General features: G+C 35.2%; 35 protein-coding genes and 1 pseudogene. 33 read left to right on the forward strand and 3 right to left on the reverse strand.

The window, feature by feature from the left end; genetic code table 11:
• The 4 genes from J3U56_RS11375 to mltG all read left to right on the forward strand — a co-directional run.
• On the forward strand, positions 1-1,573 hold a 1,573-nt coding region (locus tag J3U56_RS11375), incomplete at its 5' end, for a hypothetical protein (RefSeq protein WP_267367783.1).
• A gap of 30 nt (positions 1,574-1,603) precedes the next feature.
• Positions 1,604-1,999: a hypothetical protein gene (locus J3U56_RS11380; RefSeq protein WP_267332971.1), complete on the forward strand. Its 396-nt coding sequence runs from the start codon at positions 1,604-1,606 to the stop codon at positions 1,997-1,999.
• A gap of 396 nt (positions 2,000-2,395) precedes the next feature.
• A complete protein-coding gene (gene alr, locus J3U56_RS11385; protein ID WP_267367785.1) occupies positions 2,396-3,481 on the forward strand; it encodes an alanine racemase in 1,086 nt (361 codons plus the stop codon).
• Positions 3,482-3,486: 5 nt separating this feature from the next.
• Positions 3,487-4,509, forward strand: a complete 1,023-nt coding sequence (gene mltG / locus J3U56_RS11390) for an endolytic transglycosylase MltG (RefSeq protein ID WP_267344570.1) — start codon at positions 3,487-3,489, stop codon at positions 4,507-4,509.
• 74 nt (positions 4,510-4,583) lie between these two features.
• Here the strand turns inward: mltG and J3U56_RS12210 are convergent, their stop codons facing one another.
• Together J3U56_RS12210 and ampD are read right to left on the reverse strand one after the other, a co-directional pair.
• On the reverse strand, positions 4,584-4,913 hold the full coding sequence (locus J3U56_RS12210) for a YqcC family protein (protein ID WP_416379555.1): 330 nt from the start codon (positions 4,911-4,913) through the stop codon (positions 4,584-4,586).
• Positions 4,914-5,453, reverse strand: a pseudogene (ampD, locus tag J3U56_RS12215) (1,6-anhydro-N-acetylmuramyl-L-alanine amidase AmpD); the annotation flags it as partial.
• 203 nt (positions 5,454-5,656) lie between these two features.
• Between ampD and ppdD the strand changes: the two are divergent.
• The 5 genes from ppdD to J3U56_RS11420 all read left to right on the forward strand — a co-directional run bounded on the left by ppdD (position 5,657) and on the right by J3U56_RS11420 (position 10,539).
• Positions 5,657-6,088 carry a prepilin peptidase-dependent pilin gene (gene ppdD, locus J3U56_RS11400; RefSeq protein ID WP_267332967.1) on the forward strand — a complete coding sequence of 144 codons (432 nt, stop codon included), beginning with the start codon at positions 5,657-5,659 and terminating at the stop codon, positions 6,086-6,088.
• 29 nt (positions 6,089-6,117) lie between these two features.
• Positions 6,118-7,227, forward strand: coding sequence for an ATPase, T2SS/T4P/T4SS family (locus J3U56_RS11405; RefSeq protein ID WP_267367787.1), 1,110 nt, complete (start codon positions 6,118-6,120; stop codon positions 7,225-7,227).
• Complete coding sequence (locus tag J3U56_RS11410) at positions 7,224-8,399, forward strand: type II secretion system F family protein (RefSeq protein WP_267367788.1); 1,176 nt, start codon at positions 7,224-7,226, stop codon at positions 8,397-8,399. Before J3U56_RS11405 ends, J3U56_RS11410 begins: the two co-directional genes overlap by 4 nt.
• A complete protein-coding gene (locus tag J3U56_RS11415) occupies positions 8,399-9,148 on the forward strand; it encodes a prepilin peptidase (protein ID WP_267367790.1) in 750 nt (249 codons plus the stop codon). Before J3U56_RS11410 ends, J3U56_RS11415 begins: the two co-directional genes overlap by 1 nt.
• 239 nt (positions 9,149-9,387) lie before the next feature.
• Positions 9,388-10,539 (forward strand): M20 aminoacylase family protein, encoded by a 1,152-nt coding sequence (locus J3U56_RS11420; RefSeq protein WP_267332963.1) that lies wholly within the window; start codon positions 9,388-9,390, stop codon positions 10,537-10,539.
• Positions 10,540-10,656: 117 nt separating this feature from the next.
• Here the strand turns inward: J3U56_RS11420 and ygfZ are convergent, their stop codons facing one another.
• Positions 10,657-11,535 carry a tRNA-modifying protein YgfZ gene (ygfZ, locus tag J3U56_RS11425; protein ID WP_267348494.1) on the reverse strand — a complete coding sequence of 293 codons (879 nt, stop codon included), beginning with the start codon at positions 11,533-11,535 and terminating at the stop codon, positions 10,657-10,659.
• A 276-nt stretch (positions 11,536-11,811) separates the two neighbouring features.
• Here ygfZ and ilvI point away from each other — a divergent pair, with 276 nt between their 5' ends.
• The 24 genes from ilvI (at position 11,812) to J3U56_RS11545 (ending at position 43,980) form a co-directional block, all read left to right on the forward strand.
• Positions 11,812-13,530, forward strand: a complete 1,719-nt coding sequence (gene ilvI, locus J3U56_RS11430; RefSeq protein WP_267367793.1) for an acetolactate synthase 3 large subunit — start codon at positions 11,812-11,814, stop codon at positions 13,528-13,530.
• Entirely contained in the window at positions 13,530-14,024 is a 495-nt protein-coding gene (gene ilvN, locus J3U56_RS11435; RefSeq protein ID WP_065633503.1) for an acetolactate synthase small subunit, read from the forward strand. The genes ilvI and ilvN overlap by 1 nt, the downstream gene beginning before the upstream one ends.
• A gap of 402 nt (positions 14,025-14,426) precedes the next feature.
• Positions 14,427-16,064 carry a glutamine hydrolyzing CTP synthase gene (gene pyrG / locus J3U56_RS11440; protein WP_267332960.1) on the forward strand — a complete coding sequence of 546 codons (1,638 nt, stop codon included), beginning with the start codon at positions 14,427-14,429 and terminating at the stop codon, positions 16,062-16,064.
• A 46-nt stretch (positions 16,065-16,110) separates the two neighbouring features.
• Positions 16,111-17,412, forward strand: a complete 1,302-nt coding sequence (gene eno, locus J3U56_RS11445) for a phosphopyruvate hydratase (protein ID WP_065633501.1) — start codon at positions 16,111-16,113, stop codon at positions 17,410-17,412.
• A 226-nt stretch (positions 17,413-17,638) separates the two neighbouring features.
• Positions 17,639-18,583: a VirK/YbjX family protein gene (locus J3U56_RS11450; RefSeq protein WP_267344580.1), complete on the forward strand. Its 945-nt coding sequence runs from the start codon at positions 17,639-17,641 to the stop codon at positions 18,581-18,583.
• 82 nt (positions 18,584-18,665) lie between these two features.
• A complete protein-coding gene (locus J3U56_RS11455) occupies positions 18,666-19,574 on the forward strand; it encodes a lysine exporter LysO family protein (RefSeq protein WP_267332958.1) in 909 nt (302 codons plus the stop codon).
• Between the two features lie 581 nt (positions 19,575-20,155).
• Positions 20,156-20,539 carry a dihydroxyacetone kinase phosphoryl donor subunit DhaM gene (gene dhaM, locus J3U56_RS11460; protein ID WP_267332957.1) on the forward strand — a complete coding sequence of 128 codons (384 nt, stop codon included), beginning with the start codon at positions 20,156-20,158 and terminating at the stop codon, positions 20,537-20,539.
• A gap of 15 nt (positions 20,540-20,554) precedes the next feature.
• Positions 20,555-21,028 carry a Lin0368 family putative glycerol transporter subunit gene (locus J3U56_RS11465; protein ID WP_065799081.1) on the forward strand — a complete coding sequence of 158 codons (474 nt, stop codon included), beginning with the start codon at positions 20,555-20,557 and terminating at the stop codon, positions 21,026-21,028.
• Between the two features lie 28 nt (positions 21,029-21,056).
• Entirely contained in the window at positions 21,057-21,404 is a 348-nt protein-coding gene (locus J3U56_RS11470) for a Lin0368 family putative glycerol transporter subunit (RefSeq protein WP_416379676.1), read from the forward strand.
• A 41-nt stretch (positions 21,405-21,445) separates the two neighbouring features.
• Entirely contained in the window at positions 21,446-22,444 is a 999-nt protein-coding gene (locus tag J3U56_RS11475) for a dihydroxyacetone kinase subunit DhaK (RefSeq protein ID WP_267332955.1), read from the forward strand.
• An 18-nt stretch (positions 22,445-22,462) separates the two neighbouring features.
• Complete coding sequence (gene dhaL / locus J3U56_RS11480) at positions 22,463-23,113, forward strand: dihydroxyacetone kinase subunit DhaL (RefSeq protein ID WP_267348491.1); 651 nt, start codon at positions 22,463-22,465, stop codon at positions 23,111-23,113.
• Positions 23,114-23,195: 82 nt separating this feature from the next.
• Entirely contained in the window at positions 23,196-24,308 is a 1,113-nt protein-coding gene (locus J3U56_RS11485) for a glycerol dehydrogenase (RefSeq protein WP_065633494.1), read from the forward strand.
• Positions 24,309-24,524: 216 nt separating this feature from the next.
• Positions 24,525-25,304, forward strand: coding sequence for a triose-phosphate isomerase (locus tag J3U56_RS11490; RefSeq protein ID WP_267344586.1), 780 nt, complete (start codon positions 24,525-24,527; stop codon positions 25,302-25,304).
• Between the two features lie 22 nt (positions 25,305-25,326).
• Positions 25,327-26,301 (forward strand): sugar-binding transcriptional regulator, encoded by a 975-nt coding sequence (locus tag J3U56_RS11495; RefSeq protein ID WP_267367795.1) that lies wholly within the window; start codon positions 25,327-25,329, stop codon positions 26,299-26,301.
• Positions 26,302-26,370: 69 nt separating this feature from the next.
• A complete protein-coding gene (locus J3U56_RS11500) occupies positions 26,371-26,427 on the forward strand; it encodes a hypothetical protein (protein WP_416379695.1) in 57 nt (18 codons plus the stop codon).
• A 741-nt stretch (positions 26,428-27,168) separates the two neighbouring features.
• Positions 27,169-28,173: a nucleoid-associated protein YejK gene (gene yejK, locus J3U56_RS11505; RefSeq protein ID WP_267344587.1), complete on the forward strand. Its 1,005-nt coding sequence runs from the start codon at positions 27,169-27,171 to the stop codon at positions 28,171-28,173.
• 19 nt (positions 28,174-28,192) lie between these two features.
• On the forward strand, positions 28,193-29,038 hold the full coding sequence (gene nfo / locus J3U56_RS11510) for a deoxyribonuclease IV (protein ID WP_267367797.1): 846 nt from the start codon (positions 28,193-28,195) through the stop codon (positions 29,036-29,038).
• On the forward strand, positions 29,035-30,060 hold the full coding sequence (locus tag J3U56_RS11515) for a hypothetical protein (RefSeq protein WP_267367800.1): 1,026 nt from the start codon (positions 29,035-29,037) through the stop codon (positions 30,058-30,060). Before nfo ends, J3U56_RS11515 begins: the two co-directional genes overlap by 4 nt.
• Before the next feature lie 116 nt (positions 30,061-30,176).
• Positions 30,177-32,720, forward strand: a complete 2,544-nt coding sequence (locus tag J3U56_RS11520) for a DUF4132 domain-containing protein (RefSeq protein ID WP_267367802.1) — start codon at positions 30,177-30,179, stop codon at positions 32,718-32,720.
• A gap of 526 nt (positions 32,721-33,246) precedes the next feature.
• On the forward strand, positions 33,247-36,888 hold the full coding sequence (locus J3U56_RS11525; RefSeq protein WP_267367804.1) for a DUF4132 domain-containing protein: 3,642 nt from the start codon (positions 33,247-33,249) through the stop codon (positions 36,886-36,888).
• Positions 36,889-37,052: 164 nt separating this feature from the next.
• A complete protein-coding gene (locus J3U56_RS11530) occupies positions 37,053-38,147 on the forward strand; it encodes an ATP-binding protein (protein ID WP_267332946.1) in 1,095 nt (364 codons plus the stop codon).
• Positions 38,148-38,156: 9 nt separating this feature from the next.
• Complete coding sequence (locus J3U56_RS11535) at positions 38,157-40,697, forward strand: DUF5682 family protein (RefSeq protein ID WP_267367806.1); 2,541 nt, start codon at positions 38,157-38,159, stop codon at positions 40,695-40,697.
• A gap of 8 nt (positions 40,698-40,705) precedes the next feature.
• Positions 40,706-41,875, forward strand: a complete 1,170-nt coding sequence (locus J3U56_RS11540; protein ID WP_267367807.1) for a VWA domain-containing protein — start codon at positions 40,706-40,708, stop codon at positions 41,873-41,875.
• On the forward strand, positions 41,872-43,980 hold the full coding sequence (locus J3U56_RS11545; RefSeq protein ID WP_267367809.1) for an SWIM zinc finger family protein: 2,109 nt from the start codon (positions 41,872-41,874) through the stop codon (positions 43,978-43,980). The genes J3U56_RS11540 and J3U56_RS11545 overlap by 4 nt, the downstream gene beginning before the upstream one ends.
• Positions 43,981-44,929: the final 949 nt, after the last annotated feature.

Genomic DNA, 44,929 nt, shown 5'->3' on the forward strand with positions numbered 1-44,929 from the left:
GGGCATCGGGCATCGGGCATCGGGCATCGGGCATCGGGCATCGTTTTTATTAGTTAATAGTGATAATAATTGTTATCAAGAGTTTTATTCTTTATACAAAAATCCATTTTCAGATTTATCTCTTTATTTTTTCTATATTAGTGAGTCTAATCGTATCTCCTTATTCAAAGCGTTTTTAAGGCAGGGGATAGTAAAAACAGGTTTATGCACTCTATTTTTGTTGGTGTTGTTTACAGTGATATCGATAAAGCCGGTGTATGGTTTAACGACACAAACAGCACAGGTAATAAATGGGACAAGTCCTTATTTAACTTATGACAATGGAAAGACAGTATCAACAACAATATTACCACTGTTATCGCTAACGTTACCGAATAATAAAGTGATAAGCGCGTTGGAAGACAAATCATCAGTAGTTGAACCCATTGTGATAGAAAAAGTGCCGACAACTTTTAATGATATTAAAACCTATTTACCTTTTAGTAATTATCCATCAATGCCGTTAGCTAATGTAATAGTGGCAAATAATTATTGGCGTGATGCAGATGGGGATAAACTTTTTACCATAACGGGTTATATGAAAGTGAAATGGGAAACGTACGATGGCGAAGATGTGACCGATTATGTGAAATCGAATCCGAATAGTGAGTTAGATTCGTGTAAATCTCCCTATAAATTAACACTTAGTGCCGATGATGGTGCTTTATTGACTAATTATGGTATACCGGATACGAATTCATTCAAAGGCGAAAGCCACAGTTACTATATATTGTCTAAACACACAGTATGTTATGTTAAACCCTATGCTATTGAAAAAATGCCACAATTTCAGTGGTTAAGTTTTGATAGTAGTAATACATTCGTTGCATGGAATGATTCACGATATACGTCAAGGACAGCTGTTGGTGGAGGCTATACGTCAGATTATGTGCCTAACATCGGCTTTAAAGCGACGCCAACTGCATCTGGTGGTAAAAAATTTCCGACGACCGGTTTTGCTGGTGCCAAATTTCAACTAATTGTGACAGGCTCTCCTGCCAGTTATAGTTTTAGTGTTCCCAATAATCCTGGGGGGCAAGTGGCTATTGATCAACAAGGTTATGTCTTACTAAAAGGCAAACCAACTGGTGATGTTACTGTAAGAGCAACTGTTAAGCAAAATCCAATGATCAAGTTAGATTATACATTTAATCCAACCAGTGTCTGGGCGAATCCGCTTAAAGATTTTTTTGATATTTGGAGTGTTGCTATTCAAAGATGTAGTATAAATAATTTGCTCTCATACTCGGAGTTAACCAATACACCTGTTGATAATCGTTTAAATGGTTCTTTTGAAATTATAAATGGTTATACAAGAGCCATTGGTCAGGGACTTCTACCCGAATGGGGTTATTCAACTCAACAAACTTATCCTGATTCAACATGGCGAGATGAAGGCGATAGATATTGGACAAAAGATTTATATTATCAAAGTAGTTATGGTACTCATATTGATGTTAATTCAAGTTCAGGTCTTTTAGGGGTAGATGCTGATGCAGTAGGGGCTCCTGACTATTTGGTTTGTCGGCAATAACGGCTTTTTATCTGTTTGGTTGGTATAAAAATGAAAATTGATAAGAAGTTAGATTTATTGAGTCAATATCAAGGTATTTTATTATTTCGTGAAGGATTATTTTTACGTGCGTATAATCAGTCTGCCTACATTTTAAATGAGATACTTGGGCAACAGCTAAAATTGAAATTTTATCAAGCTACAGGTGCTCGAAATCAATGGATTGTTAAGTGTGCCTTTCCGGCAAATAAGATAAACGAACGTTTACCGGGAGCGACCTTAACCTCTTTTGGTTACCTAATTGCTGGTGATTTTGATTTAACGAATTATGGTCAATGGTTTGCGCGACGTTGCCTTGAAGAGAATGAAATGAACGAAATGGCAAAAGCCGACTCCGAGTCGTTATCAACGACGAGCCGTCGGCGTCGGAGCTCGCACTATATTTGAGCAAAATCTAGACAATAGCTAACTGCTATTGTCTAGAAAAAAATATTTGATTTGTGTTCATATTACATCATCGTTAGCAAAACAAGCTGAATTTTAATTGATTAATTTTGAAAACGAACGCGTTTTTAACAGATCTAAAAAATTTAATAATTGAATAGACACTGACACAAGATAATATAATGTTTTGTAATTAAGCATAATTAATCAATCTGTTAAGGTTATTTAATTATTATTTTTAAAAATTTTTGATGATAAAGTTATTTTACTGACTTTATTACAAAGTGCCGCCTAGTTTTACTAAACTTATATCATAAATAATCAAACCAATATTTTTATTGTGCTTCTCAACAACAAAATTTACAATATCTTCCTGATATATCAGTTAGGTTATACACAATGTCTATCGCTGTTGTTGAAATAAATCGTAAATCAATTCTGCATAATCTTGACGTTTTAAAAAATCAAGCACCGCAAAGCGCACTAATGGCTATTGTTAAAGCCAATGCTTATGGTCATGGTGTTGAGGGCATCGCTAAGTTATTGCAAGATAAAGTCAGTTATTTTGGGGTTGCAAGAGTTTCTGAAGCATTATTTTTAAGAAAACTTGGTATTAATACACCGATTGTCTTACTTGAAGGTTTTTTCCCTCATGATGATGTAGCGGATTTGATCGATTTTAATTTGCAACCGGTGATCCACGCTAGTTGGCAAATTGATGCTTTAAATAATATTGCCATTGACAATCAAATTACCGCATGGTTTAAAATTGATACAGGAATGCATCGGTTAGGGTTTCATTTAGATGAAGCACAAGCCGAATTTAATCGGCTTGCTAATTGTCAAGTGATACGTAAATCGATAAACATTATTAGCCATTTTAGCTCAGCGGATGAATTTGATTCAGCACAAACTAACCAACAAAATGCACGATTAGATGCGTTTATTCATTCTTCAGGCAATAAATCATTGATCAACAAACTTTCTATTGCTGCCTCTGGAGGAATATTGCATTGGCCTGATTCTCATCGTGATATGATAAGAGCAGGAATTGCGTTGTATGGTGTTTCTCCTTTCAACGATCCTATTGCGGATCTTAAACCTGTAATGACATTCAAATCTGAATTAATTGCTGTGCGTAAACATAAAAAAGGTCAAGCTGTCGGTTATGGTCAAATCTGGACAAGCCACAAAGATACGCTTTTAGGCGTGGTTGCTATGGGATATGGTGACGGTTATCCACGTAATATTGCGGAAAATACGCCTGTCGTTATTAACGGACGCCGAGTGCCAATTGTGGGGCGAGTTTCAATGGATATGATTGTGATCGATTTAGGGATCGATAGTCTAGAAAAACCCGGTGATGAGGTCATATTTTGGGGTAAACAGTTACCTGTTGAAGAGATTGCTAAACACACCGGTATCAGTGCATATGAGCTTTTAACGCGCTTAACTTCCCGCGCAAAAATTCACTATATAGATTAATCATTATGACAAAAAAAATATTTTTATATACGATTCTTACACTCATTATTATTATAGGTGGTGCAATTGGTATTAGTTACTATTTTCTGCACCAATTCTCAAAACAGCAAATGCAAGTCACAGATGACAACCAAATATTTGTGCTTAAAAAGGGAACAACTTTGCATCAATTAGTTGCTGAAATAAAACAAAACAACTTAATGCAACAAGCTTATTTGTTACCTTATCTTTATAAATTAGATCCTTCGTTGAGTTCGATAAAAGCTGGCACATATCAATTACATGCTCACATGACAGTTGAAGAATTTTTACAGTTACTAGTCTCTGGAAAAGAGAGTAATTTTTCTATTCAATTTGTTGAAGGTAAACGCGCTAAAGATTGGCTTAATGTGCTTAAAACTACACCTTATATTCAACAAACACTCGATGGCAAATCCAATGAAGAAATTGCTAAATTATTGGGTATTGATGGTTCAATCGAAGGATGGTTATCACCAAATACATATCTTTATACGGCCGATTCGACTGATGTAAGTATATTAAAACGTGCTTATCTGACCATGAAAAATAATTTACAAAAAGTATGGGATAATCGTGATAAAGATTTGCCATATCGATCGCCTTACGAAATGTTAATCATAGCTTCAATTATTGAAAAAGAGACGGGCATTAGTTCTGAACGAGCGAATGTTGCTTCGGTATTTGTGAATCGATTAAAGGCAAAAATGAAATTACAAACTGATCCAACGATCATTTATGGCTTAGGTGATAATTATACTGGTGCCATTAGGCGCTCAGATCTAACCGATACCAACAATCCGTATAATACTTATGTTATTGAGGGGTTACCGCCTACACCTATTGCTATGCCTAGCCTTGCTTCTTTAGAAGCCGCTGCTCACCCAGCTAAGACCAACTATCTGTTTTTTGTGGCAACAGGCAACGGTGGTCATACGTTCTCCAATAGTTATGGTAGTCATCAACAAGCAGTAAATGAATACCGTAAATTAACGCGTGATGTTAATTAATCTTATCGCTATCATCGCCGCATAAATCAGTATGCGGCATCTATAACAAATTCCAAAAATGTAAGCATAACGGTTTAATTGCGTTCATTTTCTGTGGATAGTTTGTCAAGCTGTTTAATAAGATGTAACAGTTGAACGGTATTTTCAGGATGTTCTTTTAAGGCTTCTTCAAAATAAGGATGAAGTGCAAATGTCGGAATATTGGTTTTGGCATCGATAAGCGCCAAAATCCGCGGAATAAAAATCCATTGTAACCATTCATGACTTTGCATAGTATCAATTGCAAAAGGTTCTTGGCTTAAAAAAGCAGCAGTTGGTGGTGGCGTTGTTTGCCATAAACGAATGTTTTGTAATTCAAGTTTGATTAACTCAAGTTGTTTTACTATTTTTTGGGCTTGTGACAATTCATCAATAAGTTTGCGATAATATTGCCAATTAAAACAAGGTCCAGGATCAGTTTTACGTTCTGGTGCAATATCGCTATGACCAGTAATATTTTTAATGCCATACGTGTGTTGCAACAATAAGGTAACAGCGGCTAATTGTTGATATTGATAATCCGTAAAATCATCTGTATCACAACCCTCCATTTCAATGCCAATCGAAAAATTATTACAATTCTCCCTACCTTCAAAACGTGATTGCCCAGCATGCCAAGCTCGCTTATCAAATGGAACAAATTGAATTATCTGACCATCACGACGAATAAATAGATGGCTAGATACTTCTAGTTGATAAATTGTTGCAAAATAGGGATGTTCGTTAGGATCAAGTTTACCCGTAAATAGTTGTTCAACATAAGGACCACCATATTGATTTGGCGGTAAACTGATATTATGAATCACTATTAATGAAATTTCTTCATTAGCAGGGCGATCATTATAATAAGGTGAAATGACTTGTTTTACACCCTGTAACCAACCATTAACAATATTAAGTGACATATGGACTCCAATAAACTTTGCTTTATACAGTGAGGATAAAATTTAATTTTGCGATAACGTTCTCAAACATTCTTCTTGCATCTTAAATAGTTGCAATAAATATCAATCATTACTTCCAAAATGAATTTTTACATATTATTTCATTTTTTTGTTTTGCTATAAAGTCACTACCTTATTCACTAACTTTAACTCACGAGATAATTATGACAGCTCAATCAGGATTTACCTTGTTTGAACTTATGATTGCAATAGTTGTTATTGCTATTCTTACAGCCATTGGTTTGCCGGCTTATCAAGGTTATGTAAAAAAGGCGGCTTTAACCGATATGCTACAGACTATGACAGCTTATAAAACCGCTATTGAAATATGTGCAATTGAACAAGGTCATTTAACACATTGCAGTAATGGTAATAATGGTGTGCCCATCAGTAAATCATCGAATTATGTCACATCTGTTTCTGTAACTAACGGCGTGATTACTTTGGTTGGCAAGAGCGCTTTATTGGGATTAACCACAACCTTAACACCGACAATTAATACCACTGAAGGTAATTTAGTTTGGACCCGAAATTGTTTAACAACACCGATAGATACGTCTTTAACACAAGCTTGTGAAGCTATTTTTAAATTTTGATCGTTAAAACGATTGACAAGGAATATGTGATGAATGCAGAGCAATTAGTTGAAAGTTTAGATAAATTATTGTTGTCAGCATTAGATAAACGGGCTTCGGATATTCATTTTGAACCTTATTTACATCATTATCGTATTCGCATGCGAATTGATGGTGTGCTGCAAGATATGCTTACGCCACCATTAGCTTTAGCTAAACAAATTGCCGCTCGGTTAAAAATTATGGCAAAGTTAAATATTGCTGAGCAACGCTTGCCACAAGATGGTCAATTGATGGTAGATCGTTATGCAATGCGGATATCTACGTTACCGGTCATTAATGGTGAAAAAATCGTGCTGAGAGTCATGGACAATAATGAATCGGAACTCACCATTGATGATTTAGGATTAACACAACACAATCTTTCAATATTTCAACAAATTTTAGATTATCCTCAAGGGTTGATTTTAGTGACTGGGCCAACCGGTAGCGGGAAAACGGTTACCTTATATAGTGGATTAAAAAAGTTAAACAAACCTGAGCGTAATATTTGTAGCGTTGAAGATCCGATAGAAATCCCCATTGATGGCATTAATCAAACTGCCATAAATGTTAAAGCAAGTTTAACCTTTGCTGTTATATTGCGAGCCTTACTTAGGCAAGATCCCGATGTGATAATGATTGGTGAAATTCGTGATCCTGAAACAGCAGAGATTGCTATTCAAGCAGCACAAACAGGACATTTAGTTTTATCCACATTGCACACCAATTCAAGTTTAGAAGCCTTAATTCGATTAAATCAAATGGGAATTAAAAATTATCTGGTTTCCTCAAGTTTAAAATTAATTATTGCCCAACGTCTTGTTCGTAAGCTTTGTCAGTATTGTAAGGTTGTCGCAAGTCAATTAATAGTGCTAGGAGGAGAAACAACAGCTCATTTTATTGCTATGGGCTGCGAACATTGTTTTGGTGGGTATCATGGGCGCATAGGATTATATGAATTTTTACCAATAACGGCAGAAATACAACATCAATTACTCCGTGACCAAATGATTTCGCCTACCAATATGATAACGCTTAAAGTTGCAGGACAAAAACTGGTTAAAGATGGTGTTACCACCATTGCAGAATTGCAACGTGTTTTGGGTGATTATCTATGAAAAGGCTCTACGTATGGTATGATTTGGATTTTAATGAAAATAAAATAATTGCGTCTTCTCAGCAAGACGCGAAAAAACAGCTATTATTACAAGGCAAAATTGCCATCAAAATAAAAGCAGTTAAATATATTAGTAAACATAGTTTTACTCGTTTAGAGTTACTGGTTGTTACTAAACAAATAGCAACGATGCTTAAAGCAGGTCTTTCTATTGTTGATAGTTTACTTATTTTAGCGAAAGAGCACCCTCATCCTCATTGGCAATATCTTCTTGTTGAAATTGAACATCAGATTGCAAAAGGGGAACCTTTATCAAAAGTTTTAACTCATCATCATTTGGTCTTTCCGACACTTTATTGTGAAATTGTTGCAATCGGTGAGATGACAGGACAATTAGATTCAAGTTTTGAACAGTTAACGTTACAACTTGAAAAATCAATAAAACTACAAAAGCGTATCAAACAGGCCATGCGTTATCCATGCTTTTTACTTACGGTATCTATAATTGTGATAGTGATAATGCTATTAGTGGTTTTACCCAGGTTTGCTCAGATCTATCAAGATTTTGATGCTCAATTGCCGTTGTTTACCCAGTGCATTATCGATTTGTCACACTTTTTACAACGGGCTTGGTTCGTTGTTTTAATTACTCTATTACTAAGCTATTTATTGTATCAGTATTATCTTAAGCTTCGCTATCGAGATGTGATTGATAGTTATACATTAAAATTACCTATAATCGGTAAAGTAATTGCCACTACTTGTTTAACACATATCTTTCAAACAATAGCAATAACTCAACAAGCTGGCATCCCTTTACTTGCAGGTTTGACCGCTTCGGCTAATACGATTATGCATCGCGTGTATCAAAAAAGTATTTTTTATATGATAGCCGAAATCGAAAAAGGGCTTTCATTTAGTCATGTTTTACAAACACAACCGTGTTTTCCAACTTTATGTCGTCAATTGATCCACATAGGAGAACAATCCGGTACGCTGGATTTAATGCTAACCAAGTTAGCCGATTACTATGAAGCGCAGAGTCAAACATTAACTGATAATTTATCTCAATTAGTTGAACCGTTGTTAATGTTAATACTAGCGCTAATCATTGGAAGTTTAATTATTGCTATGTATTTGCCTATCTTTCAACTTGGCGAGGTGATTAACTAATGATAGCTTGTATTATTGCGATGTTAGGTGCATGTATGGGCAGTTTTATTTGCGTTGCTTTTAGTCGGTTTTCGCCATTACATTCTCCTTTTATTTATTTATCGGTCATCAGTTTAACATGTTCATCTTGTCCAAATTGCTTGAATAAACTGAAAGTTTGGCAATTAGTTCCGCTGTTGTCTTATTTGCTATTAAGACAACGCTGTTATGCATGTCAGGCTAAAATACCGGCTCACTATTTTTTGCTAGAGTTAGCTATGTCAGTGTTGTTTATGGTGATTTATTGGCATAAAGGTATTACTGCGCAAAGTATTGTGTTAATGATGTTGGGCTGTTATTTTTTACTATTAGCCTTAATCGATTTTAAATATTATCTATTGCCGGATTTTTTTACGCAACCATTAATGTGGGGAGGCTTATTGGCGGCATATTTGAACATCAGCAATATACTATTAGCCGATGCATTTATTGGTATTTTATGCGGGTATCTTTTATTAAAAGTACCGGCTAGTTTATTTTATTTAATTTCAAACAAGCATGGATTAGGCGGGGGAGATATAAAATTACTTGCCTCGATAGGTGCATGGATTCCTTATCATTTACTACCCTTATTAGTAATTATGGCTTCAATATTGGGTATTTTTTATTTTCTGATCTTAAACTATCTTTTTTATCGACAATCATTAAAAGTTATTCCATTTGGTCCATTTTTATCAATTTCGGCGTATTGCTGCTGCTATTTTAGTTAATTAAATGATTAAAATGGTCAAATTTTGCTCATACACATCTAATTTTTATATATAACGTAAATCAATTAAATATTTGCTTCTTTTTCAAAGTTCATCAGTTAGTTTATCTGTATTTTAATATATAACTAAAATCACTAATCATAGTAAAAATAGTTATTTTTATAAAAGCTAGAATAGCAGTATAGTACTAATCAATAAACTGATTAAGTTTACAATTGAGAATGAATAAGGAATGTATAATGAGTCGTATTAATGAATTGAAATCAGAGATGATTGCATGGCGTCATCACATCCATGCCCACCCAGAAACCGCATTTGAAGAGAAGAAAACAACGGAATTTATAATTGAAAAGCTTAAATCTTTCGGTATAACTGAGCTCTATACCGATTTTGCACCAACTGGTGTGGTCGGTATTATTAAAGGCAAAAAAGAAGGTCGAGTTATCGCATTGCGTGCCGATATTGATGCTTTAGATATTATAGAAGAGAATAAAATAGATTATTGTTCAACTATCCCGGGTAAAATGCATGCCTGTGGTCATGATGGTCATACTGCAACATTATTAGGCGTGGCTAAATATTTGAGTGAACACCGTGATTTTTCGGGTACAGTCGTTGTTATCTTCCAGCCAGCTGAAGAAAACGAAGGCGGTGCTCGTGTTATGGTTGAAAATGGCTTGTTTGATCGTTTTCCAATTGAAGCTGTTTATGGTATTCATAATCAACCGAATATGAAATTAAATCATTTTTACATTAACCATGGACCAATGATGGCATCATATGATGTTTTCGAAATCAAAGTAACAGGTGTTGGCGCTCATGCTGCCGCTCCTCATCTTGGTAAAGATACAATTTTAACGGCAACACAAATCGTAAATAGTTTGCAAAGCATTGTCAGCCGCAATGTCGATCCTATTAGCTCTCTTGTGGTGAGTGTTACGCAAATACATAGTGGCGATACGTGGAACGTGTTACCACAACAAGCGGTAATTCGTGGTACAGTTCGTGCTTTTAGCGCCGATGTACAAGATATGGCTGAGCAACGCATTACACAGATTGCAACAGGTATTGCCAGCACATTCGAAGCTAAGGCTGAGGTTGATTATCAACGGCGTTACCCGGCAACAATTAACTATGCTAAGCAAGCTGATATTGCGATAGAAGCTGCTAAAAACGTTGTTGGTGAAAATGGTCTTATTATCGATCCTTTACCATCAATGGGCTCGGAAGATTTTGCTTTTATGCTGCAAAAAATACCAGGCGTATATGTGTGGCTGGGTGCTGGCAAAGGTGCTAATTTACATAATCCAGCCTACAATTTTAACGATGAAGTTTTAATAACCGGGGCGCAATACTTTATTGAAATAGTCAATCAAGAACTTGGGGGATAACTCAACCTAACATTTTTTAATTGTTATCAGAAATTTACTTAACTAATCAGTTAACTATCTTTTTAAATGTAGATGTTAACTGATTAGCTTTCACTGATCTTAACAAGCCTTAATCAATTAATGAAAACAAAGTTTACTCGCTACAGCGCCTTTTACTCTAAATTGTGTGTTGAGATCGATGCCATTAGCAAGTACAACTTGAACATAAATATCGTTGTCTTGATTTAATTTCATCGTTGCAAGGACTTGACCGCTTTCACGCCAATTGCCATCAATCTGGCATTCGATGGTATCACCAATATTGGGTAAACTATCGCTTTTACCCGTTAATAAATAAAGCCCTCGTTTATTAGCGCCACGAAATTGAGCTCGAGCCACCATTTCTTGACCACAATAACAGCCTTTATCAAAACTGATGGCGTCATAATATTGTAAATTACATGCTTGAGGCAGTAATGTTTCACAATTTTCTTTATCGATAATGGCATAACCTGCTTCTAAATCAAGTTGAACCCATCGGCTACAAGGTTGTAAATCCTCATCGATAGTTTGAGGAGATACCCTAATTGCCCGTGTATGAGGTAAATTTAATTTGATATAAGTAATATTATTATGGGTAATACAATTTTGATGATTGAATTGGTCAATAATATCTGCGGGTATAGCATCGTATTCTAAACCAACGATATTTAAATCATTAACCTGCTCGATAGAGACTTTAGAAAATACGGCATATTTTTTTAAAGCAGCAATTTGCACATCAGCAACACTTTTACGTAAGATATAGTAGATATCTTGTCCTCGTTGAAATAATAGCATGTTACTCCACATTCTGCCTTTAGCATCACAATGTGCAGCAAACAAGGCAGTTTGCTGAGAAAGGTGATCGATATCAATCGTCACTTGTCCCTGTAAATATTTGCGATTATCCACTCCAGATACTTTTACTAACTGCCAATCGGCAAGTGAAATGGGTTTAATTGAGAAATTGCTCATAATAGTGCCTTTTACAAATAAAGAATTTTAACATCAGTAACACTAGAGTTCCAATTTTCTAAAGTGTTAAAACAAAACAAAAATGACTGGAAAATCAATATATAATATTTTGATTACTTTATTAAACTCCCTTTATTTTGATTTTGCAAATTTACACCATTATTTTTTTATTGTGATTTAGTTAAAAGTTATATTATTGACTTAATTGATTTTATATATAAGTTAATGCACAATAAATCAATAGATGACAAAAAAGTTATATTGGAGGCAATAAGCATGGCAAAATTGTCAGGTGCAGAAATGGTCATTCAATCATTGATTGATCAAGGAGTAAAACAGATATTTGGTTATCCTGGTGGTAGTGTTCTTGATATTTATGACGCAATTCATACACTTGGTGGTATTGAACATATATTAGTCCGTCATGAGCAAGCAGCTGTGCACATGGCTGATGGTTACGCTCGAGCTACGGGTGATGTTGGTGTTGTGTTAGTTACATCGGGGCCAGGCGCGACTAACACTATTACCGGTATTGCAACTGCCTATATGGATTCTGTGCCACTGGTTATATTATCTGGACAAGTAGCAAGTAATTTAATTGGCAATGATGCATTCCAAGAGTGCGATATGGTCGGTATTTCAAGACCAATTGTTAAACATAGTTTTTTAATCAAAGATACTCAAGATATTCCAGAAATTATCAAAAAAGCATTTTATATTGCGTCAACCGGTCGTCCAGGTCCTGTTGTCATTGATTTACCGAAAGATATTGTTAATCCTGCCAATAAATATAATTATCATTATCCAAAATCAGTATCGATGCGTTCTTATAATCCAACAATACATGGACATAAAGGACAAATAAAAAAAGCGCTAACGACACTTTTTACTGCTAAAAAACCGGTTCTTTTTATTGGTGGCGGTGTGATTTCTGCTAATGCAAGTGAGGCGATCAAACTGTTTGCTGAAAAATTGAATCTGCCTGTTGCTTCAACGCTGATGGGCATTAGTGCTTTCCCCGGAACAAATAAACATTATCTAGGCATGATAGGTATGCACGGTGTGTATGAAGCCAATATGTCGATGCATAATGCGGATGTTATTTTGGCTATCGGTGCACGTTTTGATGATAGAACAACTAATAATGTTGAAAAATATTGTCCTAAAGCCAAAATAATTCATGTCGATATCGATCCGACATCAATATCTAAAACCATCATGGCAAGTATTCCTGTTGTTGGTGATGCTAAAGTTGTTGTAGAAACTATGTTAGATCAAATTGATGAACTAAACATAGAGCGTGACTTAGATGCCTTGGTTGATTGGTGGAAACAGATCGATCATTGGCGAGCTCGACATTGCCTTGCTTATAGTCATGAAGGTAACAGTATTAAACCGCAAGAAGCAATTGAAGTATTATATAAATTAACTAAAGGCGATGCTTATATCACTACCGATGTAGGTCAACATCAAATGTTTACAGCGCTTTATTATCCGTTTGATAAACCAAGACACTTTATTACTTCAGGTGGACTTGGTACCATGGGCTTTGGCTTACCTGCCGCATTAGGTGTTAAATTGGCCTTCCCAAAAAATCGAGTTGTTTGTGTAACCGGTGATGGTAGTATTCAAATGAATATTCAAGAACTATCAACAGCATTACAATATGGTTTACCTATTTTGATTTTGAATCTTAATAATCGTTTTTTAGGTATGGTTAAACAGTGGCAAGACATGATTTATGCAGGGCGACATTCCTCGTCTTATATGGAGTCATTACCTGATTTTGCTAAAATTGCTGAAGCTTATGGTCATGTTGGCATAAGTATTAATAAGCGTGAAGAGCTTGAATCCAAACTTAAACAAGCGTTAGCAATTAAAGATCGACTTGTTTTTGTAGATGTGATGACCGATGCTACAGAACATGTTTATCCAATGCAAGTTCGAGGTGGTTCAATGAGTGAAATGTGGTTAAGTAAAACGGAGAGAACCTAATGCGTTATATATTATCTATTTTAACTGAAAATGAACCTGGCGCATTGTCTAGAATAATTGGTCTATTTTCACAACGTGGTTTTAATATCGAAACCATCACAACGGCGCAAACCGAAGATCCAACCATGCATCGTATGACCATTCAAACCTCAGGCGATGAGCATGTACTTGAACAAATTCAAAAGCAACTTCATAAACTAATTAATGTATACCGTGTTAATGATTTAACCGAAGGCCCTCATGTTGAGCGTGAAATTATGTTAGTTAAAGTTGCCGCTAAAGATTCAGATGCACGTGACGAAGTGAAGCGATGTGCCGATATCTTTCGAGGATCAATTGTTGATGTGACTGCAACGCATTATATTGTTCAGTTATCGGGCACCAGTGAAAAGCTTGATTCGTTCTTATTATCAATTAGAGAAACATGTAATATTGTGGAAACAGTCCGATCAGGGATTATTGGTTTGTCGCGTAGTGAAAAAACAGTCAAATAGTTATGTATTTAGTTTGCTTATAACAAGGTACCTTAAGTGCCTTGTTAAGTGCTATTTTTAGTTAATTTTTCAAATATTATGACATGTTACATCAATAAATCATGCTTAAACTCGCACATCTAACTTTGTTTTAATTGTCTTTGATCTTAAGGTTTTCACTAAACTAAGATATGTTCTAAACGGTAGTAATATTGAAGTTACATCAACAATCAAGTTACTATTAAAAATACTGATTAATCAAATCATTCAGCCTAAACAACAGCTAAACGTAATTATTCAATTGAGACCTATACTTGATTCTGTTATACTATCTTCCCGTCTGATTCTTCGTATATTGTGTTGGTTTTTATGGTTTAAAAACGCACAATATTATTCTAATAAATTAATAATGGTCTGGTATTAATGGTTACGAATTATATTTTTGTTACAGGCGGTGTCGTTTCTTCTTTGGGTAAAGGCATTGCCGCAGCGTCTCTTGCTGCAATTTTAGAAGCCCGCAATTTAAAAGTCACCATGCTCAAACTCGATCCCTATATTAATGTTGATCCGGGCACAATGAGTCCTATTCAACATGGTGAAGTTTTTGTTACCGAAGATGGGGCAGAAACTGATCTTGATTTGGGTCATTATGAGCGTTTTATTCGCACTAAAATGACACGCAAAAATAACTTTACTACTGGGCGAATTTATTCCGATGTACTACGTAAAGAGCGACGTGGTGATTACTTAGGGGCAACTGTTCAAGTTATTCCTCATATCACTAACGAAATTAAATCACGCGTGATTGAAGGTGCAAAAGGTTTTGATGTTGCTATTGTTGAAGTTGGCGGCACAGTGGGTGACATTGAATCACTTCCATTTTTAGAAGCAATTCGTCAATTAGCCGTTGATGTTGGTCGTGAGCACACGTTATTTATGCATTTAACGTTAGTACCTTATTTAGCTTCGGCTGGGGAAGTAAAAACCAAACCGACACAACATTCAGTGAAAGAGCTGCTATCAATTGGTATTCAACCTGATGTATTAATTTGTCGTTCAGATCGCATTATTCCTGCTAATGAACGTGCTAAAATTGCACTATTTTGTAATGTACCTGAGCGCGCAGTTATTTCATTAAAAGATGTTGATTCTATTTATAAAATTCCTGCACTATTAAAATCTCAGAATTTAGATACATTTGTTTGCAATCGCTTCCACCTTGAATGTAAAGAAGCTGATCTGTCTGAATGGGAACAGGTAATTTATGAAGAAGCCAACCCAATAGGTGAAGTTACTATTGGTATGGTTGGAAAATATATTGCTCTACCTGATGCTTATAAATCGGTAAACGAAGCATTAAAACATGGCGGGTTAAAAAATCGTTTAACTGTTCATATTCGATATATTGATTCTGAAGATCTTGAATCTCGTGGTACGGAATTATTACAAGGTTTAGATGCGATTTTGATTCCTGGTGGCTTTGGTTATCGAGGTGTTGAAGGAAAAATCATGGCAGCTCGTTATGCGCGTGAAAATAAAATTCCTTATTTAGGTATTTGCCTTGGTTTACAAGTTGCTTTAATTGAGTATGCTCGTAATAAGGCTGGTATTAAAGATGCCAACTCTACAGAGTTTGTTAAAGATTGTGCTAACCCAGTTATCGCGTTGATCACAGAATGGAGTGATGAATCTGGTAATGTGGTTCAACGTAATGAGAATAGCGATTTAGGTGGTACTATGCGATTAGGTTCGCAAATTTGCCATTTAGATACAAATTCTAAAGTATTTGATATGTATAAAAAAGAGTCGATCACTGAACGTCATCGTCATCGTTATGAAGTAAACAACAATTTATTACCGGAAATTGTGAAAGCTGGATTGAAGATCACTGGACTATCAACTGATAAGAAATTAGTTGAAATTATTGAGATTCCAGAACACCCTTGGTTTGTCGCATGTCAATTCCATCCGGAATTTACTTCAACACCACGAGATGGACATCCATTGTTCAGTAGTTTTGTGAAAGCTGCTAAAGAGTATCAAGATCAGCAGCAAAAATAGTTTATTTTTACATTAGTTATATATCTGTCATATAGAGGAAAAAAACATGGCAAAAATCGTTAAAGTACATGGTCGTGAAGTGATCGACTCTCGTGGTAACCCAACAGTTGAAGCCGAAGTGCACTTAGAGGGTGGTTTTGTTGGTCTAGCAATTGTTCCATCTGGTGCGTCAACTGGTTCACGTGAAGCACTAGAACTTCGCGATGGTGACAAGTCTCGCTTTTTAGGTAAAGGCGTATTAAAAGCTGTTGAAAATGTTAATGGACCTATTGCTAAAGCTGTTTTAGGAAAAGATGCTTTAGATCAAGCAGCTATCGACCAAATCATGATTGATTTAGATGGTACTGATTTCAAATCTAACTTAGGTGCTAATTCAATTTTAGCCGTATCTTTAGCAAATGCTAAAGCAGCAGCAGCAGCTAAAGGTGTACCACTTTATCAACACATCGCTGATTTAAATGGTACTCCAGGTCAATACTCTATGCCATTACCAATGATGAACATCATCAACGGTGGTGAACACGCTGATAATAACATCGACTTACAAGAATTCATGATTCAACCAGTTGGTGCAAAAACAGTACGTGAAGCAATTCGTATTGGTTCTGAAGTATTCCATAATTTAGCTAAAGTTTTACACGCTAAAGGCATGAATACTGCAGTTGGTGACGAAGGTGGTTTTGCACCTAACCTAGATTCAAATGCTGAAGCATTAGAATGTATTAAAGAAGCAGTAGAAAAAGCAGGTTATGTATTAGGTAAAGACATTACTCTTGCGATGGACTGTGCTGCATCTGAATTCTATAACAAAGAAACCGGTAAATATGTATTAAAAGGCGAAGGTAATAAAGAGTTTACTGCTCAAGAATTTACTCGTTATTTAGAAAGTTTAAGTGAACAATATCCAATTGTTTCTATCGAAGATGGCTTAGATGAAAGCGATTGGGAAGGTTGGGCATACTTAACTAAAGAATTAGGTCACAAAATCCAATTAGTGGGTGATGATCTTTTCGTTACTAATACCAAAATCTTCAAACAAGGTATTGAAAAAGGCATTGCTAACTCAATCCTAGTTAAAGTTAACCAAATCGGTACATTAACTGAATCAATTGCAGCAGTTAAAATGGCTAAAGATGCTGGCTATACCGCTGTGATTTCTCACCGTAGTGGTGAAACAGAAGATTCAACCATTGCTGATTTAGCTGTTGGCTTAGCAGCAGGTCAAATCAAAACTGGTTCTATGAGCCGTTCTGACCGTATTGCTAAATACAACCAATTAATGCGTATTGAAGAAGCGTTAGGTTCTAAAGCACCATTTAACGGTTTAAAAGAAGTTAAAGGTCAATAATTAATTTTTAACAAAAATTAATCGTTATTTAAAAACGGTGATAAATTCACCGTTTTTTATTTTCATTTTATTTAATATAACCTTATATAAGGATAGTTGCACTGACTTATATTGTGTTGTACCCTTATTGCCTTGATTTTATGACTTATCTTTAATATTGCATATTAAGTAATACTTGAGTCATTTTATATTTTTTTAAATTAACCGAGTTTAGTTTTTTCTGATTATGAATAATATTACAAATATGCCCCAGCCTAAAAGTAAGTGGCAACTTTTTCACTGGCTTTGTGTAGGCAAACTTCCACTTAATGAACTTTGGCTTAAACCAACTTATCGATATAAGTTCTTTTTTCGCACACTTTTTTTAAGTCCAATTACACTCAAATTGCTTGATAAATTAAGACAATATCCTTTACTTGGTTATTACCTTTCCTGCCAAACCAATTTACCTTGTAAATTACAACGGCCGTATTTATCATCATGTTTGACACAAAAAGAGCGTTTAGCTGCTTTAGTTTATCATTATGATTTTTTATCAAAGCAATCCGGCAATATGTCTAAGGCTTTTTATAACCCAGAATCGCCTTATATTTTGGCTAATATCGACGCTAAAAACGAAACAAACATACAAATAGCTATTCAAGCGCGAAATAAATATGCGCGTGAAGGTGAATTGAGTCTCTATTTTTATGATAATGACGGTATTGATTTAGCAACTTTAACCTTCACCCTTGTCGAATATCAAAAAAAATCTACGCTATTTATTGCTGGTTTACAAGGAACAGGGCATCATGAAGCACGAACACGCGTACAAAAAGCAACAAAGCAGTGCTATGGACTTTTTCCAAAACGCGTCGCGGTAGAAGCGGCATTAATTATTGCTAAATATTTTAATTTAGAACAGGTGATTGCTGTTGGTAATAACACACATGTGTACAATAACTGGCGATATAATAGCCGACAAGAAAGAATTTTATCGGATTACGATGATTTTTGGTTAACAATTGACGGTAAACCAGATTCCAAAAACTTATTTATATTACCGACCGAAATTAATCGAAAATCGATTGACGAAATAGCGAGTAAAAAACGCTCGGAATATCGTAATCGTTATGCATTATTAGATCAGCTTAAAGTTAGCATTGAGGAAAGTTTATCCTCATTACGTTGATAATGAGGATATATTAGAGCAGAGTTTTACCTCTAATTTTTATAACAATACTATATGAAGATGAACATGGAAAGGAATAAAAATGTATTATGGTATTTTGATTGCATTTGTCCCATTGTGTTTAGGTTATTTGATTAAAATTAAAGATCAAAAATGGCTAGCCAAAATTAATCAGATACTTGGCTATATGGTCTATTTTATTCTTTTTATCATGGGGGCTGAATTAGCTCAGTTAGACAATTTAATCACAAATTTACAGCATATTTTGCTCTATACCGCTGTTGTTTTTGTCTGTACTTTTGGTGGCAATTTTTTGGCATTAATCTTATTTGATCTATTTTTGCCTTGGAAAACAGCTAACACCGGCTCGTCCTTTCAATCTCGTTTTAAATTGATTTTTGAATCTTTAAAAGTATTTATTGCCTTGATACTCGGTTTTATTGCCGGTTTTTTACCTTTGTTTTTTTGGCAATATACTGGCAGCATTATTCAAATAGTGTTAGTTTTACTTCTATTGCTCATTGGTATCCAGCTACGTAGTAACAATATCTCGTTTAAACAGATTTTGTTAAATAAAATTGGTTTGACGACATCTTTAGTCGTGGTCATAAGCACTTTTTTAGGTGGAATATTAGCTGCTTTCATTTTGGATTTTCCAACTCGTGTTGGGCTTGCTATGTCATCGGGATTTGGCTGGTATTCTTTGTCCTTAGTTTTGATGACAGAAGCGCATGGTCCAATCATTGGTAGTGCAACCTTTTTAAATGATATTTTGCGTGAATTGTGTGCAATAATTCTTATTCCAACCTTAATAAGACGCTATAAACTTACTGCGTTAGGTTTGTGTGGTGCAACTTCGATGGACTTTACTTTACCAATGTTACAAAAAGGCGCCGGCATCACTATTGTGCCACCAGCCATTGTACAAGGGTTTGTATTGACTTTATTAATGCCAATTTTAATGACACTTTTTAATTATGGTGGATTTTAATGGTAAAAGCATTAGTTGTATTTAACTCATTAATCAGTCAGGCTCATTTAAAAACTTTTTTGACTAATTGAGTTGGATCAATGAGTAAAAAGCTGAATTAAATTAGCGGGTCATTTGTCTAAATATTAAATAGTTTTTAAATTCTTCTAAGCATCAACATCAACTTATTCATTTCATTACTCAGTTTTAAAAGCAATTTATTTATTTTGTTTTTAAACTATCAAGCGCAGCGAATTAAGCTAGGTTACCCATACAACTGTAAAATATTGCATAGAGTGATGCTTTTTATCTTTTTTGCTAATCAATACCTGAATCTTTTGTTTTGAATGTAAACTTATGCTCATTTTGACAAAATAACGTTGATCATATTTTTGACATCAACTATCAATCTGTTAACGGTATTGTTTTTTATATATCACACTAATATAGCTAATTATTCTATTTTATTTTGCTGTCAAAATTATCACTATCTAAAAGTTAGATCTGAATCACAAATTTATTATAAAACAATTTCCGCCTTAATTTTATTCGATATAATTGAACAAAAGATTATTAACGAGACATATGTTCAAGAGGTAAGCATGATTAGTATTATTTTAGTCTCTCACAGTAAAAAAATTACTGATGGATTAAAAGAAATGATCGAAGAGATGGTCGATTCAACCGGTGATGTAAAAATTTATTCAGCAGGCGGAACAGAGGATGGACGATTGGGAACAGATTCAGTTGCGATTTATAACATCATCGAACAATCAAAAGATCACAAAAACATACTGATATTTGCTGATATAGGTAGTGCCATTTTAAGCACAGAAACCGCTATTGACCTTATCGAAGATGAAGCCTTAAGAAGTAAGGTGACGTTAGTTGATGCTCCCCTTGTTGAAGGTGCATTTGTTGCGTCAATACAAGCCATGGTTGATGAAGATGTTGAAGGTATTTTAGCTGAACTACAAAATATTTAAAAAGTGAGCGTTAGGATGAAATTTTTTCGAAGCTTTGTGGGTTATTGTATCGCTGGAATGATTGTAATGTCAGTTTGGTCACAATTAGGTACTTACGGCATTTTCGGTGGTTTTTTGGCGGCGGTAATCATTATTGGTCCAATGTGGTACATGAATCATTATATCAATCTGACTGGCAATGAAGATGATGCTGCTTTTGTTGATATGGGACTTGCTATTGCAGTATGTGGCATTATGCGCGATACCTTTATTCAAGGTGGGCATGCATTTGTCTCTTCTTTACCTACCATATTGCTTGTGATTGTCGGCGCTACTTTAGGGGGAATTACTGCTGCTTTCATTGAAAAAGATATGGCGAAGAAAACAGAATTTATTAATGAGAATCCAAGAGAACCTGGTTTAAGACGTTCTGATTTTGAAAAGTTGAAAGAAGCAAAAGAAAAGATCTTGCGTAGCAAACAAATCAAAGTTTTTCAAAAAAAGAAATAATTAGCTGAAATATAGGGAGCAAATGATGATGTCAATTAAATTGGCTATTGCAACAATAATCGGTGGTTTTATCTTCCCTTTTGTTATACGCATGGCATGGGGGCGTATGGTTGACAATTGGGGACCAATTGGTGGTTGGATGGCAGCAGCATTTATTGTTGGAACAGTCTGGTGTATTAATCATGGAATAGCAACGCCAATGATTACGCAAAGTGGTTCAGTATGGGTCGATCAAGGGTTAGCCGCTGGTGTTGGGATTTGGGTAGCCTCAGCTTTAACCGGTGGAAGCAAACGTAAATCAGTTAAAAATATTGTTGCAGCAGTATGTGCAGGTATTGTTGGTGGGTATGTATTATCACTTTTTTTAGTGAGTTAAGTAACAAGTAAAACATGTAAAGGATAGACCGAGGTGATGTAATGAGAAGATTAATTAATGATGGCTATGATGTCGTAGAAGAGATGCTAGAAGGTTACTGCTTAGCGCATAGTGAATATGTCGAATTAAAAAAAGCGTGTAATCGCGTAATCGTAAGTAAAAAAATCAGTACAGAGCCAAGAGTTAGAATAATTATTGGCGGCGGTTCAGGACATGAACCCGCATTTTTAGGTTATGTTGGCAAAGATTTTGCGGATGCGGCAGCAGTCGGTAATGTGAACACTTCACCATCTCCTGAATATTGTTATGAAGCAGTAAAAGCGGTTGATTCTGGTAAAGGATGCCTATTTGTTTATGGTAACTACGCTGGCGATGTTATGAACTTTGATATGGGAGCTGAATTAGCTGCCGATGAAGGTATCCGGGTTGAAACGGTGACAGTGACTGATGATATCTATTCTTCAAAAAACATTAGTGATCGCCGTGGTGTGGCGGGTGATGTATTTGTGTTCAAAGTCGCTGCCAGTGCTGCCGCCAAAGGTTATGACTTAGATAAAGTTAAAGCTTTAACTGAAAAAGCTAATGCCAATACTTATTCAATGGGTGTTGCACTATCATCTTGTACATTACCGGTTACCGGCGAAGTCATTTTTGATATGCAAGAAGGTGACATGGAAGTTGGCATGGGCATTCATGGTGAACCCGGTATTGAAAGAACTAAGCTAGAAAAGGCCGATGTCGTTGTGAGCCAATTAATCGATCATCTTTTACAAGACTCCAAAATAAAAGCAGGTGATGAAGTGCAATTACTGATTAATGGATTAGGTGGTTTGGCATTGATGGACCAATATATCTGCTACCGAAAAGCACATCTTTTATTAGCACAAAAGGGCATTAAAATCTATAAACCACTGGTAGGCAATTATGTGACTTCAATGGATATGGTAGGGATGTCTATCTCTGTTATCAAGCTAGATGATGAACTAAAACAGCTATTAGACCATCCATGTGATGCGCCTTATTTTAAAATTGCTTATTAACTACCAAGGAGAGGAAAAATGAGTGCCCTGATGCTAAATAAATCTTATTTTATCGAAACATTTAAAAAAATAGCCGATATGGCCGAAAAAAACCGTGACCACCTCAGTAAATTAGATTCTGACATTGGCGATGGTGATCATGGTATTAATTTGACCATAGGTTTTCGTGAAGTAGAAAAGCAACTGCCACTCTTGTCTGACTCAACAGCAGATATTGCTGAATTAATGAAGAAAGTAGGAATGATTTTATTGAGCAAAGTCGGCGGAGCATCAGGGCCTTTATATGGTAGTTTTTTTATGAAAATGGCAAACCATACAACTGGAAAACAAGCAGTAACATTCAAAGAGTTCTGTCAAATGTATCAAGATGGTGTTGAAGCTGTACAAATGCGAGGAAAAGCCGAACTTAATGATAAAACAATGATAGATGCACTGATTCCGGGGCTAAATGTTTTAAACAATTATAAAGAGGGTGATGACCCTGTAAAAACGTTAGAAATTTGCGTTGATGAAATGAAAAAAGGGTCCGAGTTAACTATTCCATTGGTTGCTAAAAAAGGGCGATCCATGCGATTAGGTGAACGAGCGATAGGGCACAAGGATGCGGGATCTGAATCAGCTTGGATGATTATGAATGAATTTTTACAGCAATTAAAACTCGAGAAGTAATTCTCCAGAAGTAAATTAATTATTTTAATTGAATTAATAATAATTAATTAGTTAGTAAATGTGTTTATAAGAGGATTTTAATATGGATAAGGTTTTTGTTAGTCCTAATAGATATGTACAAGGTAAAGATTTGCTGACTCGTGCAGAAGCATACATCAAACCCTTTGGGACCAATTTTTTAATCCTAGCAGATAAGAATATTTGGAATATTGCTGCCAATCAACTCGCCGATTCACTCGAAAAAGCCGAACTATCGATTACTAAAGCCATTTTTAACGGCGAATGTTCAATGGTAGAAATTAACCGATTACTTGATGAGTTTAAATCAAAAAAATTTGATGCAATTATTGGTGTAGGTGGTGGTAAAACACTTGATACGGCTAAAGCACTTGCCGCCAAATATAATATACCTAAAGTTTGTGTACCAACAACTGCATCAACCGATGCACCAACGGCTAAAGTTTCAGTCGTTTATACTGAAGATGGTGTATTTGACTTTTTATGGCACCATTATAAAAATCCAGATTTGGTATTAGTTGACACTCGAGTGATTGCAAATGCACCGGTTAGATCGTTAAAATCAGGTATAGCTGATGGGCTGGCAACTTGGGTTGAAGCTAGAACCTCCATTCGTAGTTGCCATAAAACGGATGCTGGTGGTATTGCAACAATTGCTGGTGAAGCAATTGCCAGAGAGTGTGAAAAAACCATATTTGAGTATGCATTACTTGCTGTTGAATCGAATGAAAAGAAATTAGTTACCCCAGCATTAGAAGCTATTGTTGAAGCGAATACCTTACTAAGTGGCCTTGGTTTTGAAAATGGTGGTTTAGGTGCAGCTCATGCTATTCATAATGGTTTTACTGCCGTATCAGGTGATGTGCATCATCTAACGCATGGTGAAAAAGTGGCATATGGCACAATCGCTCAACTAGTGCTAGAAGGTCGACCAATTGCTGAGCTTGAAAGGTATATCGATTTATATATTAAGTTGGATTTACCCATCACGTTAGAGCAAGTGCATTTAGATAAAATTACAGAAGAAGAGTTTCAATTAATTGGCGAAAAAGCCATTGCTCCTGTTGAAACTATCCATAGTCTGCCTTTTGCGGTGACGGCTGATGATGTGATACAAGCTATCAAAGCAACAGATTATTATGTGAAGAGTTATAAAAAACGTTTAGGTATCGCATAACACCAAAACAACACGTGCTTTTAGGTCAACAATCGTTATTGCTTAAATAAGTGGCTTTTTGCCGTAATAATGAGCGTGTTACTAAAACAAGATAAATGATAAAAAAATGGGGAAGAATAGTCAGGTTAGTCAATAACTATTCTTCAACCCATTTTTACTATTGGAAGCCTATTAAAAAAAGCGATGAAAAGCATTACATCAATACAAGGATAAATTATGAAAAAAATATTCATAGGCACCAGCTGGAAAATGAATAAAACCTTAGCCGAAGCATTGTTATTTTGTGAACAACTAAAAACCTACTATCCCGAAGATTTAAAAAGTCATATCCAACCGTTTGTCATTCCTCCTTTTACGTGTGTTCGAGATGTGGCGGAATACTTATATCAACACAACATAAATTGCTTAACCGGTGTCCAAAATATGCATTTTGAAGAATCGGGTGCTTTTACCGGTGAAATATCTCCAATTATGGTAAAAGATACCGGTGCTAAAATAGTTGAATTAGGGCATTCTGAGCGCCGTGAATTTTTTGGTGAAACCGATATGACAATAAATAAAAAAGTTCATGCTGCACTCAAACACCAATTAACACCATTAGTTTGTGTTGGGGACAGCGCTCAAGAAAAATCTTGGGGAGTCTCGAGTGAAACTGTTGTAAAGCAGATGAAGATTGCGCTATCGGGAATTGATCATAATCAAGTTAGTCAGGTTATGATTGCATATGAGCCGATATGGGCAATTGGTGAAAAAGGCGTACCGGCAACACCTCAAGAGGCTGAATTTATTCATCATAATTTACGTTTAGCGCTCTCTGATCTCTATGGTTCAGAAGTGGCTAATCACATGATTTTACTCTATGGTGGTAGTGTCAATCTTGAAAATTCGACCCAATTAATTGCTCAGCCCAATATTGATGGTCTATTTATTGGTCGTAGTGCATGGCAAGCGACAGGTTTTTGTAATATATTATCCGCTATAAATCAGCAACGATAATATTGAGAAACAAGGCGAACTAATGGATAGATTTGACGATAAACAAGAAGCAGAACTACTCACCGAGATAGCTGTTGCCTATTATGAGTATGAACAAACTCAAGAAGAGATAGCGCAACGATTTGGCATTTCGCGTATTAAAGTCGGTCGCTTGTTAAAAAAAGCTAGAGCTGAAGGGATTGTTGAAATCAATGTCAAATATCATCCAATATTTAGTTCACGGATAGAACAACAATTTGTTAACCATTTTGGTATTAAGCGTGCACTGATAGCCTTAGATCATCAAGATGAAGACGAACAGCGACGGCAAGTTGCGGCTCTTGTTTCTAACTATTTATCAAGTAATTTAAAAAATGGTATGACTGTTGCGGTAGGACAAGGTCGAAATGTTGCTGCTATTGCCAGTCATGTTGGGGTATTTCCTGAAAAACAATGTAAATTTATTTGTGGTATTGGTGGAACGCAACGAGTTGGTGAAATTATTGATGCTGATCATATTAGCCGAAGCCTATCTAGAAAATTTAATGCCAGCAGTGAAACACTTTATGCACCAGCATATGTCGAAAACCGCGAGCTTAAACACGCTTTTATGCAAAATCGTGTCATAAAAGATACGTTAGAACGCGCATCTAAAGCTGATATTGCTTTAGTTGGCTTAGGGGATATGAACGAAAATTGTTATATGGTGCAATTAGGTTGGTTTACCCCACAAGAGATCACCTATGCGACATTAAATCAAGGGGTGATTGGGGATATTGCAGGTTATGGTTTTTTCGATATTAATGGCAACCCAGTCGATACCGTAATGAATGATCGGGTCATTGGTTTAAGTATTGAAGAGTTACGTAATATTCCCTGCGTAATCGCTATTGCCTCGGAAAACACCAAATCAACCGCTATTTTAGGTGCGTTGAGATCAGGGGTAATTGATATTATTGCTACCAGTGCATCGAATGCAAGAACAGTGCTGAGTTTGCAGCAAAATACAGCTAAGTAGATAGCTGTATTAATCACATATTGGCGCTTTTATCTTCTTATTATCTTTTTCATCTTTCTCGTTGTTAACATTGGCGGGGAATTAACACCATCAGGTGATCCGCCGTTATTTATTGGTTTTTTTTAGAGTTGATTTTTTGGGCTGTTAAGCAGATGCTTTGCCCGGTTAATATTATTGATTAATTGAAGATAAATGTTCCGCCTCCCCATTTTAAAAATGATTAATTTTGCTAACAAGTTTAAGAAAACAACGGTGATTATGTATAAAAATATTGTTTTTGGGGCTTTTAGCGTATTTCGAAAAACTAAAAAATAGCACAAAATTTTACCGATATTTATGATGATCTTAATATTGAAGTCAAATATAGATTGGAAAACATCAATTTGAAATACCGCAAAAATTGATGGTGGGGATGCATCTTATACTTTTATTTATAGAAGTAATAAAACAAAATTAATAACAGTCTATTTTTCAGATTAACTATTTACAAAAAATTCAGATCATTTAATGCAAAAATAGAAAAAAGCCATAACAAAGAATTGGTTTGTTCCACTTTTCGATTAATTGTTTTTTGTTATTCTTACAATTTTCTGTAACTAACGTCATTTCACTTTTAATCGTGGATGTTATCATTATACCGAATTGTCATTATTAGCTATAAAAGCTAGGTTTTACCAGAAAGCTATAGTAAAAATAAACCATGTGATTGGCAATATTTATACGAAAGCGTGAATGGCAGAAAGAATCGAATATTCAAATAGATATAAGCTTAGTTTATTGTTGTTGTTTATAATTGCAGATAGCACTTTTTGAACGCTTTGATAAAATAGTTGCAAATAAACGCTATTATCCCAATAGGAATTTAAAATGAGTGTGCAAATAGAAAAAGTTATATTACATAAATTAATTAGAAAAAGTGACACTGAAATCGAATTACAGCTTCGTGATTCAATGTTAAGCAATCAGCAAGCTGTGGTAAATTTAATTGAAGATATCAATCGTATCTATAATAACAAAAGCAAAGCTTATGGACTTTTTAATAGTGAAAGTTTGTTTGAACAATCTCTTAAAGAATTACGTTTAGGTAATCAAGATTTTCTCCACTTTAGTCAAGAATCAACTAAACAATTACGTAATGAACTTGCCAAATATCCGTTTGCCGAAGGGGGAACAGTCGTATTTTGTCATTATCGCTATTTAGCGGTGGAATATCTAATTATTGCCGTGTTAAATAGTTGTTCAAGCATGCTTGTGAATGAAGATTTGGATATTTCCGAAACCCAATATTTAGATATCGATCATGCCGACATTATTGCGCGAATTGATATAACAGAATGGGAAACTCAAGCTGATTCAAAACGCTATTTGACTTTTTTAAAAGGTCGAGTAGGGCGTAAAGTATCGGACTTTTTTATGGATTATTTAGGCGCTAGTGAAGGATTAGATGCCAAAGCGCAAAATAAAACGTTAGTCAAAGCGGTTGATGATTATTGCCAAGAGATGCAATTTGATAAACAAGACAAAAACGCCGCGCGTGAAAATGTTTATAACTACTGTCAAGGTCAATTACAAGCAGGCGAAGAGATAGAACTCAAAAACCTAGCCAGTGAATTACCAGTCAGTGACGATAACAACTTTATGCAATTTGTTAAAAACAGTGATTATGATTTAGAAGACACCTTCCCGGTTGATCGTAGCGCATTACGTCAATTAAAAAAATTTTCAGGCAGTGGGGGGGGATTAACCCTTAGCTTTGATTCCGATCTATTAGGCGAACGCATAAAATGGGATCCACAAACTGATTCTTTGGTGATTAAAGGTATTCCACCTAATTTACGCGATCAACTGCAACGTAACAATGGCTCAAACTAATTATTAGGATAGTAACAATATGAAATACATTGGTGCACATGTGAGTGCTTCGGGCGGTGTTGACAACGCACCGATTAATGCTTATCAAATTGGTGCAACAGCGTTTGCGCTTTTCACCAAAAATCAACGGCAATGGCATGCAAAACCGCTAGAACCGGCAATGATTGATAGCTTTAAAAAGCGTTGTGAAAAATATGGCTTCACGAGTAAACAAATTCTACCGCATGATAGCTACCTAATTAATTTAGGTCATCCCGATGCTGAACAACTTGAAAAATCGCGCACTGCTTTTCTAGACGAAATGCAGCGCTGTGAACAGCTAGGTTTAACACTGTTAAATTTTCATCCGGGGAGTCATTTAAAACAAATCTCAGTTGATGAATGCCTCAAGCGTATAGCTGAGTCGATTAATATGACTTTAGATAAAACCAAAGATGTGGTCGCCGTTATTGAAAACACAGCCGGACAAGGTTCTAATTTAGGTTATAAATTTGAACATTTAGCGCAAATAATCGATCAAGTTGATGATAAAAGCCGGGTAGGTGTATGCATTGATACTTGTCATGCTTTTGCTGCCGGTTACGACTTACGCACTGAAAAAGCCTGCCAAGAAACCTTTGCTGAATTTGAAAAAATTGTTGGGTTTAATTATCTACGTGGTATGCACTTAAATGATGCCAAAAGCGAACTGGCTAGCCATGTCGATCGCCACGACAGCTTAGGTAAAGGTAACATTGGCAAAACCGCTTTTAAATATATCATGCAAGATCCAAGAATAGATGAAATCCCTTTAATTTTAGAAACCATTGATTCTGATATTTGGGCTCAAGAAATTGCTTGGCTAAAAGAACAGATATCAGCATGAAAAAATTTTTATTACAGGGTTTATTTTGGGGATTCATTTTATCATCCCTTAATTCTTATAGTTATGCGGCAATGCTTGGCGAAAACAAGTTAATAGAATGGGATGAAACAACATTTCAGTCTCAATATCGGTCGGATATTCGCATGTACGACCTATTTTTTATTGATTATAAAATTGGAGATGAACCTAAATTTGCCTTTATTTCATTATCTGATGATGTGCATTTATATGATGAGAATAATCAACAAGCTATTATTTTAATTCCTGGAGATGAAAAAGAGAGTTACCAAAATGAACAATATTTACTGACAGATTCATACCGTGCTAAATTTTTTGAGTTGGCGGGTTTATCAAAAGACGATAATGTTTTTATATACGATTATAAACATAATGACTTAACATCATTGCCGATTAGTCAGTTAAATGCTTTTGCTGTGGTGGATACGACTTATTATAAAGCTCCTTTTAAGCAGAACGATTATATATATGGTTTTAAATTAGATGAAAAACTATTTGATCACCATTCAGATTATCTGGTGTCTTTTGGTAAAGAGAATCCATTCGCTCAAGAACAATTAACGCCATTATCGTGGAAAAAAATTAGCAAAGACGATTTCCCAGTACTTGATAAAAATATTGAAATTGCCTCTATTGGATGTCATTGGCCGACAGATGACTTAGTAAAAGGGGATAGCTATTTGTCCGAAGTAAATGGTTTACAATTTTATCTACAAGACTATCAAAAGCCATCCGATCCTGATACGGTTTTAGAGCATTTGATTATTTTAGATTCGGATTCGAATATGATAACCAATGTTAGTCTTTGTTATAGTGAAGGTGGTGGTTTTAAACCATTGAATAATTTAGCAGATAAAAATGAACCAATAGAACAATGGACAGGTAAACTTTTAAAAAATGAACCCCCTGTTATTTTTGATTTTATTTATGGCTGCGCACCTCTTTTTCAATTTATTAATCTAAAGCATCAGTTTTTTGCGCCAAAATACTATTGTCTTGAATAATATTAGGTTTAATTTTGTTTAAAAAGTCATATAAGTTGTATTTAAATTTTGGGTGAGGAGTTAAATAATCCTCAAGATATTATAATAATATGAAATAAGTGAAATAAGGAAATACTTTGAGTCAATCTACATTACAAGCTAAAGGTCGCGATATAACGCCATATCAATCCATTCCTCAACGCCTGCTGCCAGATAATTTTCGACAAACCTTACAACAAAATATTGATAGGCAATTGGCAATAATAAAAATAAAGGTTGAGGATGAACAAGCAGTTAACAAAACTTGTAATGTTAGTCTTTCAAACCAACAGCAGCGTTATGACATATTGAAATCAATAACCTCGAACGATCTTGATAATGTTTTTGCTTATTTAAATGGTTTGGTACCAAAAAACAATTTAGATTTGGATAATAATGAATTAGATATATTTGATAAAAATGAATTGTCACTCGCCTTATACCAAGATAGTTTGCAACAACTACCTGAGTGTAATTTATGGCATGTATTACGAGCTTATTATTTAGAAAAGCCTAAATATGTCAACAAAGATCTCTCATCATTATTGGAACAAGAATTATATTGTCGAGTTGATCTGCGATTATTAGCTGATGTATTACAAAGTATTACTGGTAGCACGACAATAAAAGATAAGATTGCCGGTGCTTTTTTATTTTATTTTTCCTTACCTTTTTTAGAAAAATATATACTAAATCAAGAACATCTTATTTGGCCATTTTTTGCCGAAAATTTGCATTATATTGATCAGGCATTGGGACTATTCGGTGAAACTAATTTAGAATGTTATAAAACAGCAAATGCTTTAGCGATTCTTTCCCTTTTTCCACAGTTACCTAAACCGTATATTCCACTATTACAGGAGTGGGCTCTAGGCGCTGGTCGTCGCTTTCGTTTACAGTCACAGCTTATTTTAAACAAAATTCCTAATATCCATCTAGAAGTTGAAAAAGCATTATTATCAACAAAACAAGATATACGAATAGTTGCGAGTGATTGGTTAGCGAAATTAGGGGGGGATTCGTCGATCAAATCACTGAAGCGTGCTTTATCAATAGAGAAAAAAGAAGCGGTAATTGCATCTATTCTCAGCGCATTAAGTCAGTTGGGTGAAGATATCTCTTATTATTTATCGCCTGATTATCTGCTAAATGAAGCAAAAAAAGGATTGAAAACCAAAAAACCAGTCAGTCTTGATTGGCTTGAACCTTATATGCTACCAGAATTAATGTGGCAAAATGGTCAGAAAGTTGCTGTTGAAATTATTTATTGGTGGATCATCTTAGCGGTAAAATTAAAACAAACCACTGATAATGGCTTGTTTGATTTCTATTTAAAATTATTAGATGTAAAGAGCCAACAAAAACTTGGGTATTTTGTGGTGCAAATGTTCATTATACAAGATACAGAACTAACATCCGATAAGTACTCACGTTATGTCAGATCTGCACTAAATACCAAAGGCATGTTGGCTTTGTGTAAATATAGTGAACCTTATCAAATTGCTGATATTGTGCGTCCTTATTTGAAATTTCATTCCTCAAAACGTAGTGAAATATCAGCGGTATTTGAGGCGATTGTCACGATTAATCATGCGGTAATTACTCAACTAGTTTATTCTACTTCGCTTCGTTATAGTTCAAATATTGTTCGTAAAAATGCCAAAAAAATACTTGAAGAATTTGCGCAAGCGCAAGCATGCAGCCTTGAACAACTCATTGAAAGAATGGTTCCAACAGCTAATTTAAACGAGCGAGGTGTATTAGATTTTGATTATGGAGATCGTAAATTCACAGCACAGCTCGATCACTGTTTACAATTAGTGATAAAAAATGAAGCGGGTAAAATACTCAAATCGTTACCAGAAGCAACAAATAGCGAAAATGTTGAACAAATCAAAGCATATAAAAAATTACTAACCAGTAGTAAAACAGAGTTAAAACAAGTTATCAACAATCAAACAAAGCGGTTATATGACATGATGTCTATTGGGCAAGTGTGGTCTTACCAAGATTGGTTTGCCAATTTATACCAACATCCTATCATGAATAGAATGATTGAATCGTTGATCTGGCTTGAAGTCGATAATAACAACACAGTCATTAACAGTTTTAGGCCGACAGAAGATGGTTGCTTGATTAACATAAATGATGATGAAGTCACTTTAAATCCTGAGCATTATATTAAGTTAGCGCATAGCGTCTATTTGTCAGATGATCAAGTAGAAGGATGGTTAAATCATCTTAAGGATTACAAAGTTACGCCTCTATTTACTCAATTTGCTAATCATTTACCTGATTTGAGTCAAGTGATTGACAATAAACTAAATGATTATTATGGCAAGGTTATCAAGCTAAATATCTTAAAAAACATATTATATTCGAAAGGCTATCATAGCATTACTGACTGGGATTGTATTGATGGATTCGCTAAATTATATTCAAGCTTAGGTATTCGAGCACGTATTATGGTCAGCCAATTTTATCGTACAACAACAAATAGTGATGAGACTGTAAAACTTTATGATTTGTATTTTACTCAGCAAATAGGAACAATTGAAAAAACGATTCCGCTTGATCGCGTTCCGCAAATTATATTAGCTGAAAGTTATGCCGATTATTGTTTAGTAGCGAAAACAAAATAAAGATATTAAGAATAGGGAATGTTTAATAAAGTAAAAGGTAAAATTGCCTCACTGTTTAGCCGTTTTCAATCGCAGGTCAGTAAAAAGGGATTGATACGCCGTCTGAACAGCTAATATTAACTATTTTGAATCTTTATGAAAACGCAATCAAACAATCCCTGAAAACATTTTAAGATATGTTATGCTAGGAGATAATTACGCAATTTTGAATAAATAAATTAACGCAAGATTGCCATTATAGCATTGATGACATAATGGATTTTATGTCTTATTCCTGTTCTTTGCTCGGTATCAATTATTGTTATTATTACAATAGTGATAGCGCATCGCCTAATGCAAGGATCGGATTTTATGAACAATGGACGGATAATTATAATTAATAAGAAAACGACTGATTACACGCTTGGTTTAGTTAGAAATCATTAAAAACAATCAAATTATAACTAGCTTTAGACCAGCGGAAGATGGCTACTTAATTAATATAAATGATTAATAAAAAATATCCTGTATAGGAGAACCAAGGAATATGAAAGAAACACATGCTCAATCTGCTCAACAATTAATTGCAACTATATTTGAACCACTAACCACAATCGATAAAAGTTTGCCAGAGCGTATTACTCAATATGTTTTACAGGGGGATGAAGCTAACGTTTTAAGTGATTTAGAACAATTATGTCAAACTAGCGATAACGCTTATAAACTCTTTGAATTACTATATAGGCCCTGTGATTTTTATGGAACAAGCTTTTACGATAAACCAAAACCACCTAAAAAAGCCAGAATAGATTTTTATCAACGTTGGACTGATGACTATACACTTGAACAAATAAGGCGTTTTGGATGTGTTTTGAGCGCAATTTGTTACCATTTGCATTTAGTTAAATTAATTAACCAACAGTTGCCGGCATGGTTTTTATATCTTTTATATGATGGTTTGATTAGCACAATGCCCTCTTTTTGTAAAAATGAAGAAGACATTGAACAACGAAAAAGTTGGTCAATTGAACAATTACACCAACTACTCGAAATGGAACAAACTGGATTGGGTGAAAAGTTATTATTGGCGATATTTGATCGGCAAAATATGACGAGCAATGACCTAAGTGACTTTCAGTATTTTTACAACATCGATGGATTATTATCTTATATTAAAAATCATCTTAAATTATTTAGCCAGCTACCCGATCAGGATATTGCTGTTTTGGGGCAGGTAGAACAATTAAAGTATATAAAAAAGCATTCTGAACTTCAGCTACCACTGATTGAGTTTATTACTCAGCAAGCCTTACATACTGCCAAACAAGTCAGTCAATTAGCGACAGATATGCTAATGGGTTTTCCTGTTGAAGATGTGCAATCAAAACTACAACACTTTTTAACGTTGGGCTCGGTTAAACAACGTAGTAATGCCGCTCAATTACTGGCAAGAATATCGTCAGATTCTGCAATATTACAACAAGCATTAGCAAGTGAAACCAATAAAACCGTTATTGGCTCCATTGAAAGCGCTTTGCTACGACTTGAAACTGCTAATAATGCAAAACAACAAACAAATTTAGTTATTCCTAGTTTTGAACCCATTATCGATATCGATTTACCATCGATGGCACAAGACATTTTGCGGCAAAATTATCAAGACTATCACAAACTAAAACATAATGAATTATCTGACACACTAACTGAAAAAAATTTAGATGATATTTATCATTATTTAAATGGTAAAATTCAATACACGCCGTTACTTCAAGGGATTAATAAAAACGTCGATTATCATTTTTTACTGACTAAAAATAGATTACAAAATTTACCCGAATTCACCCTTTATCACTTATTTAGAGCAATGCGATTAATTGATCAAAATGGTGGTACTTATTGTTTTGAAAGGGTATATACAAAAAATGACGTTGTTAAAAATTTCGATCTTAGGAAAATCGCCGATGTAATGGCGAAAATTGATTATTGTCAACATGTGCTCTATGCTGTTGCTTTACCATTTTTAACCAGTGAGACTTATCATCCTTTTTATGAAAATCAACCAGATAAATTATGGCCATTTTTTGCTGAACATGAATTTTTACTTGATGAAGTTTTAGGCTTTGCTGAGAGCAATAAATGTTGGTCCTACATTAAACTTGATAAAGTTAGTGCAATAAAAATATTACAACTTTTTCCTAGTCTGCCGACTAAATATGTTAATTATCTTTTTGAACTCGCACTAAAAGAAAACAAATTAATACGGCATGCAGCACAAAACACTCTAAAAGTCATTCCTAATATTTATGATCAAGTTGAACAAGCTTTACTATCGCCTAAACAAGAAGAGCGGATTGCAGCGGCAGATTGGTTGGCACTATTAGGACAAAAATCGTCAATTAAAGCATTACATCATGCATTAAAAAAAGAAAAACGCGAAATTATACAAGCATCACTATTGATTGCTTTAGAAAAATGTGGTGAAGACATAAGTCAACAACTAACCACTGAAAAATTATTAGCTGAAGCAAAACAAGGTCTAAAAGGTAAAAGACCTAATGAATTTGACTGGTTTGATATTAGCTTAATGCCTGCACTTACTTGGCAAAGCGGCGAGGCGGTCGAACCACAAATTATTCAGTGGTGGGCTTGGTTAGCGGTTAAGTTAAAAGAGCCTGTAAACCCACTATTAACAATTTATAGTCAATTGTTAAGTAAACCAAGCCAACAACAATTAGCTGAGTTTATTTTACGTAGTTTTATCAAGCAAGATACTTTAAGACCAAGCATTAACGAAGCCGAAGCGCAAGCTAACCTAATGGCTAATCAACGTTTGCAAGAATACTTAGGTTATTATAAACAATACCCGAGTTTATATCCTGCTTATGCCAATATTACATTGGAACAAGTATTTGAGGAGATAAAAAAAGAGACATTAGCTACCTACCTTGGTTCTGCAATTAAAGCAAAGGGTGTATTAGCGTTAACTACCGGTATTGAAGGGGGTATTGCTGTTTCGTTATTACTTGATTTTATGAAACATCACCAAAAACGGCGGGCTCAAATTGAAGCGATGCTAGAACCCCTTGCACAAAGTGATGATCCACTGATTACTCAATTGTTGCTCTCAATAGCTCGACGTCATCGCATGGCAACAATACAAGAAAAAGCACGTTCCTTAGTAGAAACTATTGCTGAACGTAATGGTTGGACATTAGACGAATTAGCGGATCGCACTATATCAACAGCGGGGTTGGATGAAAGTGGTGTGTTAACTCTCGATTATGGTGAACGCACCTTTAACGCAACGTTAGATGATAAGTTTAAATGGCACTTAAAAAATGCCGATGGTGACGAAATTAAAGCCTTACCGGAAGCACGTAAAAGTGAAGATTCAGCTTTAGTAAAAGATGCGAAAAAACAATTTAGTAACAGTAAAAAAGAACTGACTCAATTACTGGATATGCAAATTAATCGTTTTTATGAAGCGATGTGCACTCAGCGCAGTTGGCGAGTTGATGATTGGCAAACCTATCTACAACCGCATCCAATTGTGGGTCGACTTATTCAACGCTTAGTATGGTTGGAACTCGATGAAAACGGCAATATTGTTAATAGCTTTAGACCAACTGAAGATGGTAGTTTGGTCAATAATCAAGATGACGAAATTGTTTTGAACGAAAATAATCATATTACCGTTGCGCATTCAGCGCTATTAACCGCTGATATCACAGCACATTGGCAAACTCATCTTAAAGATTACAAAATTATTCAATTATTCGATCAATTCAATCATCCATTACCGGATATTCGTCACTTTAAAGATGACATGATTGATAAATATTATGGTTGGTTAACCGATAGTTTTACCATACGAAAAATCCTAACTAAATTGGGTTATAAACGTAATGATATACAAGATGCGGGTTATTTTGATAGTTATTATAAATATTTTGCTAGCCTTAAACTGTATATTAATATTGAATTCAGTGGTAGCTTTGTCCCTGAAGAAAATATACCGGCAGCGCTTTTCAATCTGTACTTTAGTAAAAATACAACGTTTAAAGATAGATTAATTGCACTTGATGAGTTACCGCCCGTGTTACTTGCTGAAGGCTATGCCGATTATATGGCGGTAGCAGATGCATCAAGCGGTTTTGATCCAAATTGGCAAGATAAGTTAATTTGGTAAAATTGACTAAATATAGCTAGCAAAATACTCACAATGTATGTTTAAAAGGCTGAACCAAAATACTCAATGATTACCAGTTTGTTACTGGTCGAAAGCTATAGTAATTATAGAATAGTAGCTGATAGAACAGCTGGTTTTGATTCAGATTGGGAGAATAAAGGATTATGGCAAAACAACAAGTTATTAGGTTAAGTGCTGAACAACGTTATAGTAAAGAATTGGAAAAACTGATCAAGGCCGATAGCGAAAATAATAAGCCTGAAGGTTGGGTTTTATCCCCTAAATCGGTGCGTCAATTTATTTTAGGTAACGATCGTTTGGGTATCAGCCGTAAATTTTTTGGTGACGATCCTTTAGTTGATCGATCTATTGTTTCATTATTAGGTAAACAAGGATTAATGCTGGTTGGTCAACCGGGTACAGCCAAATCTATGTTATCAGAATTATTGGCAGCCGCCATCAGTGGTGATTCAAATTTGACCATCCAAGGTACGGCTGGTACTAGTGAAGATCATATCCGATATTCTTGGAATTATGCCTTATTGCTGGCCGAAGGACCAACCGAACGTGCATTAGTTGGTTCGCCAATTTATCAAGGTATGAAACAAGGTAAAATTGTTCGTTTTGAAGAGATAACTCGCTGTCCACCAGAAATTCAAGATATCCTTGTTTCAATTATGTCTGAAAAACAGATGATGATCCCCGAAATGGGAGCAAATGCAATTATTAGTGCTAAACCCGGTTTTAATATTATTGGCACTGCTAATTTACAAGATCGTGGTGTGCATGAAATGTCTGCTGCATTAAAGCGACGTTTTAACTTTGAAACTGTTAATCCAATAAATAATAAAGATTTTGAGATTGAATTGATACAAAGGCAACTTGAACAAGAATTAGGTGAATTAAAAACACAAATAGTTATTCCGGTTGATGTCATTGACTTACTTGTTACGGCTTTTCAAGAGTTAAGGCAAGGTCAAACTCAAGATGGCGCAAATATAAAAACACCTGATGCCGTGATGTCAACGGCCGAAGCGGTAAACATTGCCTATGCTTCAGCATTAGATGCTTATTATTTTAGCGATGGAACCTTAAATGCAGGACAAATCGCCAAACAGCTTATAGGTGTGGTTTTAAAAGATAATGCCGATGATATAAAACGAATCCAATTTTATATGGATAATGTTGTGCGTGAACGCGCAAAAAAATCCGAGACATGGCACAGTTTTTATCAAGTATCAAAAACGTTCTGGAAATAACGACTTAACATGACGCTTAACCATGAATTATTACCCGATAGGTTATCACAAGCATTAAATAAACTTGCTGCTTTGCAGCAAGAGCAGATCTATTTTGCCCCGATACGTCATCATAGCCCATCATGCAGTTTTGCGCTTAAAAAATTGATTGAGCAAACAAAACCAACGCATATATTGATTGAAGCGCCAGTGAGTTTTACGCCATTAATTGAACAACTGTTACATGATGATACACGTCCGCCCATTGCGATACTTTGTCAGACAGAAATTGACACAATACCGTTAGTAACAGAAAGTGAAGATGATAGTGTATCTAAACAATCTACCTGTTCGGTTTTTTACCCATTTTGTCATTACTCGCCAGAATGGGTGGCAATACAAATGGCAAAAGAGCAGCATGCCACACTACAATTCATTGATCTGCCTTGGGCTTTGCAATGTGATCAAGAAATCGCTGCTGATTTTGATAAAAGTCGCTCGCTACTTTCCGAAACTTATCTAAAACACAGCCAATACATTCAATATTTAATGAAAAAATTGCATTGTCGTGATCATGATGAAGTGTGGGAACATCTTTTTGAACTGAAAGATTATAATGATATCGCTGATTGGCAAAATTTCTTTATTGATACCTTTATTTGGTGTGCAATGGCAAGGCTTGATTATTCACCGTCTTCACTTGCCGCAGAGGGTTCAGTTCAGCGTGAACAGTATATGTTAACAGCGATAGGTCAATTAAAGAAATCTCAACCTGATGCAAAAATTGTGGTCGTAACAGGTGGTTTTCATACCTTACCTTTACTGGAAGGATTATGGCACGATCAGCTTGTGCTACCTAAAAAAGCAGAGATGACTCGATTTAATCACCAACAAAAAAGTAGTGATAAAGATCAAAATTGGCTAATTCGTTATAGCTTTGATCGCCTTGATTCCTTAAATGGTTATGCGTCAGGAATGCCTTCGCCCGCTTATTATCAAGCGGCATGGCAGTCAATGTTACTTTATGATAAATCAACCACCAATGGCAAATCTTGCATCGCATTTCGCCAATCTTTAACTGCTGATGTGCTTACCGATATTGTTGATAAATTACGACAACAAAACAGTGACAATATTATCGGTTTTATCCCATTTCGTTCTGCAATAGCACAATCAATGTTATTAGCCAACTTACGAGAACATCATGGACCAGGAAGATATGATCTGCTTGATGCGATTCAATCCTGCTTTATCAAAGAGAGTATCAATGATTCTCGTCATGAGTTTTGGTTAACCGTGCAAAATTGCTTATCGGGCAATTTGTTGGGTGAAATACCTAAAGGTATTGCACAACCTCCGTTAGTGAATGAAGTATATTTAACGCTAAAAAAATATCGATTTAAGTTAGATTATTCCAGTCCTAAACTTACGCATATCGATATTTATCGCAAATCACAGCATCGGCAACGTAGCCGTTATTTACATTTATTGGCTTTTTTACAAGTGGGTTTTGCCAATCGAATAGATGGTCCTGATTATATTCATGGTAAACGCTTATCGATTATGTTTGAAGATTGGCGTTATGCTTGGACCCCCATGGTCGAAGCGCGTTTAATTAAATTATCTGAACAGGGGACGCAGTTAGCGCAAATCGCAATAAAGCAATTACAATTAGCGACTGAACAGTTAGGGCAAAACAGTACTGGTTTTTCAAGTATTGTGGCAGTTGAACAGTTAATTCAAGGCGCTTTGATGGGGCTTGAATCTTGTTTTGCTTATTTATTAAATAATCTATCTAATTGTATTGAGAACGATAACGAACTGGACAATCTAATCAATTGTGGCCATCGCTTACTTTACTTATGGCAAGGGCAAAATTTTTTACAACTGAAAAATACCGCAACGTTACTGATATTATTAGTTAAAATAATTAAACAGAGTCTTTTCTTGTTAACCAAGTTAAAACAACCAGAGCAAGAACAGCAACAAAAAAATATCAAAATATTACTTTCATTTAGAGACTTACTAAATTATTTACCAGAGCAACTTAATGTTAAACAATTTAAACACGATTTTTATCATAATTTGCATCGTTTACAACCTGAGTTAGCTCAACTGCCATTAATCTGTGGTGCTATTGATAGTCTTAGCTACTTAGATGCGTACTTAAGCCAACAACAACTAGAAGATAAAATAAAAATTAACTTCAGTTTAAATACACCAAATGATCATGCAATTCACTATTTTATCGGTATTATGCAGTGTACCCCACAATTGATTATCCATTCGTCTTTTCTACTTAATAGCTTGGATCAACTAATGATTGATTGGTCACCTGAGCGATTTATTGAAATATTGCCTGATTTACGTTATGCCTTTTCTCAATTAAACCCAACACAGAATGCTTCGTTGGCTAGTCAGATTGCTAAAAAATATCATATTGCCGATGATGAATTAGATTTTTACCAATACAACTTTAGTGAAAAAGAGTTAAACAAAGCTCTTTCTTTAGAGCTATTTATAACCAAACATATTCAACAACAGCATTTGCAAACATGGTTTAAACAATAGGAATACGTATGACTCACGATAGTCACATCGATGATAAAGCTACCAATGAACAAATTAAACGTTGGCGTTTAATTTTAGGAAGTTATGCCGATGAAGATTTAGGTCAAATTAATTTTAATACGCATGATAAGCAAATCGATCAATCATTAGAGTATCTTTATCGACACGAATATCGTGCTCGAGGTTTATTGACCAATGAAAAAGCTGATTCAGAACTAAAAGCGGGTGATAAAAGTCGTTCTGTTTATAAAACGATAGATTGGTTAAAACTAACACGTAAATTGTTTCCTAAAAGTACCTTTGAGCGAATGCAAAATCAAGCGATAGAGCGTTATTGCTTGGAGGGAATTTTAGACGATCCGAAAGTCATACGAGATCTTGAACCTAGTGTAAACTCGGTACGATTATTGATGAATTTACGGGGTAAATTGAGTTATGACGTTCGCCAAGAAGTACGAATATTAATTAAAAAAGTGGTGGACGAAATTTTACGAAAGATTCAAACGAATTTTGTCAATGCGATCACAGGTAAAAAAAATCGATTTAGGCGCTCTTTAATCAAAAATAACCAGAACTTTGATTGGCGGGCAACAATCAATGCTAATCTAAGGCATTTTGATCAGAACAAACAAAAAATTATTATTGAAAAAGCAATTTTCAATTCACGAAAAATAAGACAATTACCTTGGGATATTATTTTATGTGTTGACCAAAGTGGATCGATGGATAGTTCAATTCTTTATTCAGCAATTTGTGCCGCTATCATCGCAAAACTACCGGCGGTTAATTTGCATTTGTTGGTGTTTGATACTCAAGTTGTCGATTTAACACATATAGCCGAAGATCCGGTTGAAGTGCTCATGACTGTACAATTAGGCGGTGGAACAGACATTGGTAAAGCACTTAATTATGCTGAACAAAAAATTAAAAACCCGAGCCGAACGGTGGTGGTGGTGGTGAGTGATTTTTATGAAGGCGCAAATGTAACGCATTTATATCGAACTGTTGCTCGTCTTAATGCTAATCGAGTAAAAATGCTGGGTTTAGCTGCTTTAGACTATCAAGCTAATGCTGTTTATGATATGCAAATATCACAAAAACTTGCTGATCGCGGTATGCTAATTGCCGCCTTAACTCCCGAGCATTTTGCTAACTGGCTTGCCGAGGTGATGCGATGAGTTGGCAACAAACCTACTTAAATTATGATCAAGAAGCGTTAGCACTTTATGCCAATATTGGTTTAATTCGCCGTGCACGTAAAGATATCGAAGCTGATAAAGTCCTATTGCAAGAAGAGCAACCCGATTTTCTTCTGTTTATGGTCGATGGTCAACAGGTGAAACTTACTGCGCAAGGAATTCAAAAAGCAACTTGCAGTTGCCCAGCAAGTGGACACTGCAAACATATTATTGCGGCCATTTTATGGTTACAACTTCAGCCCAATCATCAAACGGATAATAATGCAACATTATCGCAAAATTCAGCGACTGAACGGTCAGTGCCACCATTAAAAGATGCATTAAGCGAGCTACTGACAATCGATGCTGGCGCGCTACTTAAACAAGCAGGTAAAGCCAATGTGCGCCTTGCTTATCAATTGGTTTTTGAGTGGCAGCAACTGCCGCCATTAACCGTAGAAAATCAAAAAGGGCAATTACGTATTCAAATACCACAAAGTGACATGCCGATTATCTATATGACTGGGACCGGTTTTGCTGGTATGATTTCACAGCTACCCGAAAAACAGAAAACAGCTGTACATTTAGCGGTTATTGCGTACCTGTTTCAACAACATCACCAGCCATGGACTTGGCCAATCGAAAACAACTTAACGGATAAACCGATTGATCGGTTAAGCGTTGATGAAATAGCATTAATTAAGCAAGTTGAAGAACATATTTATACATTAATCACCCATGGATTATCCCATGTGAGTCAAAGCCAAGCGACACAATTACAGTTGCTTAATATGTCTGCTCGATCGCAAAATCTTGCCAGTTTAGCCGCAATGCTAAGACACCTTTGCCAACTTGTTGAACAACAAGCCAATCGACATTTTACCGTTGACGAACAAGACATACTGTTATTCTTAGCTCGCCTTAAAGCATATCTGGAAAAATTATCACATTATCAAGGTGAACAACTTACCACAGTACGTGGGGGGCAAAAACGTCATTACCAAAATGATGCTCAATTAATTGACTTGCTACCATTGGGAGCTTATTGGTGGCAAAGCAAAACCGGCGCAATTGGGGCGACCTTTTACTTTTGGGATCCAATAGCGCTACAATATTATGAGACAACCTTAGCCAGACCTAATAATTCAGATATCAACTTTAATCGACAAAGCCTATGGCAAAGTGCATCAATTTGGCAAGCGATGCCTTGTGACTTAATGAATAAAGCTTTTACCTTATATGAACCACGTTTATCGCATGATGGTAAATTATCAAGTCGTGGTTCACACATAAAATTACAACCAACAGGTTGGAATTTGCAGCAGTATCAGCAATTTCAACAACAAGTTGGCTTTGATAACTGGTCGTTACTAAGTCACTATTTACAAAATTACGATACTAATATTTCACTGTTCAACCAAGTACTCTTTATTCACGTTACCAAAGCACAAAAACCTTATTTGGACGAAATCAGACAATGCTTGGTGTGGTGTGTTAAAGATTCACAGAATAATGACCTACTATTACGCATCTTTTGGGATGGTAAACAAAAACAACGTATTGAATCACTTTATTTGCTACACGAAATAGAGTTGCAACCCTTAACCGTGTTAGTAAAATGTGTAAAAAATGATAATAATTTAGATCTTGAACCATTTGCACTATTTTATAAACAGCCACTAACCGATGATATCAATATTTTAAATCTGGATTTTGACAACGAATCGTTATACCAAATATCGAATAACAGCGATGACTATTGTAAACAACCCGAAATACTCTTTCAAAAACAACCTCAGCAGATTGTTTACCAACACGATCCAATTGTTATCTACATTATCAAGCCGACGCTCAATTTTTGTGAAACAATAACGAGTTCGGGACGACTTAAACTGAACAATGACGATAAAAAGCAATTAGCGCAATTGCAAAATCAATGCGACACCTTAGGATTAAACACATTAAGTCAAGTGTTGACAAAAATAGGCAATCACCCAAACATCGAAGTCGTTCATATTTTACAAGCCGTGTACCTATGCCATCTCATGCAGAATGCGCATTACCAATTACCCATTATGATTAGGAATGATGCTGAAGAAGAGTAAAAAAGTAGAATTAAATCGAACAAAAAGCAAATACTCATTTTGAAAAAGTATATTAAAGCTAGCTAGAAGATTACAGCAATAAAAGTTTTGTAAAAAGTTTAAGCAAATATACACGTTTCAATATAAAAATCTTGATTTACTTTTTTGCCAATCAACCCTTTTTTTACACTAAATTAAAATTGATTAAAATCAATATATTAGAAAAGTGTTAAAAAAAGGGTTTTTGAGTACAAAAATCTTGTTTGCCTTTTTATAAACAGGGTTTATAGTATACCGGTTTCTAGTTCAACACTGCATAAGTGGTTTAGAAAAACATGCATCCAAACAATTTACAAATTTCAATCAAATCGACATATTGACCATAACGCCTCCCGACAAATCATAGCCTAGCTATTACAGCAGAACGCAAATTGAAAATAGAAAGACTTGCGGTTGATCTAAGTTACAAAATTGGAAAATCGGTTTCATGGACAGCATTGGCAAATTATATATTAGATAATTATGCAAAAGATGCAGTGCAAGACATAATATACTCAAGTAATAATAAAATTAGATAATTAAAATGTTCCATTTTGGAACAAGGTTGAACTATTGTATATATTTCAACCTTACTAATAAATTCTGTAAGAATATAAGTAATGAAATTTAGTACGCATAATGGCGTTATGCTAAATTCTTGATTGTTAGCCGACTGCGTCGGCCAACATTTTACAAACTGCGACTTCAACATAACGCATTTCACATTATGCGCACTTTATTATATTGAAAATTTAAGCGTGCTATAACATTTCCAATTTCAATATCGTTTAATCCCCCAGCTCCAGACCTTGCGAGGTTATTTTTCCATGACTAATCGATTTTTCGGCTAGCTTTTTTCCGGCAATATCTAATGTCCGGTTTAGCATTTGACTTGATATCGTTGTATACTGTTTTTTAGCCGCTAAATATT

The sequence above is a fragment of the Gilliamella sp. B2824 genome, from assembly GCF_026536245.1.
Classification (GTDB): Bacteria; Pseudomonadota; Gammaproteobacteria; order Enterobacterales; family Orbaceae; genus Gilliamella.

What these genes read in the sequence shown, in the direction of transcription:
- J3U56_RS11380 (WP_267332971.1), top strand. Translation starts at nt 1,604, where the DNA reads ATGAAAATTGATAAGAAGTTAGATTTATTGAGTCAATATCAAGGTATT.
- alr (WP_267367785.1), top strand. Translation starts at nt 2,396, where the DNA reads ATGTCTATCGCTGTTGTTGAAATAAATCGTAAATCAATTCTGCATAAT.
- mltG (WP_267344570.1), top strand. Translation starts at nt 3,487, where the DNA reads ATGACAAAAAAAATATTTTTATATACGATTCTTACACTCATTATTATT.
- ppdD (WP_267332967.1), top strand. Translation starts at nt 5,657, where the DNA reads ATGACAGCTCAATCAGGATTTACCTTGTTTGAACTTATGATTGCAATA.
- J3U56_RS11405 (WP_267367787.1), top strand. Translation starts at nt 6,118, where the DNA reads ATGAATGCAGAGCAATTAGTTGAAAGTTTAGATAAATTATTGTTGTCA.
- J3U56_RS11410 (WP_267367788.1), top strand. Translation starts at nt 7,224, where the DNA reads ATGAAAAGGCTCTACGTATGGTATGATTTGGATTTTAATGAAAATAAA.
- J3U56_RS11415 (WP_267367790.1), top strand. Translation starts at nt 8,399, where the DNA reads ATGATAGCTTGTATTATTGCGATGTTAGGTGCATGTATGGGCAGTTTT.
- J3U56_RS11420 (WP_267332963.1), top strand. Translation starts at nt 9,388, where the DNA reads ATGAGTCGTATTAATGAATTGAAATCAGAGATGATTGCATGGCGTCAT.
- ygfZ (WP_267348494.1), bottom strand. Translation starts at nt 11,535, where the DNA reads ATGAGCAATTTCTCAATTAAACCCATTTCACTTGCCGATTGGCAGTTA.
- ilvI (WP_267367793.1), top strand. Translation starts at nt 11,812, where the DNA reads ATGGCAAAATTGTCAGGTGCAGAAATGGTCATTCAATCATTGATTGAT.
- ilvN (WP_065633503.1), top strand. Translation starts at nt 13,530, where the DNA reads ATGCGTTATATATTATCTATTTTAACTGAAAATGAACCTGGCGCATTG.
- pyrG (WP_267332960.1), top strand. Translation starts at nt 14,427, where the DNA reads ATGGTTACGAATTATATTTTTGTTACAGGCGGTGTCGTTTCTTCTTTG.
- eno (WP_065633501.1), top strand. Translation starts at nt 16,111, where the DNA reads ATGGCAAAAATCGTTAAAGTACATGGTCGTGAAGTGATCGACTCTCGT.
- J3U56_RS11450 (WP_267344580.1), top strand. Translation starts at nt 17,639, where the DNA reads ATGAATAATATTACAAATATGCCCCAGCCTAAAAGTAAGTGGCAACTT.
- J3U56_RS11455 (WP_267332958.1), top strand. Translation starts at nt 18,666, where the DNA reads ATGTATTATGGTATTTTGATTGCATTTGTCCCATTGTGTTTAGGTTAT.
- dhaM (WP_267332957.1), top strand. Translation starts at nt 20,156, where the DNA reads ATGATTAGTATTATTTTAGTCTCTCACAGTAAAAAAATTACTGATGGA.
- J3U56_RS11465 (WP_065799081.1), top strand. Translation starts at nt 20,555, where the DNA reads ATGAAATTTTTTCGAAGCTTTGTGGGTTATTGTATCGCTGGAATGATT.
- J3U56_RS11470 (WP_416379676.1), top strand. Translation starts at nt 21,057, where the DNA reads ATGTCAATTAAATTGGCTATTGCAACAATAATCGGTGGTTTTATCTTC.
- J3U56_RS11475 (WP_267332955.1), top strand. Translation starts at nt 21,446, where the DNA reads ATGAGAAGATTAATTAATGATGGCTATGATGTCGTAGAAGAGATGCTA.
- dhaL (WP_267348491.1), top strand. Translation starts at nt 22,463, where the DNA reads ATGAGTGCCCTGATGCTAAATAAATCTTATTTTATCGAAACATTTAAA.
- J3U56_RS11485 (WP_065633494.1), top strand. Translation starts at nt 23,196, where the DNA reads ATGGATAAGGTTTTTGTTAGTCCTAATAGATATGTACAAGGTAAAGAT.
- J3U56_RS11490 (WP_267344586.1), top strand. Translation starts at nt 24,525, where the DNA reads ATGAAAAAAATATTCATAGGCACCAGCTGGAAAATGAATAAAACCTTA.
- J3U56_RS11495 (WP_267367795.1), top strand. Translation starts at nt 25,327, where the DNA reads ATGGATAGATTTGACGATAAACAAGAAGCAGAACTACTCACCGAGATA.
- yejK (WP_267344587.1), top strand. Translation starts at nt 27,169, where the DNA reads ATGAGTGTGCAAATAGAAAAAGTTATATTACATAAATTAATTAGAAAA.
- nfo (WP_267367797.1), top strand. Translation starts at nt 28,193, where the DNA reads ATGAAATACATTGGTGCACATGTGAGTGCTTCGGGCGGTGTTGACAAC.
- J3U56_RS11515 (WP_267367800.1), top strand. Translation starts at nt 29,035, where the DNA reads ATGAAAAAATTTTTATTACAGGGTTTATTTTGGGGATTCATTTTATCA.
- J3U56_RS11525 (WP_267367804.1), top strand. Translation starts at nt 33,247, where the DNA reads ATGAAAGAAACACATGCTCAATCTGCTCAACAATTAATTGCAACTATA.
- J3U56_RS11530 (WP_267332946.1), top strand. Translation starts at nt 37,053, where the DNA reads ATGGCAAAACAACAAGTTATTAGGTTAAGTGCTGAACAACGTTATAGT.
- J3U56_RS11535 (WP_267367806.1), top strand. Translation starts at nt 38,157, where the DNA reads ATGACGCTTAACCATGAATTATTACCCGATAGGTTATCACAAGCATTA.
- J3U56_RS11540 (WP_267367807.1), top strand. Translation starts at nt 40,706, where the DNA reads ATGACTCACGATAGTCACATCGATGATAAAGCTACCAATGAACAAATT.
- J3U56_RS11545 (WP_267367809.1), top strand. Translation starts at nt 41,872, where the DNA reads ATGAGTTGGCAACAAACCTACTTAAATTATGATCAAGAAGCGTTAGCA.